This is a genomic window from Pseudarthrobacter sp. NIBRBAC000502772, assembly GCF_006517235.1.
GTDB lineage: Bacteria > Actinomycetota > Actinomycetes > Actinomycetales > Micrococcaceae > Arthrobacter.
The window spans coordinates 1,755,088-1,811,560 of record NZ_CP041188.1; the positions used below are offsets into that span (position 1 = coordinate 1,755,088).

The 56,473-nt window shown below is 64.8% G+C and carries 54 protein-coding genes and 1 tRNA gene (2 of these 55 running past the window's edge); 36 read left to right on the forward strand and 19 right to left on the reverse strand.

Annotated elements, in window-relative coordinates; all coding sequences use genetic code 11:
- Both NIBR502772_RS08265 and NIBR502772_RS08270 read left to right on the forward strand, forming a co-directional pair.
- Nucleotides 1-585, forward strand: the 3' portion of a protein-coding gene (locus NIBR502772_RS08265) for a 2'-5' RNA ligase family protein (protein WP_246848738.1). 12 nt of this gene lie to the left of the window's left edge; 585 of the gene's 597 nt are visible here — the last part of the coding sequence; the start codon falls outside the window, past its left edge; its stop codon occupies nt 583-585.
- A 37-nt stretch (nt 586-622) separates the two neighbouring features.
- Nucleotides 623-1,705 (forward strand): YihY/virulence factor BrkB family protein, encoded by a 1,083-nt coding sequence (locus NIBR502772_RS08270; protein WP_141141993.1) that lies wholly within the window; start codon nt 623-625, stop codon nt 1,703-1,705.
- On the opposite strand, the gene NIBR502772_RS08275 is transcribed toward NIBR502772_RS08270, so the two are convergent.
- The 5 genes from NIBR502772_RS08275 to sdhC all read right to left on the reverse strand — a co-directional run bounded on the left by NIBR502772_RS08275 (nt 1,662) and on the right by sdhC (nt 6,024).
- Nucleotides 1,662-2,432, reverse strand: a complete 771-nt coding sequence (locus NIBR502772_RS08275; RefSeq protein ID WP_141139830.1) for a S9 family peptidase — start codon at nt 2,430-2,432, stop codon at nt 1,662-1,664. The genes NIBR502772_RS08270 and NIBR502772_RS08275 overlap by 44 nt on opposite strands.
- Before the next feature lie 94 nt (nt 2,433-2,526).
- Nucleotides 2,527-3,309: a succinate dehydrogenase iron-sulfur subunit gene (locus NIBR502772_RS08280; RefSeq protein WP_058929685.1), complete on the reverse strand. Its 783-nt coding sequence runs from the start codon at nt 3,307-3,309 to the stop codon at nt 2,527-2,529.
- A gap of 1 nt (nt 3,310) precedes the next feature.
- On the reverse strand, nt 3,311-5,119 hold the full coding sequence (sdhA, locus tag NIBR502772_RS08285) for a succinate dehydrogenase flavoprotein subunit (RefSeq protein WP_141139831.1): 1,809 nt from the start codon (nt 5,117-5,119) through the stop codon (nt 3,311-3,313).
- Between the two features lie 104 nt (nt 5,120-5,223).
- Nucleotides 5,224-5,685 (reverse strand): succinate dehydrogenase hydrophobic membrane anchor subunit, encoded by a 462-nt coding sequence (locus NIBR502772_RS08290; RefSeq protein WP_141139832.1) that lies wholly within the window; start codon nt 5,683-5,685, stop codon nt 5,224-5,226.
- Nucleotides 5,686-5,688: 3 nt separating this feature from the next.
- Nucleotides 5,689-6,024 carry a succinate dehydrogenase, cytochrome b556 subunit gene (gene sdhC, locus NIBR502772_RS08295; protein WP_056347392.1) on the reverse strand — a complete coding sequence of 112 codons (336 nt, stop codon included), beginning with the start codon at nt 6,022-6,024 and terminating at the stop codon, nt 5,689-5,691.
- 301 nt (nt 6,025-6,325) lie between these two features.
- Between sdhC and NIBR502772_RS08300 the strand changes: the two genes are divergently transcribed.
- The 24 genes from NIBR502772_RS08300 (at nt 6,326) to NIBR502772_RS08415 (ending at nt 31,369) form a co-directional block, all read left to right on the forward strand.
- Nucleotides 6,326-7,459, forward strand: a complete 1,134-nt coding sequence (locus tag NIBR502772_RS08300) for a mannose-1-phosphate guanylyltransferase (RefSeq protein ID WP_104060961.1) — start codon at nt 6,326-6,328, stop codon at nt 7,457-7,459.
- 87 nt (nt 7,460-7,546) lie between these two features.
- On the forward strand, nt 7,547-8,746 hold the full coding sequence (locus tag NIBR502772_RS08305; protein WP_141139833.1) for an amidohydrolase: 1,200 nt from the start codon (nt 7,547-7,549) through the stop codon (nt 8,744-8,746).
- A gap of 180 nt (nt 8,747-8,926) precedes the next feature.
- A complete protein-coding gene (locus NIBR502772_RS08310; protein ID WP_141139834.1) occupies nt 8,927-9,361 on the forward strand; it encodes a MarR family winged helix-turn-helix transcriptional regulator in 435 nt (144 codons plus the stop codon).
- 45 nt (nt 9,362-9,406) lie between these two features.
- Nucleotides 9,407-9,838, forward strand: a complete 432-nt coding sequence (locus NIBR502772_RS08315; protein WP_141139835.1) for an organic hydroperoxide resistance protein — start codon at nt 9,407-9,409, stop codon at nt 9,836-9,838.
- Nucleotides 9,835-10,857: an NADP-dependent oxidoreductase gene (locus NIBR502772_RS08320; RefSeq protein ID WP_141139836.1), complete on the forward strand. Its 1,023-nt coding sequence runs from the start codon at nt 9,835-9,837 to the stop codon at nt 10,855-10,857. The genes NIBR502772_RS08315 and NIBR502772_RS08320 overlap by 4 nt, the downstream gene beginning before the upstream one ends.
- A gap of 334 nt (nt 10,858-11,191) precedes the next feature.
- Complete coding sequence (locus tag NIBR502772_RS08325) at nt 11,192-12,262, forward strand: BMP family protein (RefSeq protein ID WP_141141994.1); 1,071 nt, start codon at nt 11,192-11,194, stop codon at nt 12,260-12,262.
- A gap of 177 nt (nt 12,263-12,439) precedes the next feature.
- Nucleotides 12,440-14,098 (forward strand): ABC transporter ATP-binding protein, encoded by a 1,659-nt coding sequence (locus NIBR502772_RS08330; protein WP_246848739.1) that lies wholly within the window; start codon nt 12,440-12,442, stop codon nt 14,096-14,098.
- Nucleotides 14,091-15,458, forward strand: a complete 1,368-nt coding sequence (locus NIBR502772_RS08335; protein WP_168223508.1) for an ABC transporter permease — start codon at nt 14,091-14,093, stop codon at nt 15,456-15,458. The genes NIBR502772_RS08330 and NIBR502772_RS08335 overlap by 8 nt, the downstream gene beginning before the upstream one ends.
- A complete protein-coding gene (locus NIBR502772_RS08340) occupies nt 15,455-16,780 on the forward strand; it encodes an ABC transporter permease (RefSeq protein ID WP_141139837.1) in 1,326 nt (441 codons plus the stop codon). The genes NIBR502772_RS08335 and NIBR502772_RS08340 overlap by 4 nt, the downstream gene beginning before the upstream one ends.
- A 57-nt stretch (nt 16,781-16,837) precedes the next feature.
- On the forward strand, nt 16,838-17,209 hold the full coding sequence (locus NIBR502772_RS08345; RefSeq protein WP_246848783.1) for a cytidine deaminase: 372 nt from the start codon (nt 16,838-16,840) through the stop codon (nt 17,207-17,209).
- The gene (locus NIBR502772_RS08350) at nt 17,184-18,497 is read left to right on the forward strand and encodes a thymidine phosphorylase (protein WP_141139839.1); all 1,314 of its coding nucleotides are present in this window, start codon (nt 17,184-17,186) and stop codon (nt 18,495-18,497) included. The genes NIBR502772_RS08345 and NIBR502772_RS08350 overlap by 26 nt, the downstream gene beginning before the upstream one ends.
- Before the next feature lie 5 nt (nt 18,498-18,502).
- On the forward strand, nt 18,503-19,132 hold the full coding sequence (locus NIBR502772_RS08355) for a DedA family protein (protein ID WP_141139840.1): 630 nt from the start codon (nt 18,503-18,505) through the stop codon (nt 19,130-19,132).
- Between the two features lie 105 nt (nt 19,133-19,237).
- Complete coding sequence (locus tag NIBR502772_RS08360; protein ID WP_141139841.1) at nt 19,238-19,966, forward strand: DedA family protein; 729 nt, start codon at nt 19,238-19,240, stop codon at nt 19,964-19,966.
- A gap of 39 nt (nt 19,967-20,005) precedes the next feature.
- Nucleotides 20,006-21,154, forward strand: a complete 1,149-nt coding sequence (locus NIBR502772_RS08365; protein WP_141139842.1) for an adenosine deaminase — start codon at nt 20,006-20,008, stop codon at nt 21,152-21,154.
- Between the two features lie 118 nt (nt 21,155-21,272).
- A complete protein-coding gene (locus tag NIBR502772_RS08370; RefSeq protein WP_141141996.1) occupies nt 21,273-21,851 on the forward strand; it encodes a MazG nucleotide pyrophosphohydrolase domain-containing protein in 579 nt (192 codons plus the stop codon).
- A 132-nt stretch (nt 21,852-21,983) separates the two neighbouring features.
- The gene (gene eno, locus NIBR502772_RS08375) at nt 21,984-23,264 is read left to right on the forward strand and encodes a phosphopyruvate hydratase (RefSeq protein ID WP_056343550.1); all 1,281 of its coding nucleotides are present in this window, start codon (nt 21,984-21,986) and stop codon (nt 23,262-23,264) included.
- A 134-nt stretch (nt 23,265-23,398) separates the two neighbouring features.
- On the forward strand, nt 23,399-24,064 hold the full coding sequence (locus tag NIBR502772_RS08380) for a septum formation initiator family protein (protein WP_141139843.1): 666 nt from the start codon (nt 23,399-23,401) through the stop codon (nt 24,062-24,064).
- A gap of 28 nt (nt 24,065-24,092) precedes the next feature.
- Entirely contained in the window at nt 24,093-24,764 is a 672-nt protein-coding gene (locus tag NIBR502772_RS08385) for a DUF501 domain-containing protein (RefSeq protein ID WP_104060972.1), read from the forward strand.
- Complete coding sequence (locus tag NIBR502772_RS08390; protein ID WP_141139844.1) at nt 24,761-25,708, forward strand: Ppx/GppA phosphatase family protein; 948 nt, start codon at nt 24,761-24,763, stop codon at nt 25,706-25,708. The genes NIBR502772_RS08385 and NIBR502772_RS08390 overlap by 4 nt, the downstream gene beginning before the upstream one ends.
- A gap of 34 nt (nt 25,709-25,742) precedes the next feature.
- Nucleotides 25,743-27,113: a S8 family serine peptidase gene (locus tag NIBR502772_RS08395; RefSeq protein ID WP_141139845.1), complete on the forward strand. Its 1,371-nt coding sequence runs from the start codon at nt 25,743-25,745 to the stop codon at nt 27,111-27,113.
- Nucleotides 27,114-27,151: 38 nt separating this feature from the next.
- The gene (locus NIBR502772_RS08400; protein ID WP_141139846.1) at nt 27,152-28,651 is read left to right on the forward strand and encodes an NAD(P)/FAD-dependent oxidoreductase; all 1,500 of its coding nucleotides are present in this window, start codon (nt 27,152-27,154) and stop codon (nt 28,649-28,651) included.
- 107 nt (nt 28,652-28,758) lie between these two features.
- On the forward strand, nt 28,759-29,703 hold the full coding sequence (locus NIBR502772_RS08405) for an N-acetyltransferase (protein WP_141139847.1): 945 nt from the start codon (nt 28,759-28,761) through the stop codon (nt 29,701-29,703).
- A 20-nt stretch (nt 29,704-29,723) separates the two neighbouring features.
- Nucleotides 29,724-29,797: transfer RNA gene (locus NIBR502772_RS08410), tRNA-Leu, on the forward strand.
- 225 nt (nt 29,798-30,022) lie between these two features.
- The gene (locus NIBR502772_RS08415; protein WP_141139848.1) at nt 30,023-31,369 is read left to right on the forward strand and encodes an ABC transporter substrate-binding protein; all 1,347 of its coding nucleotides are present in this window, start codon (nt 30,023-30,025) and stop codon (nt 31,367-31,369) included.
- A gap of 217 nt (nt 31,370-31,586) precedes the next feature.
- Here NIBR502772_RS08415 and NIBR502772_RS08420 read toward each other — a convergent pair whose 3' ends face one another.
- Genes NIBR502772_RS08420 through NIBR502772_RS08435 form a run of 4 tightly spaced genes read right to left on the reverse strand, consistent with a single transcriptional unit; the run spans nt 31,587 to nt 35,649 of the window.
- On the reverse strand, nt 31,587-32,357 hold the full coding sequence (locus tag NIBR502772_RS08420) for an ABC transporter ATP-binding protein (RefSeq protein WP_141139849.1): 771 nt from the start codon (nt 32,355-32,357) through the stop codon (nt 31,587-31,589).
- Entirely contained in the window at nt 32,354-33,391 is a 1,038-nt protein-coding gene (locus tag NIBR502772_RS08425; protein WP_141139850.1) for an ABC transporter ATP-binding protein, read from the reverse strand. The genes NIBR502772_RS08420 and NIBR502772_RS08425 overlap by 4 nt, the downstream gene beginning before the upstream one ends.
- On the reverse strand, nt 33,388-34,356 hold the full coding sequence (locus NIBR502772_RS08430; protein ID WP_141139851.1) for a branched-chain amino acid ABC transporter permease: 969 nt from the start codon (nt 34,354-34,356) through the stop codon (nt 33,388-33,390). Before NIBR502772_RS08430 ends, NIBR502772_RS08425 begins: the two co-directional genes overlap by 4 nt.
- Before the next feature lie 9 nt (nt 34,357-34,365).
- Entirely contained in the window at nt 34,366-35,649 is a 1,284-nt protein-coding gene (locus tag NIBR502772_RS08435; protein WP_210412449.1) for a branched-chain amino acid ABC transporter permease, read from the reverse strand.
- A 499-nt stretch (nt 35,650-36,148) separates the two neighbouring features.
- Between NIBR502772_RS08435 and NIBR502772_RS08440 the strand changes: the two genes are divergently transcribed.
- Nucleotides 36,149-37,033 (forward strand): Bax inhibitor-1/YccA family protein, encoded by an 885-nt coding sequence (locus tag NIBR502772_RS08440; protein ID WP_058929661.1) that lies wholly within the window; start codon nt 36,149-36,151, stop codon nt 37,031-37,033.
- A 100-nt stretch (nt 37,034-37,133) separates the two neighbouring features.
- Here the strand turns inward: NIBR502772_RS08440 and galK are convergent, their stop codons facing one another.
- Nucleotides 37,134-38,297 (reverse strand): galactokinase, encoded by a 1,164-nt coding sequence (gene galK, locus NIBR502772_RS08445; RefSeq protein ID WP_141141998.1) that lies wholly within the window; start codon nt 38,295-38,297, stop codon nt 37,134-37,136.
- 68 nt (nt 38,298-38,365) lie between these two features.
- Entirely contained in the window at nt 38,366-39,523 is a 1,158-nt protein-coding gene (galT, locus tag NIBR502772_RS08450) for a galactose-1-phosphate uridylyltransferase (protein WP_141139852.1), read from the reverse strand.
- A gap of 150 nt (nt 39,524-39,673) precedes the next feature.
- On the opposite strand from galT, the gene NIBR502772_RS08455 reads away from it, so the two are divergent.
- Genes NIBR502772_RS08455 through NIBR502772_RS08470 form a run of 4 tightly spaced genes read left to right on the forward strand, consistent with a single transcriptional unit; the run spans nt 39,674 to nt 43,901 of the window.
- The gene (locus tag NIBR502772_RS08455) at nt 39,674-40,633 is read left to right on the forward strand and encodes an aldose 1-epimerase family protein (RefSeq protein WP_141139853.1); all 960 of its coding nucleotides are present in this window, start codon (nt 39,674-39,676) and stop codon (nt 40,631-40,633) included.
- 40 nt (nt 40,634-40,673) lie between these two features.
- Nucleotides 40,674-41,987, forward strand: coding sequence for an AI-2E family transporter (locus NIBR502772_RS08460; RefSeq protein WP_104060984.1), 1,314 nt, complete (start codon nt 40,674-40,676; stop codon nt 41,985-41,987).
- 49 nt (nt 41,988-42,036) lie between these two features.
- Nucleotides 42,037-43,275, forward strand: a complete 1,239-nt coding sequence (gene ilvA, locus NIBR502772_RS08465) for a threonine ammonia-lyase (RefSeq protein WP_056343503.1) — start codon at nt 42,037-42,039, stop codon at nt 43,273-43,275.
- 8 nt (nt 43,276-43,283) lie between these two features.
- Nucleotides 43,284-43,901 carry a rhomboid family intramembrane serine protease gene (locus tag NIBR502772_RS08470; protein WP_141139854.1) on the forward strand — a complete coding sequence of 206 codons (618 nt, stop codon included), beginning with the start codon at nt 43,284-43,286 and terminating at the stop codon, nt 43,899-43,901.
- A 53-nt stretch (nt 43,902-43,954) separates the two neighbouring features.
- On the opposite strand, the gene greA is transcribed toward NIBR502772_RS08470, so the two are convergent.
- Together greA and NIBR502772_RS08480 are read right to left on the reverse strand one after the other, a co-directional pair.
- Nucleotides 43,955-44,449: a transcription elongation factor GreA gene (greA, locus tag NIBR502772_RS08475; protein ID WP_056343498.1), complete on the reverse strand. Its 495-nt coding sequence runs from the start codon at nt 44,447-44,449 to the stop codon at nt 43,955-43,957.
- Between the two features lie 152 nt (nt 44,450-44,601).
- Complete coding sequence (locus tag NIBR502772_RS08480) at nt 44,602-45,060, reverse strand: DUF4307 domain-containing protein (protein ID WP_141139855.1); 459 nt, start codon at nt 45,058-45,060, stop codon at nt 44,602-44,604.
- Nucleotides 45,061-45,202: 142 nt separating this feature from the next.
- On the opposite strand from NIBR502772_RS08480, the gene mca reads away from it, so the two are divergent.
- Nucleotides 45,203-46,108, forward strand: coding sequence for a mycothiol conjugate amidase Mca (mca, locus tag NIBR502772_RS08485; RefSeq protein WP_141139856.1), 906 nt, complete (start codon nt 45,203-45,205; stop codon nt 46,106-46,108).
- A 114-nt stretch (nt 46,109-46,222) separates the two neighbouring features.
- The gene (locus tag NIBR502772_RS08490; protein WP_246848741.1) at nt 46,223-46,576 is read left to right on the forward strand and encodes a hypothetical protein; all 354 of its coding nucleotides are present in this window, start codon (nt 46,223-46,225) and stop codon (nt 46,574-46,576) included.
- A 39-nt stretch (nt 46,577-46,615) separates the two neighbouring features.
- Here the strand turns inward: NIBR502772_RS08490 and NIBR502772_RS08495 are convergent, their stop codons facing one another.
- Entirely contained in the window at nt 46,616-47,338 is a 723-nt protein-coding gene (locus tag NIBR502772_RS08495) for a hemolysin III family protein (protein WP_240484314.1), read from the reverse strand.
- A gap of 154 nt (nt 47,339-47,492) precedes the next feature.
- Here NIBR502772_RS08495 and NIBR502772_RS08500 point away from each other — a divergent pair, with 154 nt between their 5' ends.
- A complete protein-coding gene (locus NIBR502772_RS08500) occupies nt 47,493-48,254 on the forward strand; it encodes an isoprenyl transferase (RefSeq protein WP_141141999.1) in 762 nt (253 codons plus the stop codon).
- A 250-nt stretch (nt 48,255-48,504) separates the two neighbouring features.
- Complete coding sequence (locus tag NIBR502772_RS08505) at nt 48,505-49,935, forward strand: PhoH family protein (protein ID WP_104060990.1); 1,431 nt, start codon at nt 48,505-48,507, stop codon at nt 49,933-49,935.
- Nucleotides 49,936-50,309: 374 nt separating this feature from the next.
- Here NIBR502772_RS08505 and NIBR502772_RS08510 read toward each other — a convergent pair whose 3' ends face one another.
- Both NIBR502772_RS08510 and NIBR502772_RS08515 read right to left on the reverse strand, forming a co-directional pair.
- Complete coding sequence (locus NIBR502772_RS08510) at nt 50,310-50,957, reverse strand: GNAT family N-acetyltransferase (protein ID WP_141139857.1); 648 nt, start codon at nt 50,955-50,957, stop codon at nt 50,310-50,312.
- Nucleotides 50,958-51,027: 70 nt separating this feature from the next.
- Nucleotides 51,028-51,822 carry a hypothetical protein gene (locus NIBR502772_RS08515; protein ID WP_141139858.1) on the reverse strand — a complete coding sequence of 265 codons (795 nt, stop codon included), beginning with the start codon at nt 51,820-51,822 and terminating at the stop codon, nt 51,028-51,030.
- A 59-nt stretch (nt 51,823-51,881) separates the two neighbouring features.
- On the opposite strand from NIBR502772_RS08515, the gene NIBR502772_RS08520 reads away from it, so the two are divergent.
- A complete protein-coding gene (locus NIBR502772_RS08520; protein WP_141139859.1) occupies nt 51,882-52,439 on the forward strand; it encodes a prepilin peptidase in 558 nt (185 codons plus the stop codon).
- Nucleotides 52,440-52,577: 138 nt separating this feature from the next.
- Here the strand turns inward: NIBR502772_RS08520 and NIBR502772_RS08525 are convergent, their stop codons facing one another.
- The 3 genes from NIBR502772_RS08525 to NIBR502772_RS08535 form a co-directional block, all read right to left on the reverse strand.
- A complete protein-coding gene (locus NIBR502772_RS08525) occupies nt 52,578-54,281 on the reverse strand; it encodes an MDR family MFS transporter (protein ID WP_141139860.1) in 1,704 nt (567 codons plus the stop codon).
- On the reverse strand, nt 54,278-54,943 hold the full coding sequence (locus NIBR502772_RS08530; RefSeq protein ID WP_141139861.1) for a TetR/AcrR family transcriptional regulator: 666 nt from the start codon (nt 54,941-54,943) through the stop codon (nt 54,278-54,280). The genes NIBR502772_RS08525 and NIBR502772_RS08530 overlap by 4 nt, the downstream gene beginning before the upstream one ends.
- 117 nt (nt 54,944-55,060) lie before the next feature.
- On the reverse strand, nt 55,061-56,473 hold the 3' portion of the coding sequence (locus NIBR502772_RS08535; protein ID WP_141139862.1) for a class II fumarate hydratase. Its footprint extends 9 nt past the window's final position; only the last 1,413 of its 1,422 coding nucleotides appear in the window; its start codon lies off the right edge, out of view; it ends in the stop codon at nt 55,061-55,063.

Sequence of the window (56,473 nt, forward strand, 5' to 3'; positions counted from 1 at the left end):
AGCAATGTCAGTGAAGGAATGAGCGTAGGCGTCATTCTGGGCTTCCCCCCTGCCATCGCCGAGGAACTTCAACGGTGGCGCGCCTCCTTCGGGGACCCCATGGCGGGGGTGGTGCCCGCGCACATCACGCTGGTCACCACCACGCCCACCCAGGACTGGGCAGCTACCCAGGCGCACGTCCGCGACGTGGCGCGGCGGCAGGTCCCGTTTATGGTCACCATTGCCGGGACCGGAACGTTCCGGCCGGTCTCCCCGGTGGTTTACATCAACGTCGAGGACGGGTTCGACTCCTGCGTGGAGCTCCACGAAAAACTCCAGACCGGCCCGCTGCAACGCGAGTTGCCGTTCTCGTACCACCCGCATGTCACCATCGCCCACGATGTCGCGCCCGAAAGCCTGGACGAGGCCGAAACGGTGCTTGAAAGTTACCGGGCAACGTTCCCGGTGGTTAGCATGGGACTCTACGAGCACGATGCCGACGGCATTTGGCAGCTACGGGAAGAGTTGGACTTTGGGACCGAAACTGACGACGGCGGGTCCTTCGCCGCGGACGCCGACGCAAACGGCGCCACCGCTCCCCACTGAACAGGCCCGCCTGAAGCTCGCCGTCATCCAGAAACGGATGGAGTGGGGCAAAGCCAGAAGGTCCGGCGGCGGCCCGGTGGCCAGCTCGCTGGCGATGCTCCAGTGGCTGCTGGCCAGGCTTAATGCCTTCCGCCCGATGCGCGCGTGGCAGCACTACAACCTCCAGCATGGCCCGTTGATGAGCGCCGGCATCGGCTTCAACATGTTCTTCTCCATCACCGGCCTGTTGGCCACGGGTTTCTCCGTTGCCGGCCTGGTGTTGCGGGGCCAGCCTGCCCTGCTGGACACCATCATCAGCAGCGTGGCCCGGAGTGCGCCCGGACTGCTGAAGGTGGGCGGGGGAGAAGGCTTGGTTGATCCGAATGACCTCCTGAACCCGGACGGCCTCGGCTGGACCGCCGTGATCGCCGCCGTGGTTACGGTCATCACGTCCCTGGGCTGGATCGCCGGACTCCGCGACGGCCTGCGCGGTGTGGTGCGGTTGCCGCCCCTGAAGATCAACCCGATTGTCCTCAAACTGCGCGACGCTGGCACCCTGCTGCTCCTGGGAGTGGCCCTGGTGATCAGCGCCGGAGCGTCCCTGGTGTTCGGCACGGCGGCCGGCTGGGTCACCGACTTCCTGCAGCTGGATCCGGCGGTGGCAGGTCCGCTGACCACCGTGATCAAGATCGGTGTGCCGCTGACGCTCAACTGGGTCACCGCCGTCATCATGTTCCGGCTGGTCGGTGGGCTCAAGCTCTCCCGGCGGGCACTCCTGGAGGGGACCATCCTTGCCGCGGTGGGCACCACCGTCCTTCAGGTCTTCAGCACTGAACTGCTGGCCGGTGCGGGACGGAACCCCATCCTGGCGCCGTTTGCCATCATCATCGGCCTGCTGATCTGGTTCAACCTGGTCAGTCAGGTCTACCTCGTGTCCGCCGGCTGGTCCACCATCCGTGAAGAGGACCTCAGGAGCGCACCCGCAGGCCAGGACAAAGCCCTGTGGGGCTCCCGGCAGGTCCAGCCCGGCAAAGTACCCGTGGAGGGCCACAGCGACGGAAAGGGCCCCGGCGCCGGGCACCAGGGCAGCCCGGCAGTTACTTCCCGGCGTCGAGGTACTGGTCGGCCCAGGCAGAAATAATCCTGGCGGCCCGGGCTGCCTGGCCCTTGCCGGTCAGCAGGTGGTCGCTGCCTTCGAGTGAGACGAAGTTCCGCGGATGGCGCGCCGTCTGGAAGATGGTGCTGGCGTTCTCGATGCCCACAGTGTTGTCCGTGGGGGAGTGGAGGACCATCAGAGGCCTGTGCAGCTGCCGGATGCAGTCCGTGAGGTCCGCGTTCTCCAGGTCCTCCACAAAGTGCTTCCGGATCTCCACGCGTTTCCCGCCGAGGTCCACTTCGGCGCTGCCCTCGCTGAGGATCTTGTCCAGTGCGGCGTCAAAGACGTGGGCCACGTGCTTGGGTGAGAACGGGGCGGCCACTGTTGCGACGGCGTCGAGCTCCGGGATCTGGCGGGCGGCCGAAAGCACCGCCGCGCCACCGAACGAGTGGCCCACCAGCAGCGAGATAGCCCTCCCTTGGTTGCGCATGAACTCGGCGGCCACAACGGTGTCAGCCACTTTGTGGCTGAAGGAGCCCTCCGACCAATAGCCGGCGGACTCGCCCAGCCCCAGGTTATCGAAACGGAGCATCCCGATGCCGGTGTCAGCCAGGGCCTTGCACATGCGGGACGCCGCGGGGCTGTCCTTGCCCAGCGTGAAGCCGTGCGAGAAGACACCCCAGCCCCGTACCGGCCCCTCCGGGACGTCGATGATGCCGGACAGGAGCTCGCCGGTGGATCCTTCGAAGCTGACTTTTTCGGAGCGGGACATCGCGTGCTGCTTTCGTTCGTGGCGTCAGGTGTTAAACAACGACGGCGCCCATCCCACCTAAGGTGGGTGACGCCGTCGTAAGCAAGAACCTGAATTAGATCTTACGGGAGAGAATTGCCTGCTTGACCTCGGCGATCGCCTGGGTCACCTGGATGCCGCGGGGGCATGCTTCGGAGCAGTTGAAGGTGGTGCGGCAACGCCACACGCCTTCCTTGTCGTTCAGGATCTCCAGGCGCATGTCGCCGGCATCATCACGGGAATCGAAGATGAAGCGGTGGGCGTTGACGATCGCGGCCGGGCCGAAGTACTGCCCGTCGGTCCAGAACACCGGGCAGGAGGACGTGCACGCCGCGCAGAGGATGCACTTGGTGGTGTCGTCGAAGCGCTCACGGTCCTCGGCGGACTGCAGGCGTTCCTTGGTGGGCTCGTGGCCCTTGTTGATCAGGAACGGCATGACTTCGCGGAAGGACTGGAAGAACGGCTCCATGTCCACAATCAGGTCCTTCTCCACCGGCAGGCCCTTGATGGGCTCAACGGTGATGGGCTTGGTGGTGTCCAAGTCCTTCAGGAGGGTCTTGCAGGCGAGGCGGTTGCGGCCGTTGATGCGCATGGCATCGGAACCGCAGACGCCGTGGGCGCAGGAACGGCGGAACGAAACGCTGCCGTCAATTTCCCACTTGACCTTGTGCAGGGCGTCCAGCACGCGGTCGGTGCCGTACATGGTCACCTTGAAGTCGTCCCAGGTGGCGTCCTCGGACACCTCAGGGTTGTAACGGCGAACGCGCAGGGTGACGTCGAACGTGGGGATCTCTCCGCCGCCTCCGATGTGTGCGGGCAGTTCGATCTTGGAGGCTGGCTCAGCAAGTTCAGCGGTCATCTTAGTACTTCCTCACCATCGGCTCGTAGCGGGTAAAGACAACCGGTTTGGTGCCCAGACGGATGCCGGCTGTTGTTTCCGCGGACCCCGCGGTGCCGTCGGCCGGGGCGTGGTCATCCTTGTACGCCATGGAGTGCTTCATGAATTTTTCGTCGTCGCGTTCCGGGAAGTCCTCGCGGAAGTGTCCGCCGCGGGATTCCTCACGGTGCAGGGCCGCCACGGTCATGACCTTGGCCAGTTCCAGCAGGAAGCCCAGCTCAACGGCCTCGAGCAGGTCCAGGTTGAAGCGCTTGCCCTTGTCCTGGACGCTGATCTTCTTGTACCGCGCCTCGAAGGACTCGATGTCCCTCAGGACCTGGTTCAGCGTGTCAGCCGTACGGAACACCTGCATGTTGGCGTCCATGGTGTCCTGGAGTTCCTTGCGGATCACCGCCACCTTCTCGTCGCCGGTGCCGTTGCGGGCAATGTCCAGCAGCTCGATGGTGTAAGCCTCCGGGTCCTCCGGGAGGTCCACGAAGTCAGCGGTCTTGGCGTACTCCGCGGCGGCGATGCCGGCGCGCTTGCCGAACACGTTGATGTCCAGCAGTGAGTTGGTGCCCAGGCGGTTGGAGCCGTGGACCGAAACGCAGGCGACCTCACCGGCGGCGTAAAGGCCCGGGACCACGGTGTCGTTGTCCTGCAGGACTTCGGTGGTGATGTTGGTGGGGATGCCGCCCATGGCGTAGTGCGCCGTGGGGAACACCGGGACCGGTTCCGTGTACGGTTCCACGCCCAGGTAGGTGCGGGCGAACTCGGTGATGTCCGGCAGCTTGGCGTCGATGTGAGCCGGCTCCAGGTGGGTCAGGTCCAGGAGGACGTAGTCCTTGTTCGGACCGCAGCCGCGGCCTTCACGGACTTCGTTGGCCATGGAGCGGGCCACGATGTCACGCGGGGCAAGGTCCTTGATGGTGGGGGCGTAGCGCTCCATAAAGCGCTCACCCTCGGAGTTACGCAGGATGGCGCCCTCGCCGCGGGCGGCTTCGGAGAGCAGGATGCCCAGGCCGGCGAGGCCTGTCGGGTGGAACTGGAAGAACTCCATGTCCTCCAGCGGAATGCCCTTGCGGAACGCGATGCCCATGCCGTCGCCGGTCAGGGTGTGGGCGTTGGACGTGGTCTTGAATACCTTGCCGGCGCCGCCGGTAGCGAAGATCACGGACTTGGCCTGGAACACGTGCAGCTCACCGGAGGCGAGGTCATAGGACACGACGCCGGCAACACGCTTCTGCTTGTACGGCGTGCCGTCCTCGCGGACAGCGTCTTCCTCGACCGTCAGGAGGTCAAGGACGTAGTACTCGTTGTAGAACTCGACGTTGTGCTTGACGCAGTTTTGGTACAGCGTCTGCAGGATCATGTGGCCGGTGCGGTCAGCTGCGTAGCAGGCACGGCGGACGGGCGCCTTACCGTGGTCGCGGGTGTGGCCACCGAAGCGGCGCTGGTCGATCCGGCCTTCGGGCGTGCGGTTGAACGGCAGGCCCATCTTTTCCAGGTCCAGCACGGCGTCGATGGCTTCCTTCGCCATGACCTCGGCGGCGTCCTGGTCAACCAGGTAGTCGCCGCCCTTAATGGTGTCAAAGGTGTGCCATTCCCAGTTGTCTTCTTCGACATTGGCAAGGGCCGCACACATGCCACCCTGCGCCGCACCGGTGTGCGAGCGGGTGGGGTAGAGCTTGGTCAGTACTGCTGTTCGCGCGCGCTGACCGGACTCGATCGCGGCGCGCATGCCAGCGCCACCGGCACCGACGATGACGACGTCGTACTTATGGACCTGCATACTTGGGCGCTCTTTCTCTCAAAATTCGCTATAAAACAACGGGCGGGCGTTGCCTGCACCGCAAAATACAGCCTGCGGCTCACCGCGGGCAGCGGATGATCTGGCTACGCGGGGCAGAAGCCGCCGGGCAGCGGAACGCCGTCAACCACGGGGCACGGGTTGAAGGTGAAGATCACCAGGGTGCCAAGGACGATGATCACGGTGGTGGCCGCGTAGAGGACGATCTTGAGCCAGAGTCGGGTGGAGTCCTTCTCGGCGTAGTCGTTGATGATGGTGCGTACGCCGTTGGTGCCGTGCAGCATGGCCAGCCACAGCATGGCGAGGTCCCAGACCTGCCAGAACGGGTCAGCCCACTTGCCGGCGACGAAGCCGAAGTCGATGGCGTGGATGCCTTCGCCCACCAGGAGGTTCACGAAGAGGTGCCCGAAGATGAGCACCACCAGCACTACGCCGGAAAGGCGCATGAACAGCCAGGCGAACATTTCGAAGTTGCCCCGGCTTGCGCCGGTGCGGCGGTACTGGGGGGAGATTTTCCCACTGCGTGGGCTGTCGATCGTTGCAGTCATGGCTCAGTGACCTCCGAGTGCGAGGGAAAGGTGGCGGATGGAGAAGCCGACCATAACCACTACCCACAGGGCCAGGACGGTCCACAGCATCTGGCGCTGGTATTTGGCGCCCTTCTTCCAGAAGTCGACGGCGATGATCCGCAGGCCGTTAAAGGCGTGGAAGACAATCGCGGCAACCAGGCCCGTTTCACCCAGGGCCATAAGGGGGTTCTTGTAGGCACCGATAACAGCCGTGTAGGCCTCCGGGGACACACGCACCAATGAGGTGTCCAGCACATGGACCAACAAGAAGAAAAAGATCACTACACCGGTAATCCGGTGTCCTACCCAGGACCACATGCCTTCACGGCCGCGGTACAAGGTGCCAGCTGGTTTTGTCGGCACTGATAAACCTCCCTGCAACACAGCGGCGCTGGCATGAGATCCACGCGGGGGGAACGCCTGCTGCGAGAGCAACTCGTAGCTCAGGCCTAAATCTAGGCTTCGCTCACAGCTTATTCAATTTAGGAACTCCTTGGTGACCCCGCAATGCCTGCGTTTTGCCTGCAGATGAGACGAACACCACACCATGGCGCGCCCGCGGGGGTTGGCGGAGGGTTCTGAAAGGGCAGTTCACGGCTCGTCAGCTAAAGTAGCCGTGATGAGTACAGACAAAGTGACAAGCCCGGATTCACCCCTGAACCGCTTTATTGCGGTCATTCCGGCAGGCGGAGTGGGGACCCGCCTCTGGCCCCTGTCACGGGCAGCAGCTCCCAAATTCCTCCATGACCTCACCGGGTCCGGCAGCACTTTGCTGCGCGCCACCTACGACCGCCTCGAGCCGCTGGCCGGCAGGCGTGTCCTCGTGGTGACCGGCACTGCACACCGGGCCGCCGTATGCCGCCAGCTGCCCGAGGTCCAGGAGTCGGACCTGGTCCTGGAGAGTGAGCCCAAGGATTCCGGCGCCGCCATCGGCCTGGCTGCCGCCATCCTGTACCAGCGTGACCCGGACACCATCATGGGTTCCTTCGCCGCTGACCAGGTCATCAGTCCTGACCACCTGTTCCAGCAGGCCGTCCGCGAGGCCATCCACACGGCCGCCGCCGGCAAGATCGTAACCATCGGCATCAAGCCGACCCACCCGTCCACCGGCTTCGGTTACATCCGCGCCGGCGAGGCACTCAACATCGAAGGTGCCCCCAGCGCCCAGGCCGTGGTGGAGTTCGTGGAGAAGCCGGACGAGGAAGTTGCCCAGCAGTATGTGGACAGCGGTGAGTATGTCTGGAACGCAGGAATGTTCGTGGCTCCCGTTGCCCTGATGCTGAGGCACCTTGAGGCCAACCAGCCGGAGCTCTTCAAGGGCCTGCAGGAGATCGCCCAGGCTTGGGACACTCCCGAACGTGATGTCGTCACAGCCCGCGTCTGGCCCACGTTGCCCAAGATCGCCATTGACTATGCGGTGGCGGAGCCCGCCGCCGCTGCCGGCGATGTCGCCGTTGTGCCGGGCACCTTCGGATGGGACGACGTCGGGGACTTTGCTTCGGTGGGCCGGCTCAACAGTGCGCGGGAAGTCGATGACGTCACCGTTATCGGTGAAGGCGCCCGGGTTTTCACTGAAAACGCCAGCGGTGTGGTGGTTTCGGACACGAAGCGCGTGATCGCCCTGATCGGCATCAAAGATGTGGTCATCGTTGACACGGGCGATGCCCTCCTGGTGACCACCAAGCAGCACGCGCAGCGGGTCAAGGGAGCCGTTGACGCGCTCAAGGCCAGTGGCGACACCGACGTTCTGTAACCCGGTCGGGAGTGTCCAGGCGCGGCACAATCTGTAACGCGCCCGCCCTGATGACGCTATTCCTTGGACGCTCGCTAGAGTAAATGAGTGCGTAATTACACTACTGAAGCCGAGCCCACCGCATTAGTGCGGCCATGGTTGGAACCCCTCCTGCCGGAGCTGATCGACTTCCGCCGGGATCTGCACGCGCACCCCGAGCTTTCCTTCAAGGAATTCCGCACCACAGACAAGCTTGTGGAGCGGCTCGAAGCCGTCGGACTGGCTCCGCGGCGGCTTGAAGGCACCGGCCTCACCGTCGACATCGGCGAGGGTCCCATCGCCACAGCGCTCCGGGGCGACATTGACGCCCTGCCCATCATCGAGGAAACGGGGCTGCCGTTTGCCTCGAAGAACCATGGCGTCACGCATGCCTGCGGCCACGACGTCCACACCGCCGCCATGCTGGGCGTGGCGTTGGTCCTCCAGCGCATGCACCTGGAAGCCCCCCTTGCCGGCACTGTCCGGATCATCTTCCAGCCGGCGGAGGAGACCATGCCCGGCGGTGCGCTGTCCTGCATCGAGCAGGGTGTCCTGGAGGGTGTGCCCCGCATCCTGGCGCTGCACTGCGATCCAAGGATCGACGTCGGACGCATCGGTACGCGCATCGGCGCCATCACTTCCGCCTCGGACACCATCAGGATCGAGCTGAGCGGCCGCGGCGGCCATACCTCCCGTCCGCACCTGACGGAGGACCTCGTGTTCGTCCTGGCACAGATCGCAGTGAATGTTCCGGCTGTGCTGTCCCGCCGCGTTGACGTGCGCAGCGGGGTGTCCGTGGTGTGGGGCCATATCTCCGCCGGATCGGCGCCGAACGCCATTCCCGGCACGGGCTTCATGGCCGGGACCATGCGCTGCCTGGACCGCGATGCCTGGAAGGACGCCGGCGAGATCCTGGACGAAGTGGTGCATCAGGTCGCCGCGCCCTACGGTGTCGAAGTACGCCTGGAGCACACCAGGGGAGTGCCGCCGGTGGTCAACTCGGAGCACGAGACCGCACTGATCGAGGCCGCGGCTCGCGCGGAAATCGGCGAGGGCGCAGTGGTGCTTACACCGCAGTCCATGGGCGGCGAAGACTTCGCCTGGTTCCTGGCTGAACGTCCCGGCGCCATGATGCGCCTGGGCACCAAGACCCCCGGCGGCGAAGAGTACGACCTGCACCGCGGTGACTACATCCTGGACGAACGCGCCCTGGGCCTGGGTATCCAGGTCCTCACGGCAGCGGCCCTCCGGACCATCCGCGACCTCTAGCCCCCGCGCCCTAAGCTACCCAACCCCCTGGCGCGAACGGACGCTTAAGCCCTCGCCCTCCCGCGCGAACTGGCAGATAACACCCTCAACTCCCGGTTTTTAGGGTGTTATCTGCTCGTTCGCGCGTCCCTTTGGCGAGGTAAGTTGTGCACAATTGAATTGTGGACTACCGTCTTAGGTATGACTGAAGCCCCCCGCCTCGACCGCCAGGTGTGTTTTGCGCTGTACTCCGCGTCCCGCGCGGCAACAGCGGTCTACCGCCCCGTCTTGGAGGACCTCGGCCTGACGTACCCGCAGTATCTGGTGATGCTGGTCCTTTGGGAATCGGAGCCGAAGGGCGTCAAGGAGCTCGGCGAGGAACTGGGCCTTGACTCCGGCACACTGTCGCCGCTGCTCAAGCGGCTTGAGGCCATGGGGCTCGTGGAGCGCCGCCGGTCCGGGGAAGATGAGCGCCGTGTTGCAGTCCACCTGACGCCGGCTGGACGCTCGCTCAGCAGCAAGGCCGGCGGGATTCCACGGCACCTTGCGGACGCCGCCGGGTTGTCAGCCGATGAGCTGGAACAGCTTCGCACCACTCTTGAAAGGCTCACCGAAGCCCTTCACCGCGCGCACTAAGCGCCCAAGATTTCCGTTATCCACATCCAACAGGACGGACCACCTATGAAGACTCTCTACACTGCCGAGGCCCTGGCTTCCGGCGAAGGCCGCGACGGCAACGCACGCACAAACGACGGCAAGCTGGATGTCAGTCTTGCCAGCCCCGTGGAGCTGGGCGGTGATGGCCAGGGAACCAATCCGGAGCAGCTTTTTGCCGCCGGTTACGCGGCATGCTTCCACTCGGCGCTCCGCCTCGTGGGGCGCAAGGAGCGCGCAGACCTGACCGATTCAGCCGTGGCGGCCAAGATCCACTTTGGCGCACTGACCGACGGCGTGGGCTACGGCCTCGCCGCTGAACTGGAAATCGCGGTTCCGGCCCTGGATCTCGCCACGGCCGAGTCCCTGGTGGCCCAAGCGCATCAGATCTGCCCATACTCCAACGCCACCCGCGGAAACATGACGGTGGACATCAAGATCCTGGAGTTCGCAGCATGAGCGTGACAACGGCACTTCCAACATCCACCCGGGAAATCCGCCTGGCTTCACGCCCGGTAGGGCGTCCCGTTCCCGAAAACTTCCGGCTGGCAGAGTCACAACTGCCGGAGCTTCAGGATGGCCAGATCCTGGTCCGCAACCGCTACATTTCCGTGGACCCCTATATGCGCGGCCGCATGAACGACGTCAAGTCGTACTCGGCTCCTTTCGCCCTGGATGCAGCGCTCGACGGCGGCGCCATCGGTGAGGTCATCGCGTCCAGGGCCGAGGGGCGGAAGGTGGGGGACGCCGTCGTCCATCAACTGGGCTGGCGGGAATTCGCGGTCCTGGACGCAGACGCAACCTCGGTTGCCCGCACGGACCTTGCGCCGGCGTCGGCGTTCCTTGGTGCGCTGGGCATGACCGGCCTGACGGCGTACGCCGGCCTGCTCAAAGTGGCGGAGTTCAAGCCCGGCGATGCCGTGTTCGTGTCAGGTGCGGCGGGTGCCGTGGGCTCTCTTGTGGGCCAGATCGCTAAGGCGATGGGCGCTTCCAGGGTCATCGGCAGCGCGGGAACCGCGGAGAAGGTGGCCCGGCTCCTGGAACTGGGCTTCGACGCGGCGTTCAACTACAACGACGGGCCGGTGCGGGAACAGCTTGTCCAAGCCGCAGGACCAGCAGGTATTGACGTGTACTTCGACAACGTGGGCGGCGATCATCTGGAGGCTGCCCTGGCGGTCCTGAATGTGGGCGGCCGTGTGGCCATGTGCGGCGCGATAGCCCAGTACAACTCCACCGAACCCACGCCGGCGCCGCGGAACCTCGCCCTTGCCATCGGCAAGCAGCTCACCCTGCGGGGGTTCCTGGTCAGCGGACAGCGCCAGCACAGCGCTGAATTCTTCGGCAAGATGTCAGCCTGGCTGGCGGAAGGTTCAGTCCGGTATGACGAGACCGTGGTGGACGGACTGGAGAATGCTCCCCAGGCCTTCATGGATCTGCTCGACGGCGCGAACACCGGCAAGATGCTGGTGCGCCTCTAAGCTCCCCACCAGCGCAAACAGACACTTGGGGCCCCTCCCGGGCGGGCCCCAAGTGTCCGTTCGCGCTTAAAGGAGGGGCGCAGCCAAGACGACTTCTACTGGTTGGTAACAAATTCTCAACAATCTTCGGGATCCGGCGCCAATGTGGTAGCGGATGTGTTGCAGCCCACTAATGTTGCTTGTATCAGGCGCTTCGGCGCAGTGCTGCGAAGCCCTCAGTGAAAACAGAATTTCAGTGTAGAAACGGACACTCATTGAATTCGAGTCGTAGCGCCACTCTCTCCCTGGAGGAAATTTGAAGAACACACTGCGCGCTAAGTTCAAGCGCGGTTCAATGGCAGGCATGGCCTCAGTGGGTGCCACAGCACTCCTGCTGACCGGCTGCGGCGCGGCACCTGACGCTGGAGGCACCGCCACCGCAACAGCGAGCGACTACACCGGCTGCATCGTCTCGGACTCCGGCGGATTCGATGACCAGTCGTTCAACCAGTCCTCCTACGAGGGACTGAAGAAGGCCGAGACAGACCTGGGCATCAAGGTCAACCAGGTCGAGTCCAAGACCAACAACGACTTCGAGCCAAACCTCCGCGCCATGGTTGCCGCCAACTGCGATCTCACCCTGACCGTCGGCTTCCTGCTGGGTGATGCCACCAAGAAGCAGGCTACGGACAACCCGGACCGCCACTTTGCCATCATCGACTTCGGCTACGACCCGCCCATCAGTAACGTCAAGCCGATCATCTACGACACCGCCCAGGCAGCCTTCCTGGCCGGTTACCTGGCAGCAGGCACCACCAAGACAGGAAGTGTGGCCACATTCGGCGGCAGGGAGATTCCCACCGTGACCATTTTCATGGATGGGTTTGCCGACGGCGTCAAGTACCACAACGAGCAGAAGGGCAAGGACGTCAAGGTCCTTGGCTGGGACAAGACGGCCCAGGATGGCAGCTTCACGGGCGACTTTGAAAAGCAGGACAAGGGCAAGCAGCTCACCCAAAACTTCCTTGACCAGGGCGCGGACATTGTGATGCCCGTCGCCGGTCCGGTAGGCAAGGGAGCCGGAGCAGCCCTGATGGAGGCGAAAGCGGCCGGCAAGGACGTCAAGATGATCTGGGTTGACTCCGACGGATTCCTGACCGCACCCGAATACAAGGACATCATGCTTTCCTCGGTCATGAAGCTCATGGGCGAAGCCGTTGAAACCGTGGTCAAGGACGACAAGGAAGGCAAGTTCACCAACACGCCATACGTCGGCACCTTGGCGAACGACGGCGTCCAGCTGGCACCTTTCCACAGCTTCGACGGGCAGGTCCCGTCCGACCTGAAGTCCGAGCTGGACCAGCTCAAGAAGGACATCATCGACGGCAAGCTGAAGGTCGTATCTGCGGCAAGCCCCAAGGCTTAGTCATCCTCGCTAAGCGCCACCCCCGGATGGTCATCGACTGGCCGGGTGGTGGCGCTTTTCGTTGGAATTCCGCGTCGGCGAGACCGCCCACGCAGGACTGCACGCACTAGGCTGGTGCTGCAGCCACTTATCCCGTCCGGTGGGGATTCACCGGACGCTTCGAGATTGGTCAGAGTTTTGAAACTTGAACTCAGAGGGATCACCAAACGCTTCGGCTCCCTGCTCGCCAACGATCACATCGACGTGGTGGTTGAACCCGGACAGATTCACTGTCTGCTGGGCGAGAACGGGGCCGGCAAGTCCACCCTGATGAATGTGCTGTACGGGCTCTACGAGCCCTCTGAGGGCGAAATCCTCATCGACGACAAACCGGTTTACTTCCGCGGCCCCGGAGACGCCATGGCCGCCGGCATCGGCATGGTGCACCAGCACTTTATGCTCGTTCCCGTGTTTACCGTGGCCGAGAATGTGGCGCTCGGCGCCGAGTCCACCAAAGCCGGCGGTTTCCTCAACCTGGACGACACGCGGCGCAAGATCAAGGAGATCTCCGACCGCTACGGGTTCGACGTCGACCCCGACGCCCTGGTGGAGGACCTCCCGGTGGGCGTCCAGCAGCGGGTGGAAATTATCAAAGCCCTGGTCCGCGACGCCAGGGTCCTCATCCTGGATGAACCCACGGCAGTGCTGACGCCCCAGGAAACCGACGAACTGCTGGACATCATGCGCCAGCTCAAGTCCAACGGAACCTCGATAGTCTTCATCTCGCACAAGCTGCGCGAGGTGAAGGCTGTCTCGGACACGATCACCGTGATCCGGCGGGGCAAGGTTGTTGGTTCGGCGCATCCAGGCGCCTCCACCGCGGAGCTGGCCTCCATGATGGTGGGCCGCGCCGTCAGCCTCACGCTCGAGAAGGCACCCGCCACCCCCAAAGAGAAGACTTTCCAGGTCAAAGACCTCACTGTCATCGCCCCGAACGGGCAGCACACCGTGGACGGCCTCAGCTTCGACATTGCCCGCGGAGAGATCCTGGCCGTCGCAGGCGTGCAAGGCAACGGCCAGACCGAACTCACCGAGGCCATCCTCGGACTCCAGGACCGCGTGCACGGCTCCATCCTCCTGGACGATGTGGAACTTGTTGGCCGCAGTGTGAAGGAGGTCCTTAACGCCGGCGTCGGCTTCGTTCCGGAAGATAGGTCTGTTGACGGCCTCATCGGCACGTTCTCGATCGCCGAAAACCTGATTCTTGACCGGTACGATCAGCCGCCGTTTGCCAAGGGCATCAGCATGAGTCCGGCGAAGGTCCTGGAGAACGCCAAATCACGGATCGACGAGTTCGATGTCCGGACACCCTCGGGCCTGCTGGCGGCCGGCACGCTCTCGGGCGGCAACCAGCAAAAGGTGGTCATGGCACGGGAGCTGTCCCGGCCGCTGCGGCTCTTCATTGCCTCGCAGCCCACCCGGGGTGTGGACGTCGGGTCCATCGAGTTCCTTCATAAACGGATCGTGGCGGAACGCGACCAGGGCACGCCTGTCATGATCATCTCCACCGAACTGGACGAAGTCATGGAACTCGCCGACCGCATCGCCGTGCTCTACAAGGGCAAGCTGGTGGGAATCGTCCCGGCAGGGACCGGACGCGGCGTCCTGGGCCTGATGATGGCAGGCATCTCACCAGAGGACGCTGCGAGCGCAGATAAGTCGAGCCCTGACACGACCGGCTCAGGCACGACGAGCGTAAGCAAGACCGGCGCTGACACATCAGCCGCTGACAAGACTGACTCCGCCGCCGCAGAACGCCGCGGAACCTCCAGCGCCGAAGGAGGCGATCATGCCTGAAGAGCGTCACCCTAAGCATGCGGACCAGCATGCGAAAGCGGACGAGCCAACCCCGGCGGCGGACGAAACCGCCGCCGGGGTGGCCGTGGACACGGCCGGCGGCGCCATCAGCCCTTCAGCCGTACCAGCCAGCGCCCAAAGCGGAAAGCTGCCCGGCGGGCCGGACACGCTGCTCCGGAAGATTTTCACCGGCAGCGGCATGGTTTCAGTCCTGGCGGTGCTGCTGGCCCTTGTATTGGGCGGACTGTTGATCGCCGCCACGGACGAGCGCGTCAGCACCACCTCGGCGTATCTGTTCGCCCGGCCCACAGACTTCCTCTCCGCTGTCTGGCAGGCCGCCACACAGTCCTACATTGCCTTGTTCCAGGGCTCGGTCTTCAACCCCCGGGGTTCCAGCCTCGCGGTCCAGTTCGCGCCGCTGATGGAAACCCTCACCATCGCCACACCGCTTATCACGGCAGGCCTCGGCGTCGCGCTCGCGTTCCGGGCCGGCCTGTTCAACATTGGTGCCCAGGGCCAGATCATCATGGCCGGCATCCTGGCGGGCTGGGTCGGTTTCGCCCTGCACCTTCCGTTGGGCCTGCACCTGTTGCTCGTCCTTGTGGCAGGCATCGTGGGAGGCGCCCTCTGGGGTGGCCTGGTTGGTCTCCTGAAGGCCCGGACAGGTGCCCACGAAGTCATCCTGACCATCATGTTCAACTACATAGCGCTGTACTTCCTGGGATACCTGCTGAACACTCCGGCGTTCCAGCGTCCGGGGGAGTCCAACCCGATCTCGCCCATCCTGGACGCAACCGCCCTGTACCCCCAGATTTTCGGCTCCCAGTATCGCCTGCACCTGGGCTTCGTCCTGGCCATCGCGGCCACCGTCCTGGTGTGGTGGCTGCTGAACCGCTCCACCGTCGGCTTTGAATTCCGGGCCGTGGGAGCCAATCCGAAGGCTGCCCTGACCGCCGGCATCAACGTCTCGCGATCCACGATCCTGGTCATGGCCATTGCCGGCGCCCTCGCCGGAATGTCGGGAGTGGCCCAAGTGGCGGGCACGGAAAAGGTCCTGACAGACGGCGTCGCTGCAACGTACGGGTTTGACGCCATCACGGTGGCGCTGCTGGGACGTTCGACGCCGTGGGGCACTTTCGCTGCCGGCCTGCTGTTCGGCGCCTTCCGCGCCGGTGCCGTGCAGATGCAGATCCAGACCGGAACGCCCATCGACATCGTCCTGGTGGTCCAGTCGCTGATTGTCCTCTTTATCGCGGCCCCGCCGCTGGTGCGGGCAGTCTTCGGGCTGAACCCCCGCCGAAAGAAGCCGGCCAAGGCCGGCAAAACCCAGCAGGCAGCAACCACCGGAGGCGCAGCATGAGCGCAACAGCAACATCGCCCCTGCCGGGACGCGGAGCGCCCGGAACATCGCCCCAGGCCGACGAGGCCCAGCCAACATCCGGCAAACCGGTGCTCTGGAAAACCCCCGTCCTGCTCTCGGCGCTGGGACTCGTCGCTTTTGTTTTCTTCGGCCTGATGGGATCAGCGCAGACCGCAAGGTTCGGAATTTCCACCGGCGGGGATTTCTTCCAGCTGCCGACGCTGGAAATTCCTGCAATGCCGGGCGGCATCATTCTCTCGGTCCTGATGCTTGGGCTGGCGGCCTATGCCGTCTATCTGAAGACCAAGGCCCGTCCCGTGCCGGCCTGGCTGACCGTCACTTTTATTGTGCTGTTTGTGGCAGCCTTCCTCATCTGGGTGGTGGGCGGTGCCCGGACGCCCAGCATTTCGCTGGCCGGACTCATCGCCGGTTCGGTCACCCTGGCCGTGCCGCTGGTGTTCGGCTCTTTGTCCGGCGTGCTGTGCGAGCGGGTCGGGGTAGTCAACATCGCCATCGAGGGCCAACTCCTGGGCGGCGCCTTCACCGCGGCAATCGTGGCCAGTATTACGCAGAACCCCTTCGTGGGCCTGCTTGCGGCCGCTGTGGCGGGCGCGGCGGTGTCCATGGTGCTTGCGGTGTTCAGCATCAAGTACCTGGTCAACCAAATCATCGTCGGCGTGGTGCTCAACGTCCTGATTTCCGGCGTCACCGGCTTCCTGTTCAGCACTGTTATGCAGGCGGACAAAGCCAAGTTCAACTCACCGCCCGGTCTGGACATCGTCCAGATTCCCATCCTCTCCGGAATCCCGATCCTCGGCCCCATCCTGTTCAAGCAGTCGCTGGTGGGCTATCTGATGTACGTCGCCGTCATCGTTGTCTGGGTTGGGCTGTTCAAAACCAAGTGGGGCCTGCGGGTCCGCGCTGTGGGTGAACACCCGCAGGCAGCCGACACGATGGGCATCAAGGTCAACGCCACGCGCTTCTGGAACGTGACCCTGGGTGGTGCCATTGCAGGAATCGGTGGCTCGTTCTTCACGCTCGTGGCGATCGACAGCTTCACGAAGGAGATCTCCGGCGGACGAGGCTTCATCGCACTCGCCGCTCTGATCTTCGGACGCTGGAACCCGATCGGCGCGTTCTTCGCCGCCCTGCTGTTCGGCTTTGCGGACAACCTGCAGAGCATTGTGACCATCATCGGAACCCCGGTGCCGAGCCAGTTCATGGCCATGCTGCCCTACCTGGTGACGGTGCTGGCCGTGGCCGGGCTGGTGGGCCGGTCCCGGCCACCGGCAGCCAGCGGCATACCGTACGTGAAGGGCTGAGCCTTGGCCGAGAGGTTCGTAGATTGGAAAGCCCTGGAATCGGCCGCGGTCGCCGCCATGGAACGGGCCTATGCGCCGTATTCGAAGTTCCCGGTGGGGGCGGCAGCCCTCACCGAGGACGGCCGGATCATCAGCGGCTGCAACGTCGAGAATGCCAGCTACGGCCTCACCCTGTGCGCCGAGTGCGCATTGGTGGGGCAGCTCCACATGAGCGGCGGCGGCCGCCTGACCGCCTTCTATTGTGTGGATTCCACAGGCAAGGTACTCATGCCGTGCGGGCGCTGCCGACAACTGTTGTATGAGTTCCGGGCACCGGGTATGCAGCTCATGACGACGCAAGGCATCAAGGCCATGGACCAGGTGCTGCCCGATGCCTTTGGTCCGGAAATTTGGAGGAACACCGATGACACAAGCAAGCGAACCGTTTGATGCTGTCCAGATCATCAGCATCAAGCGGGACAAGGGCACCTTGAGCCCGGAGCAGATCGACTGGACCATTGACGCGTACACCCGCGGGGTCATCGCCGACGAACAGATGGCCGCGTTGAACATGGCCATCCTGCTCAACGGCATGGACCGCGCCGAAATTTCGCGCTGGACGGCGGCGATGATCGCCTCGGGCGAACGGATGGACTTCGGCGGCCTCCGGCGGCCCGACGGCGGTGTGAAGGCTACCAGCGACAAGCATTCCACCGGGGGAGTGGGGGACAAGATCACGCTGCCGCTGGCACCGCTGGTGGCAGTGTTCGGCGTGGCCGTGCCGCAGCTGTCCGGGCGCGGGCTGGGCCACACCGGCGGCACACTGGACAAGCTGGAATCGATCCCCGGCTGGCGGGCGGCCCTGAGCAACGACGAAATCATGGCGCAGCTTCAGGACGTGGGCGCCGTGATCTGCGCTGCAGGGGCGGGGCTGGCGCCGGCGGACAAGAAGCTCTATGCACTGCGGGACGTCACCGGCACGGTCGAGGCGATCCCGCTGATCGCCTCCTCGATCATGAGCAAGAAGATCGCCGAGGGCACGGGGTCCCTGGTCCTGGACGTGAAGGTGGGCAGCGGAGCCTTTATGAAGGACGAGCCCCGGGCACGCGAACTGGCCGAAACCATGGTGGCCCTCGGCAAGGACGCGGGAGTGAACACCGTGGCCCTGCTGACTAACATGAGCACCCCGCTCGGCCTCACGGCAGGCAATGCGATCGAAGTGGAGGAATCCGTGGAGGTCCTTGCAGGCGGCGGCCCGGAAGACGTCGTCGAACTCACCGTCCGGCTGGCCGAAGAGATGCTGGCCTGCGCTGGCGTACACGACGCCGATCCGCGCGCCGCGTTGAACGACGGCCGGGCCATGGACCTCTGGAACCGGATGATCGAAGCGCAGGGCGGAGATCCGCGCGCCAAGCTGCCGGTCGCCAAGGAATCCGAGGTCATCTACGCCCCGGCCGACGGCGTCCTGGTGGGGCTCGATGCCTTGGCAGTGGGCGTTGCGGCGTGGCGCCTCGGCGCGGGACGTGCCCGCAAGGAAGACGCCGTCCAGGCCGGTGCAGGGATCCGCATGCATGCAAAGCCCGGTGCCACGGTCCGTGCCGGCGAGCCGCTGATGACGCTGCTCACGGACACGCCGGAAAAGTTCGCGCGCGCCAAGGAATCCCTTGAACACGCCGTCACGGTTGCCCCGGAAGGGTCGCGCCCGGCCCAGCAGCTCATCATCGACCGAATAGCATAGGTACGATGCAGGCCATCAATGAATTCATCCTTGCCGCCGCCGGGCAGCCGTGGGTGCTCCTCCTTGTGCTGGCCTGCTGCCTGATCGACGGTTTTTTCCCGCCAATCCCCAGCGAATCCGTGGTGGTGGGCCTGTCCGCCGTTGCCGCCACCGCGGACGTCCCCAATCCCTGGCTTCTGATGGCCGTCGCGGGCCTGGGCGCTTTCTCAGGCGACAACATCGCATACCTCATTGGACGCCGGGTGGGTACCCGGCGTTGGCACTGGATGCGCGGACCGCGGATGCAAAGTGCCTTCCGCTGGGCAGGAGACGAGCTGAGGAAGCGTCCGGCGTCGCTCATCCTGGTGGCGCGGTTCATCCCGATCGGAAGAGTCGCCGTCAACCTCACCGCGGGCGTGACCCACTATTCGCACGTGCGCTTCGTCGGCCTGACGGTCCTGTCCGCCACGCTCTGGGCCTCCTACTCGGTGGGTATCGGGCTGTTCTTCGGCCAGTGGTTCGAAAACAACCATCTCCTCGGCGCGGCCATCGCCATCGTCTGCGCCGTGGGCCTTGGAATCGTGGTGGATCTGATCATTAACCGCATCCGGGGAAAGGCTCCTGTGGTGGAGCGGCTGAAGGATCCGGAAGCCTAGGGTTTGTGGCTCCCGCGCGTAGCGGGCGGGGTCCAGGGCATGGGACACTGAAGAGCGACTTACGTCACTTCCGGCTGCATCATTTCGTCTAGGAGCAAGACCCGCGTGGAGTTTATTAATGAGGCCGTGCTCCATGCAGCGGGCCAATGGTGGATCTACCCGGTCCTTCTGGTGTTCTTCTTCATCGACGGCTTTGCCATGGTGGTCCCCAGCGAGACGCTGATTGTGGCGTTGGCCGCGTTTTCCCGGCACAGCGGTGAACCGAATCTCTGGATCCTGGGCGCGACTGCCCTGGTTGGTGCCATCGCCGGTGACAACATGGCCTTTATGCTCGGCCGCAGGATCGGCCTTGACCGCTGGAAGTGGATGCGGCGCCCTAAAGTGCAGAAGGCCTTCGGCTGGGCACGGTATGAACTCGAAAAACGCGGCGCCGTCCTGATTTTCACCGCGCGCTACATTCCCTGGGGCCGGGTGGCGGTCAACTATGTGGCCGGCAGCACCGGCTTCGCGCACCGCCGGTTCTTCCTGCTGGACGCCTTCGCCTGCATCACCTGGGTGGGGTACTCAATCGGCATCGGGATCCTGGCCAGTTCGTTCCCCTGGCTCCACCACAACCCGCTGCTCAGCGCAGGCATTGCCGTGGTGTTCGCGATTGTGCTGGGCATCCTGATCGACCACCTGCTGCGCTGGTGGCACAAGCACTTGGCCCGCAATGACGCCGAAACCGTGGATGAATGGCTCGACGGCGGCCCGGAAGGTTCCCTGCCGGCGCACACCGCGGCTTCTCCGCTGCTGGCGTCTGCCCCGGCCGAGGCGGAGCAGCTGGGAAAGTAGCGGCTGGCATAAGCCGCCTGCCGACCCTAAGGTTGGATGGTGACTGAGCCTATTGTTGACGCTGCCCCTGCCATCGATTTCGACCTGAAGAGCCTGCCTAAGGTTTCGCTCCACGACCACCTGGACGGTGGTCTCCGTCCAGCCACCATCATCGAACTGGCCGAGGCCGTTGGCCACACGCTGCCCTCCACGGACCCGGTGGCCCTGGGCGAGTGGTTCCGCGAGTCCGCCGACTCCGGCTCGCTGGTCCGCTACCTGGAAACGTTCGACCACACGGTCGCCGTGATGCAGACCAAGGAAGGCCTCATCCGCGTCGCCAAGGAATTCGTGGAAGACCTCGCGGACGACGGCGTGGTGTACGGCGAAGTGCGCTGGGCGCCGGAGCAGCACCTCCAGAAGGGCCTGTCCCTGGACGAGGCTGTTGAAGCAGTCCAGGAAGGCCTCGAAGCCGGCGTCGACGCCGTGAGCGAAAGCGGTCGCGAAATCCAGGTGGGCCAGCTGATCACCGCCATGCGGCACGCGGACCGTGGCCAGGAAATCGCCGAGCTGGCTGTCCGCCACCGCAACAAGGGCGCTGTGGGCTTTGACATCGCCGGAGCAGAAGACGGCTTCCTCCCGTCCCGGTTCAAGGACGCCTTCACGTACCTCGCCCAGCACAACTTCCCCGCGACGGTGCACGCCGGCGAGGCCGCCGGACTCGAAAGCATCCAGTCCGCCCTCGTTGACGGCCGGGCACTGCGCCTGGGCCACGGCGTCCGGATCGCCGAGGACATCATGGTGGAGTTCGACGACGAAGACGACGAGGCCGCGGGCGACGACGACAGCATCGGCCTGGTCACGCTGGGCGATCTGTCCAGCTGGGTCCGTGACCGGGGCATCGCCCTGGAGATCTGCCCGTCATCGAATCTTCAGACCGGAGCGATTGCCGGATTCGGCGAGGGCATTGAGAGCCACCCGCTGGACATGCTGTACCAGCTGGGCTTCAACGTCACCATCAACACCGACAACCGGCTGATGAGCGGCGTCACCCTGACGGACGAGTTCGAGCTCCTCGTGGAAACCTTCGACTACGACCTCGACGATCTGCTGGAGCTCACGCTGAACGCTGCCGAGGCCTCCTTCCTGCCGCTTGAAGAGAAGGAAGCGTTAGTGGAGTACATCAACGACGCCTACGACAACCTTGGCTGAGCACGCTCCCATCGATCGGCTGGTCGCTGGGCCCACGGCAGCCGGGGTCCCCGGGCGAGCTTGCGAGCTGGGGGAGCTGTTGGGGATCGTGGCCCAGCTGCGGGAGCACTGCCCATGGATGGGCGCCCTCACCCATGCCTCGCTGGTGGAGTACCTCCTGGAGGAGGCCTTCGAGGTTGCCGAGACCATCGAGACCGGCGCGGATGACGTGGAGCTTCGCGGCGAACTGGGCGATGTGCTGCTTCAAGTGGTGCTGCACGCCCGGCTCGCCGAGGAGCGCGGCACGTTCATGTTCGACGACGTCGCACGCGGGCTGAGTGCCAAAATGGTCCGCCGCAATCCCCATGTCTTCCGGCCTGACGGCACGCTGCAGGACACTTTCCCTGCTTCGGTGGCCGAGATTGTCCGGAAGTGGGACGCCGTGAAGACTGCGGAACGTCCGGAGCGAACGGGGCCCTTTGAAGGGATCCCGGACGCGCTGCCGGCCCTGGCGAAGGCGCAGAAGTTCCTTGACCGGGCCGAGCGGGCCGGAACTGTGGTTGAGCTTGCGGAAACCCCGGAAGTCGAAACCGCAACGACGGAGGAGGAGCTCGGCGACCTGCTGCTCGCCGTCGTCGGCTCTGCCCGTGCCAAGGGATTCGACGCCGAACGGGCCCTCCGGGGCGCCATTCGGCGGCAGTTCGCGTCGCCATCATGACGTCCGGGTGATGGATAGGGTTCCGTAACCTGCACCACTCTCGACTAGGCTTGGTCCCTGACGAGGACGTCCCAGATTTAACGCTTTTTCCAGCTGTTCGTTCCCCCAAAATCGCCCATAAGGAGCACATCCATGGCGCTTATCGATGCCATCCACGCCCGCGAAATCCTCGATTCCCGCGGAAACCCGACCGTAGAAGTTGAAGTACTGCTCTCCGACGGCCAGATCGGCCGCGCGGCAGTACCGTCCGGTGCCTCCACCGGTGAGCACGAGGCTGTTGAGCTCCGTGACGGAGACAAGGGACGTTACCTCGGCAAGGGTGTCCAGAAAGCCGTTGACGCTGTCATCGACCAGATCGCTCCGGCACTGACCGGCTTCGACGCCACCGACCAGCGCAGCATCGACCAGGCCATGATCGACCTGGACGGCACCCCCAACAAGGCCAAGCTCGGCGCCAACGCCATCCTGGGCGTTTCGCTGGCCGTTGCCAACGCCGCTGCCGCCTCCGCAGACCTGCCGCTGTACAAGTACCTGGGCGGCCCCAACGCGCACGTCCTGCCGGTTCCGCTGATGAACATCCTCAACGGTGGCTCGCACGCCGACTCCGACGTGGACATCCAGGAATTCATGATCGTGCCGATCGGCGCCGAGACGTTCTCCGAGGGCCTCCGCTGGGGCGTCGAGGTCTACCACAACCTCAAGTCCGTCCTGCAGGCCAAGGGCCTGTCCACCGGCCTGGGTGACGAAGGTGGCTTCGCGCCTAACCTGCCGTCCAACCGTGCTGCGCTGGACCTGATCCAGGAAGCCATCACGAACGCCGGCTACACCCCGGGCAAGGACATCGCCCTGGCACTGGACGTCGCCTCCTCCGAGTTCTTCAAGGACGGCGCCTACCAGTTCGAGGGCAAGGCACTGTCCGCCACCGAGATGAGCGCCTACTACGCCGAGCTCGTGGCCGACTACCCGCTGGTTTCCATCGAGGATCCCCTGGATGAGAACGACTGGGACGGCTGGAAGACCCTCACCGACAGCATCGGTGACAAGGTCCAGCTCGTCGGCGATGACCTCTTCGTCACCAACCCGGCCATCCTGCAGCGCGGCATCGACACCAAGACCGCCAACTCCCTGCTGGTCAAGGTCAACCAGATCGGTTCACTGACCGAAACGCTGGACGCCGTCAGCCTGGCCCAGCGCGCCGGTTACACCACCATCACCTCGCACCGCTCCGGCGAGACCGAGGACACCACCATCGCCGACATCTCGGTGGCCACCAATGCCGGCCAGATCAAGACCGGTGCCCCGGCACGCTCGGAGCGCGTTGCCAAGTACAACCAGCTCCTGCGCATCGAAGAAGAACTCGACGACGCCGCACGCTACGCCGGCCGCAGCGCTTTCCCGCGTTTCAAGGGCTAGTAGCCGCGTAAACCTCTGACCGGTGGCTATGGTTGAACGACCATAGCCACCGGTTTTTGTTTAGCCGGCATTGATTGAGCCGGCATCAAGCGCAGAGTTGCGGCCAGAGGCAGGCCGCACGTTTCAGGAGTGTCATGGCCACCCGCCGTCCCAAAGTTCCCAAAGCCGCTTCGAGGCATCAGGCCACCACGGACCCAGCCGCGGAAGACGCCGGCGTCATCCGCGCCGATTTTGGCGGTACACCCAGCAGCGCAAAGGGCGGGAACACGGGCAAAACCGGCCCGGCGTCCAGCGCCGGAACATCCGCATCGGACACCAGGCTCCCGGCAAGCAAAGGGCAGGGGGGCGGCCGCAGCGGTAACGCCGCGGGCAAGACACGGAAGCCTGACACCACGCAGGATGATAGCCAGCCGGTGCCCGCCAAGGCGTTCTCCGGCCGCATGCTGGCACTCGCGGTGGTCATGATTGCCATCACCATCATGCTGGCCCCCACCGTGAAGATCTTCTTCGACAAACGCGCCGAACTCGCCGCCCTCAGCGCCGATATCGCCGCCCGCCAGGCCGAGCAGGACGCCCTGCGGCAGCAGATCTCACGGTGGCAGGATCCGAACTACGTGAAACAGCAGGCCCGCGACCGCATTAACATGGTTATGCCGGGTGAATCCGGCTACTGGGTCTTCGGCAGCGATCTGCCGGCCGGAACAAGCAGTAGCCTGACCGCCACAGCAGCACAAGACCCCGCCGATCTGCCGTGGGTGGATTCCCTGTGGGAGTCCATCAGGCGTGCGGCCACAGACTGAACAGCTAGAGGAAGGATGGCCCGCGCCAGTGGAAGAAAACACGGCGACTGCGCCGGAGAAGTCCCGCCAGCCATCAGCACACGATCTTGAAGTACTCAGCAGGCAGTTGGGACGGCCGGTGCGCGATGTGGTGGAAATCCCGGCGCGCTGCGTCTGTGGCAACCCCCTCGTCGCCGCCACCGCACCGCGGCTGAGCAACGGGACGCCGTTTCCCACCACATTTTATCTGACCCACCCCGTCATCACGTCGGCGGTTTCCCGGCTGGAAGCTGCCGGGCTGATGAACGACATGAATGAACGCCTGAGCGCCGATGAGCCCCTCGCGGCCGCCTACCGTGCGGCGCACGAGGACTATCTCGGAGCCCGCGCGGCCATCGGCGAGCGTTCCGGCATCGGCGCCGTCCCGGAAATTGACGGCATCTCCGCCGGCGGCATGCCCACCCGGGTCAAATGCCTCCACGTCCTGGTGGGCCACTCCCTCGCGGCAGGTCCCGGCGTGAACCCGCTGGGGGATGAGGCCATTGCCGGCATCAGTGAATGGTGGACAACGGACCGCTGCTATTGCGACGGCGCCTGGGACACCGCAGGGGAGGCCCCGTCAAAGGATCTCAGCCGCCACGGACCCCAGGGCCTGCCGGAGATCGTGGGCCGGCCCGCTCCGGTCCGCAAGACAGCAAGCGCTGACGGGGCAGGGGCATGACCCGCGTCGCCGCCATCGACTGCGGCACGAACTCGCTCCGCCTGCTCATCGCCGACATCGACCGCAGCAACGGGACAGCGAAGCTCACCGACGTTGTCCGCGAGATGCGGGTTGTCCGGCTGGGCCAGGGCGTGGACGCCACCGGCGAACTTGCCCCTGAGGCACTGGAGCGCACCTTCGCGGCCACACGGGAATACGCAGCCATGATCCGTGAGCATGGCGCCGACTCCATCCGTTTTGTGGCAACCTCGGCCAGCCGGGACGCGCGCAACCGCCAGGTTTTTGTGGACGGGATCCGGGAACTGCTGGGCGTTGAGCCGGAAGTTATCTCGGGCGATGAAGAAGCTGCCCTGTCGTTCGCCGGGGCCAGCAGCGTGCTGCCCATCCTTGACGGCGAGCAGGTGCTGGTGGTGGACCTCGGCGGCGGCAGCACGGAGTTCGTCCTAGGTACCGCCAGCGGTGTTACGGCCGCCAAGTCCGTGGATGTCGGCTGCGTCCGCCTGACCGAACGGCACCTGCAGGACGATCCGCCCACGGCGGAGCAGATCGCCGCCGCGGAAGCCGACATCGATGCCGCCATCGCCCGGGCGGGGCTGGACGTTCCGCTGGAACGCGCCACAGCCGTCGTCGGGGTGGCCGGCTCGATCACCACCATCACCGCCCATGCCCTGCGGCTTCCGGAGTATTCGCCGGCGGCGATCCACGGGACGGAATTGTCCATCGGCACCATCATCGAAGCCGCTACTGACCTCCTCCACCTGACCAGGCGGGAACGTGCCGAACTGGCGTACATGCACCCCGGCCGCGTCGACGTCATGGGTGCCGGCGGGCTGGTGTGGCGGCGCATCCTGGAGCGGCTGAATGAACTCACTGCGGGCCGGATCGTCACGGCCACGGCCAGTGAACACGATATTCTTGACGGAATTGCCCTGAGCATCCACTAACCAGGCCTTCAGCCAACCAAGCATGGGAACCCACATGACCAGAGCAACAGCACGGTTCCGCCGGGCCGCGTCAGCTCTCCTGGCGATGACCCTTGCCGGCGTCAGCCTGGCCGCCGGACTGACCCTGGCGCCCGCGGCCATGGCCGACGCCGAACGGGACAAGCAGTACTGGCTTGGCGAATCCGGAATTACAAAGGCCTGGGAGGTTTCCAAGGGCGCGGGTGTCAAGATCGCGGTGATCGACAGCGGCGTGGATGCCCAGCACCCTGACCTGAAGGGCGCCGTCACCGGAGGCTTCGACGTGTCCGGGGCCGGCACTCCCAACGGGCAGAAAAGCCTGGGGGTCAAGCCGGAACACGGGACCCTGGTGGCCACAATACTGGCCGGCCGCGGACACCAGCCAGCCGGCGCCACCGCCTCACCCAAACCAGGCCCGGCTGCCGGTCCGGACGGCATGATTGGCGTGGCCCCTGAATCTGAGATCCTGTCCGTGTCAACGTGGCTGGGATCGGCCAACCCCGCGGGCAAGAGTGATCAGGACCAGATCCCGGAAGCGGTCCGTTGGGCCGTGGACAACGGGGCCAAAGTCATTAACATTTCGCTGGGCAGCGCAACGCCGCAGTGGCCCCAGAGCTGGGACGCTGCCTTCCTCTATGCCGAGCAGAAGGATGTGGTGATCGTTGCCGCCGCCGGAAACCGGATAGGCGGCAACCTCCAGGTCGGCGCGCCCGCCACTATCCCCGGCGTCCTCACCGTCGCCGGCCTGGACCGCAAGGGCACAGCGAGCGTCGACTCGTCCTCCCAGGGGATCAGCATCGGTGTGGCGGCCCCGGCTGAAAACCTGCTGGGCGGGCTGCCGGGCGGCGGCTACGCAGAATGGGCGGGAACGTCCGGAGCTGCCCCGATCGTTGCCGGTGTGGCCGCGCTCATCCGTTCCAAGTGGCCGGAGATGAGCGCCAAGCAGGTCATCAACCGGATCGTCAGCACGGCCAAGGACGCCGGTCCTGCCGGAAAAGACCCGCTGTACGGCTTTGGCGTGCTGAACGCCGAGGCTGCCCTGAAGGACTCCGTCCCGGAAGCCGCCGCCAACCCGCTCGGCTCCATCGCGGACTGGATCCGCGTGCACCGCCGCGGCAACCTGGGTGCGCCGGCGCCGGTGCCCACCGACGAAGTGGCAAGTGCCGTTCCCACGCTGCCCGAACCCACTGTGCCCGCGGCGAAGGCGCCCTCACAGCGTGACAGTGCCGTTGGCGCCGCCGTCGTGATCGGTTCAGTGATCCTCTTTGTGGTGATCATCGGGGCAGCCGTCGTCCAGCTGCGGAGGGCTGCCCGTAACCCCGGAGCAGCGCGCGAGGAACCCGATACCGGCGCGTTCCAAACCGTTGATTCAGGCGGCAAATCGTAGTTAGTGAAGATTTTCACAAACTGTTGTATCCTTAAATCATGGCAACCACCCCAGAGCTCCAGGACCGTCCCAGGGTACTCGTCGTCGGCGGCGGGTACGTCGGCCTGTACGTAGCACTCAAACTGCAGAAGAAGATCGCGAATGCCGGTGGCATCGTCACCCTCGTGGATCCACTGCCCTACATGACTTACCAGCCCTTCCTGCCCGAAGTGGCCGGCGGCAACATCGAGGCCCGCCACGCAGTGGTCTCGCACCGCCAGCACCTGAAGCAGACTGAACTCATCCAGGGCAGCGTCACCTCGATCGACCACGCCAACCGCACCGCCGTCGTGGCGCCCGCGGACGGTGGAGAACACATCGAGATCCCCTACTTCGACATCGTGGTGGCCGCTGGCGCCATCACCCGCACCTTCCCCATCAAGGGCCTGGCGGACAAGGGCATCGGCCTGAAGACCATCGAAGAGGCCGTGGCCCTTCGCAACAAGGTGCTTGAGCGACTCGAAGCCGCGTCCACCATCGCGGACCCTGCTGCCCGTGCCAAGGCGCTGACCTTCGTGGTTGTCGGTGGCGGCTTCGCCGGCATCGAGTGCATCGCCGAAATGGAAGACCTGGCCCGCGCCGCGGTCAAGAACAACCCCCGCATCCGTCAGGAAGAAGTTCGCTTCGTCCTGGTTGAAGCCATGGGCCGCATCATGCCCGAGGTCACGGCACCGCAGGCCGAATGGGTTGTGGAGCACCTCCGCAGCCGCGGCATCGAGGTCCTGCTGAACACCTCCCTGGACAGCGCTGAGGGCTCCCTGAAGCTCATCAACCTCCCGGACAAGTCCTTTGCCCAGGAATTCGAAGCCGACACACTCGTCTGGACTGCCGGCGTGCAGGCCAACCCCATGATCCGCTCCTCCGACTTCCCGCTGGAACCGCGCGGCCGCGTCCGGGTCCTGCCGGACCTCCGCATCGCCGGCGATGAAGGCATCATCGACAACGCCTGGGCTGCCGGCGACATCGCCGCAGTGCCGGACCTTACGGGCAGCGGCCTGCCGGACGGCACCTGCGTCCCGAACGCCCAGCACGCACTGCGCCAGGCCAAGCGCCTCGCCAAGAACCTCTGGGCTTCGCGCTGGGACAAGCCGCTGAAGGATTACAAGCACAAGAACCTGGGTGCTGTGGCTGGCTTCGGCGAGTGGAAGGGTGTCGCGAACATCAACCTCGTGGGCCGCATTGGCCTCAAGGGCCCGCTCGCCTGGCTGGCCCACCGCGGCTACCACGGTATGGCCATGCCTACCATGGAGCGCAAGGTCCGCGTCATCATGGGTTGGATCCTCGCGTTCTTTATGGGCCGCGACACCACCCAGCTGATCGACCTCGACAACCCGCGCGGTGCCTTCGTGGCCGCTGCCACACCGGCTCCCAAGCCGGCTGCGGCTGCTCCCGCCCCGGCGGCCAGCGCGCCGGAGGCATCCGCCGGAGCGGCAAAGCCCGGCTCTGCGGAGGCCACCAGCGTGGACCCCAAGCAGTCGGTCACCGCGGACGCCAAGTAACACCGGCATCCCGACGCAGCATTTGTAACGCCCGACGGCGGCTGTCCCCTTGAGGGATGGCCGCCGTTTTGGCGTTTCCCGCCTGGTGTCCCTTCTAGACTGGCAGCATGACTGGCGAAAAGAACCTCCAGACCCTGCTGGCAACACTGAAACCGGTACTGCGGGAGGGGGAGTACGTCTACGTCCTGTGGCCGCATGGCAGGCCGCTCGAGCCCGGCATCGAAGCTGCCGTCCGTGAGGCCGAGGGCCTGACGGTCGTCCTGCCGCGGGAAAGGGCAGACAGCCTGGGGCTGCACTACGACTTTGTGGCGGCCTGGATCACCCTGGAAGTGCACTCTGCGCTGGAGGCTGTTGGCCTGACCGCCGCCGTGGGGAAGGCCCTGACCGACGCCAGGATCAGCTGCAACGTGCTGGCCGGCTTCCACCATGACCACCTGCTGGTGCCGGTGGCGGACGCGCCACGCGCCGTCGAAGTACTCGCTGAGCTGTCAGCGGCCAGCCGGCACGTGCCGCGGCCCGAGCTGCTGCTCCGGAACGAGACGGCTGCGGACAGGGACAAGATCCTCGCATTGACGGGCGAGGCGTTCGCGGTCTCCCCGGTCACGGGCCTGCCGGTGGACGGGGAGCCCGGGGAGGTGGACGTGCTCCGCCGCCTCTTCGAGTGCGAGGACTACCTGCCCGAGTTCAGCGTGGTGGCGGTGCTCGACGACGAGATAGTCGGCCATGTGATCAGCACACGGGGCTGGGTGGGCGACTACGGGTTGCTTGGGCTCGGGCCCATCGGTGTGACACCAAGGCTGCAGCGCCATGGGATCGGCACTGCCCTCATGAACGACACGATTGCCCGGGCCAACGCGGCGGGGGAAGGCGGGATTGCACTGCTGGGCAGCACCGAATACTACCCGCGCTTCGGCTTTGTCCCGGCTGCGTCCTTCGGCGTCCTCCCTCCCGACGCCGCCTGGGGGGACCACTTCCAGCTGCTCCCGCTGGCGGTCTGGCCCGGCGGGGTCCACGGGACGTTCCGGTACGCCGGACCGCTTGCGGGCGAATGACGGGATACCATAGACCGGGCGCCCCAGTAGCCCAATTGGCAGAGGCAGCGGACTTAAAATCCGCGTGTTGTGGGTTCGAGTCCCACCTGGGGTACAAATTCTCCCTAGGGAGTTCCTCCTGACGTGCCCTTCCGCGCCTCCCGCGTGACTTCAACGGACCTCTCCCGTTCATTGATTTCGCATATGCAACGACTGTTATAAGGATGTGACCTCAGTCACTTATATCCGCCGAAGATATGCATTAGCTTGAAGTTAAATCAGGAACACCTGATCATCCGCGTCAAAGGCCGTTCGCACCTTTCGATCCAGGAGATTGTCAATGATTTCACTTTCCCCGGCGGCACCCCGTCTTGCTAAGCTCACAGCGCTTAGCGTCGGCGTCGCCTTTCTGGTTACAGCCTGTGGTGGTACCTCCACCCCGAGCTCGACAGAAACCACCACGTCAGCATCTGGGATCTCCTGCCCCGCTCCCGGCGCGGCTCCCGGAAGCACATCAACGGCAGGCGCTGGAGGCGCTGTTCCGCCTGCAACCACCGTCACGGAAACGCCGCTCAAGCTGGGTTCCCTGCTCCCCACCACCGGCTCCCTGGCCTTCCTCGGGCCGCCCGAAATCGCGGGTGTGAATCTTGGCATCAAGGAAGTTAATGATGCCGGGGGTGTCCTGGGCAAGCCTGTGGAAGTGATCCACCGTGACTCCGGCGACACTAAGACAGATATCGCCACGCAGTCCACCAGCGCGCTCCTCGGCCAGGGCGTCAGCGCCATCATCGGTGCCGCGTCTTCCGGTGTCTCCAAGACGGTCATCAACCAGATCACCGGTGCCGGTGTCATCCAGTTCTCGCCCGCCAACACCTCCCCGGATTTCACTACCTGGGATGACAAGGGCCTCTACTGGCGTACTGCGCCGTCAGATGTGCTGCAGGGTAAGGTCCTTGGCAACTACATGGCCACCTGTGGTGCACAGACTGTGGGCATGATCGTGCTCAACGACGCCTACGGAACCGGCCTTGCCAGCAACGTCAAGTCCGCCTTCGAAGCGGCTGGCGGCAAGGTGGTTGCGGAGGAGCTCTTCAACGAGGGCGACTCCCAGTTCAGCAGCCAGGTGGACAAGGTCATTGCGGCCAAGCCCGACGCGATTGCCCTGATCACCTTTGACCAGGCCAAGAGCATCGTGCCGCTGATGACGGGCAAGGGTGTCAAGCCCACCCAGATGTTCCTCGTGGACGGCAACACTTCCGACTACAGCAAGGACTTCCAGGCCGGCACCTTGAAGGGCGCCCAGGGAACCATCCCGGGCACCTTCGCCAAGGATGCGTTCAAGAAGAAGCTGCTCGCCATTGATCCGGCCCTGAAGGACTACAGCTACGCCGGTGAGTCCTACGACGCTGTGAACCTGATCGCCCTTGCCACTGAAGCCGCCAAGAGCACCAGCGGCGTTGAGATTGCCAAGCAGCTCAAGGCAGTCTCGGAGTCGGGTGAGAAGTGCACCGACTTCGCCTCCTGCGTCACGCTGCTCCGCAACGGCAAGGACATCGACTACGACGGCCAGTCAGGTCCGGTGACGTTCTCCGACGCCGGCGACCCGACGGAAGCCTACATCGGCATCTACGAGTACCAGGACGACAACAAGTACGCGCCGTCCAAGGAAGAATTCGGCAAGCTGTAAAGCCGCCTCCTGCACAAGAACCCCCGCCCGGATTGCATCGGGCGGGGGTTCTTTCTTGTGCGCGCGAGGGGAGGGGGCCGCCGGGGAGGTACGAGCGCAGGCGCCGAGCAAGTGGCTGCCGTAGGCGCCCGGACGGCACGGGGAACCAAGCTGGGCACGCAGAAGGGCCGCCACCGGACGGTGACGGCCCTTCTGGGGGCTACTGGACGGAGGCGGCTTAGACCTCGTCCGCCAAAGTGCCGAGGTACAGCTGGATCACCTTGGGGTCCTTCATCAGTTCCCGCCCGGTTCCGGTGTAAGCGTCCCTTCCTTGGTCAAGCACATAGGCGCGGTCGCAGATCTGGAGGCAACGGCGGGCATTCTGTTCCACCATGATCACCGAGACGCCTGCCCGGTTGATCTCGTGCACCCGCAGGAAGGTTTCGTCCTGCTTGACAGGGGAGAGGCCTGCGGAGGGCTCATCAAGGAGCAGGACGGCGGGCTCCATCATCAGCGCGCGTCCCATGGCCACCATCTGACGTTCGCCGCCGGAGAGCGACCCAGCCCGCTGGGCCCGGCGCTTGCCGAGCTCGGGAAACAGGCTGGTCACAAAATCAAACCGCTCGGCGAAGTCCTTGGGGCGCTGGAACATGCCCATCTGCATGTTCTCTTCGATAGTCAGCGTGGCGAACACATTGTTGTTCTGCGGGACGAATCCCACGCCCTTGGTCACCAACTTGTTGGCTTTGAGCCCGGTGATGTCCTGGCCACGCACCACGACTGTGCCCGAATGGACTTTCACCAGACCGAACATGGCCTTGAGAAGCGTTGATTTGCCGGCACCGTTGGGGCCAATGATGCCGATCAGTTCACCTTTGCGGGCTTCGATGCTGCAGCCGTTCAGGATGTTCACGCCGGGAAGGTAGCCGGCAACGAGGTTTGTTACCTTGACGACCGAATCGTCGGTTGCCGCGCTACCGGCAGCGGGAGCCGCACTCGTGGCGCTCATTCTGTGTCCTTTTCTTTGCGACGTGGTTCTTCCGCACGATTCTCCTCAAGCTCCTGCTCAAGCACATCGATGGAGATGATGCCCGCGTTCTCAGTACCGACAATCGACTCCTCATCGGCTTCCAGCTCGGCTGCAAGTTCCTTGATGCCCTCGGCGTCGCCAAGGTCCACGTCGTGGTGGGCCCCCAGATAGGCATCGATGACTGCCGGATTCTTCATGACTTCGCCAGGAGGGCCCTCGGCAACGATCTTTCCTTCCGCCATCACTACCACCCAATCGGCGATATGGCGCACCATGTTCATGTCGTGCTCCACGAAAAGCACGGTCATGCCTTCCGCCTTGAGGTTCTTGATGTGGTCCAGGAGGGACTGGGTCAGCGCCGGGTTGACGCCTGCCATGGGCTCGTCCAGCATGACCAGCTTGGGCCTGACCATCAGCGAACGTGCCATTTCCAGGAGTTTCCGCTGGCCTCCGGAAAGCGAGGCAGCGTAGTCGTCCTTCTTGGCGTCCAGCTTGAACTTCTCAAGCAGGACGTTGGCCTGGGCAGTGATCTCCTTTTCCCGGCCGCCCCAGAGGCCCTTGAACAGGGCCTTGGAGAGGCGCTCACCGGGCTGTTGCGAGCCGCCGAGCCGCATGTTCTCCATGACGGTGAGCTTTCCCATGACCTTGGTCAGCTGGAAGGTCCTCACCATCCCCATCCGTGCCACTTTGTAAGGTGAGACGCCGGCAAGGCTGTTGCCTTCGAACTGCCATTTGCCCGAGTTCGGCATATCGAATCCGGTCAGCAGATTGAAAAGGGTGGTCTTACCTGCTCCGTTCGGGCCGATCAGCGCTGTGATCTTGTGCCGCGGGATCTCCAGGTATTCGACGTCGACGGCGTTGATGCCGCCGAAGCTGCGGGTGACGTTTTCCGCCACCACGATCGGATCACGCTTCTTGCAGCCGGGGGCGGTGTCCCCGGCCGCGATCGGACGCGTGTCCGTCATGTAGTCAATTTCCTCCGACGGACGGGGTTCTTCGCTATGCGTGCTCATGCGAACGCCAGCTCCTTCTTGTTACCGAAGACGCCCTGGGGCCTGAAGATCATCAGCAGCATCAGTGCGACACCCACAAGGATGTAACGCAGCTGGCCGGCCTGGACTGTGTTCAGCCAGGTGACGGCGCCGGATTCGATCAGGCCGTACAGGATGCCCTGTGTGAGGGACAGCACCACCCAGAAGATCATCGCGCCGATGACGGGTCCCAGCACCGTGCCGAGGCCGCCGAGCAGCAGGCAGGTGTACAGGAAGAACGTCAGTTCGGTGCCGTAGTTGGCCGGCTGGACTGCGCCGCGGGGGAGCGTAAAGATCATGCCCGCCAGGGCGCCGAGCACGCCACCGATGATGAGGGCCTGCATTTTGTAGGCATATACGTTCTTGCCGAGGGACCGTACCGCGTTTTCGTCCTCGCGGATGCCCTTGAGTACGCGGCCCCATGGGCTCCTCATCAGCAGCCACACCAGTGTGCAGCAGATGACGACGAGGCCCCAGCCGACGATGCGGATGAAGAAGTCCCGGTTGTTCATGCCCATGTACGAGCCCGCGGGGAACGGGTTCATGGCGTAGAACCCGCCTTCGAAGGCGGCTAGGCCGTTGGCCGAACCGGTCACGGCGGTCAGCTGGTTGGTCGTGACAATGTAGCGGACGATTTCCGCGGCCGCGATCGTGACGATTGCCAGGTAGTCCGCGCGCAACCGCAGCGTCGGGATGCCCAGGAGCATCGCGAAGATGACCGAACAGATTACGGCGATGACCAGTCCCACAAAGAAGGGGACGCCAAACGTGAGCGTCGAGATGGCGAAGCCGTAGGCGCCCACCGCCATAAAGCCGGCCTGGCCAAAGTTCAGCAGGCCGGAGTAGCCGAAGTGGACTGCCAGTCCGAGGGCCGCAAGGGCATAGGCCGCGGTGGTCGGGCTGAAGAGTTCGCTGGCAGCGCTGGAGAAAATGAATCCGAAATCCATGGCTGTCTCCTAACCCACGCGCTCGCGACGACCCAGGATGCCCTGGGGCCGGAACAAGAGGACAACAATCATGATGAACAGTGCTCCCACATACTTGAGGTCGGCGGCGAGGCCGAAAACGGTTGTCAGCTCTACGAAGATGCCGACGATGATGGACCCGATGAGGGCGCCGAAGACGGTGCCGAGGCCGCCCAGGGTCACGCCGGCGAAGATGAGCAGCAGGATCTGCGAACCCATGTCGAAGGTCACGCCTGGCCGGTAGTAGGCCCACAGGATTCCGCCGAGGGAGGCGAGCATGCCGCCGGTGACCCAGACGATCCGGATGACCGAGTCGACGTCGATGCCGGAGGCGGCCGCCAACGCCGGGTTGTCAGCCACCGCGCGGGTGGCCTTGCCCAGCCGGGTTTTCAAGAGGACGATTCCGATCAGGGCGATCACCACTGCACTGATGATGAGCGACCACAGGTTGTTGGGAGAGATCGATACCGGACCCAGTTGGATTTCGGCGCTCTGGGCAAAAGGCAGTTGCTGCGTGGCGCCGCCAAAGTAGAACTGGATGACGTACCGGACGGCAAGGGCGAGGCCGATGCTGACGATCATCATGGGCACGAGGCCCGTTCCGCGGCGGCGAAGCGGCTTCCACAGTCCGGCGTCCTGGACGTAGCCGAAGAGGCCGCCGCCGAGGAGCGAGAGGATCAACGCAAGCCAGAAGGGAAGGCCGATAGCGTTAAAGGCGAAGACCAGCACAGCGCCGAGGGTGACCATTTCCCCGTGGGCGAAGTTAGTCAGCCCCGTGGTTCCGAAGATCAGGGAGAGTCCTACGGAAGCCAGCGCCAGCAGGAGGCCAAAGCTCAACCCCGCTACGAGCCGGTTGAGGAGGTTCTGCCCGAAGTCCTGCTGCTGGACCACGATCCCCTTACCGAAGGCAAAAATCACGGAGAGGTTCGAGGTCTGGCTGAACGTTACGCTGCGGGGGTTTTCCTGGCCGTCCGCGAGCTTGATGCCCTCTGGCAGGGTCGATTCGTCCAGTTCGATCTCATAGGTGCCTTGGACCGGGACCCCAATGCTCCAGGACCCGTTGGCCGCGGATGTGGCGGTCCCTTCGAAGTCCCCGCTCCTAGCGGTTATGGTCACGTCGGCGATGGGGGTTCGCGCGTCATCCCGTAGGAAGCCGCTGATGTTGTTCTGGAAGGTCGTAATCGACGGGGATGGTGTCGGAGACGGCGAAGTGGCTTGTGATGCCGGGGCGACGACGAGCAGTATCGCCACGACAGAGGCAAAGACGGCCCCTATCACTTTCAGCAATCCGCCCGGCCGTCTGTGCGGCGAGCCTTTGGGTGTACTTCTCAAAATGAAAATCCTCCACTTGGGTGGGGTGGCCAGGGATGCGCCATTGCAACCACTGCAAACGTCACGGGACGGATGGTGGGGCTTTCTGCAGGTTGGGGGCCTGATTGTGATATCCGTCACCGTGTGTGGTTTATGTTACAGCTCGTCAGAGGCAAATTTTAGGCTGGGGGGAGGCCGTAGGGTAGCGATCGCATAACAACTGCGTTACAGCCATGGCGCATTGGCAAAGTGTTCGCAAAGAAACTTCTGTTGATCAGCAGTATTCCTCCGGGGGGCGGCCTGGCCTACGCGCGGCCCGGCGGCGCGTGCGACCGTCCACTCGGATGCATCACGGTTGCGTTTCGGCGCCATGGACGGGGAACTTATTGGGGCGTGAGCGCGTAGATATTGGTAGCGTGGTTCGTAAGTCACGACTCAACCCTTTACTTGGAGGACACCAGCAATGGCACTTGGCGGAAACCCGATCTTCAACGGAAAGAATTTCCGTGGAGCAACGCAGGCACCGCGTGTCCCGCAGGCACCCTACGGACAGGCACAGTACGGCCAGCGGGCTCCCGGCCAGGTCATGGATCCCCAGAATGGTTGGGGCCAGCAACAGAACATGACCGATGAGCAGCTGCGCCAGATGTACAACCAGCCGGCCGCGGGTCCCGCGGACACCGGCCGGATGACGTACGACGACGTCATCGTCAAGACTGCTGCCTGCCTCGGAGTCCTGCTGGCCGGTGCCGCGGTGACCCTGTTTGTCAGTATGGGGCTGGCCAGCATCCTGATGATCGTCGGTGCGCTGGGCGGCTTCGTCCTGGCACTGGTCAACACGTTCAAGAAGCAGCCTTCGCCGGCCCTGATCCTGGCCTATGCCGGGCTCGAAGGCCTGTTCCTCGGCGGCCTCACCCGCGTGCTTGACCTGATGTACCCGGGAGTCGGCCTGCAGGCCGTCATCGGCACGCTGTCCGTGTTCACCGTGACGCTGCTCCTGTTCAAGAGCGGCAAGGTGCGCGCCTCTCCCAAGGCCATGAAGTTCTTTATGATCGCCCTGGTGGGTTACGGCCTGTTCTCCGTGGTCAACCTGGTCATGATGATGACGGGTATGACGACGGAACCCTTCGGCCTGCGCAGCGGCATCATTGGTGTTGTCATCGGCATCCTGGCCATCGGCCTGGCCGCGTTCTCCCTGGTCATGGACTTCACCAGCATCGAAGCCGGCGTGCAGAGCGGTGCACCGCAGCGCTTCTCCTGGACCGCTGCCTTCGGCCTGACGGTCACCCTGGTCTGGCTGTACGTGGAGATCATCCGCGTCCTGGCCATCCTCCGCGGCGAGGACTGACAACAAAACCCGGCGTCCGCCGTCGTAATTCGCACTCACAAGAAGAGGGCCCCACCGATGCAATTCGCATCCGGCGGGCCCTCTTTTTGCGGTATCAGCGCTACGAAATGCGCATGGCTCCCGCTGCAGGGGTCACGGTGAAGATGTCAGGGGCCGTGTAGCCGGCTTCTTCGAAGGCACGCACGACGGCGGCGCGCACCTGCTGCTCCGACGTCACCGGGGTGAGCGCGATGGCGGCCCCGCCGAAGCCACCGCCGGTCATCCGGGCGCCGATTGCGCCGTTGGCGCGCGAGGTGGCCACGGCCAGATCCAGTTCCGCGCAGGAGATTTCAAAGTCGTCCCGCATGGAAGCGTGGCTGGCGTCCAGCAGCGCGCCGATGGAACCGGGGCCCGCACTGGCCAGCAGCTCCACGGTCTGCAGCACGCGGTCGTTTTCGGTCACGATATGGCGCACGCGCCGGTAGGTGACCTCGTCCAGGAGGCCGGCGGCTTCTTCCAGGTCCTCCATCCGGACGTCACGCAGTGCCTTGACGCCCAGGACCTCGGCGCCCAGTTCGCAGGACGCGCGGCGGGAGGCGTACCCGCCGTCCGCATGGGAGTGGGAGACGTTGGTATCGATCACCAGCATCACCAGCCCTGCAGGTTCTGTTTCGAAGGGAACCAGCTGAGCGCTCTGGTCGCGGCAGTCCAGGAAGACCGCATGCCCCTTGGATCCGCGCAGCGACGCTGACTGGTCCATGATGCCCGTGGGGGCGCCGACAAAGTCGTTCTCGGCGCGCTGGGTGGCGAGGACCATCTCTTCGGGTTCAAGCCCCGCTCCCGTCAGGTCATTCAGGGCTGAGATGACCGCGCATTCGATGGCGTGCGATGAGGACAGGCCGGCGCCCAGGGGAACGTTTGAATCGAGCAGCAGGTCCACCCCCGGAACGCTGATGCCCTGCTGCTGCAACGCCCACATCACACCGAGCGGATACTTCGTCCAGCCCTTGGCGGAAGCCGCGTCCAAGGAGCCGAGGTCGGCGGTGACCATGCCGTGGTCACCATAAGTGGAGAGGAGCCTGACCGTGGAGTCCGGGCGGACTGCGACAGCCACCCGGGCGGTCTTGTCGATCGCGAACGGGAGCACAAAACCTTCGTTGTAGTCGGTGTGCTCGCCGATGAGGTTAACGCGCCCCGGTGCCTGCCAGACGCCGTCGGGCAGCCTGCCGAACTCCTGCCCAAAGCGGGCGGCCAGGTCCGCGGTGCCGGGCTGCGCTCTGTCCAGGTCCTCAGTGCCCGGTTCCGCCGGGTTGGTCAGTGCGGTCCGGGCAGTAAACGGGTCAGGGGAGGCGCTCACGCGTGTACTCCTTCAGGCAGGGCCCCCAGAGCAGCAGGGGCGGGGCTGGACTCGGGCACCACCACGGCACGGAGCCGTTCCGCCGCGCTTTCCGGGGTGGTGTCATTGATAAAGGCGCCCATGGCGGCTTCGGAGCCGGCCAGGAACTTGAGCTTGTCCGCTGCCCGGCGGGGCGACGTCAGCTGGAGGTGCAGGTAGCTGGCGGGGCGCAGGAGGTCGTCAAGAGGGGCCTGGTGCCAGGCGGAAATGTAGGGCGTCGGCGTCGGATACAGGGCATCGAGCCGTTTGAGCAGGTCAAGGTAGACATGGGCCAGTTCATCCTTTTCCTCACCGCTCAAGGCGGCCAGGTCGGGTACCTGCCGGTGCGGCACCAGGTGGATTTCCAGCGGCCAGCGGGCAGCGAACGGCACGTAGGCGCTGAAATTCTCGCCCTCCATCACCATTCGGCTCCCGTCCTCGCGTTCCGCCCGCAGCAGCGAGCCCGTGAGCGTCTGCCGTCCGTCGGACCCATCATAGAACTTGCGTGCGGCCGCTCCGATGACGCCTGCCCGGGGCGTGACGTAGGGGTACGCATAGATCTGGCCGTGCGGGTGGTGGAGGGTGACGCCGATGTCGGCCCCGCGGTTTTCGAACGGGAACACCTGCTTGATCCCCGGCAGTTTGCTGAGGACTTCGGTGCGGTGCGCCCACGCTTCGACCACAGTCCGGGCGCGGGCCTCACCCAGGCCACTGAACGATCCCGTGTGCTCGGGCGTGAACGCCACTACTTCACAGCGTCCGTACGCGGGTCCGGTGGTGCCCCAGGCCGGAGTGGACGGCACTGGCCCCACGGCCGGGCCCAGCGACGGGAAGCGGTTTTCAAACACCACAACGTCATAGTCGGGTGCTGGGATCTCGGAGGGGTTGTTCGGTGTGGTGGGGCAGATGGGGCACTGGTCGGCAGGCGGGAGGTGGGTGCGGGACTGCCGGTGCGCCGCGACAGCCACCCACTCGTCGGTGAGGGCATCGAAGCGTACTTCGCCAGGCTCGCCGCGCTCGGGTAAAGGCCGGTGATCGGTAGTGGTGGCCGCCGTGCGTGGCTTGGCAGTGGCGCCGTCGTCGAAATAAATCAGCTCCCGGCCATCGGCGAGGGTGGTGGTGGTGATACCTGTCATGGCGGGGTCCTTTGCGTGCTGGTGCCGGAGATGCCGGGCGTCCGTTGCCTCGATCATCCCATATTTCGCTCAAAAAAGAATAGTTTCACACAAAAGAGAACATCTCGCGGTGATGGCAGGCAGTCCTTGCCCCCTGTTACGGTGGTGCTCATGACTTCGAGCGCAACCCCGGACGCGAGCATTCCCGCCGGATTCCAGACCTACGCCACCGGCCGGCAGTACGAACTCCGCAGGGGTGACGCGTTCGCAGTTGTGACTGAGCTGGCGGCCGGCCTGCGGCTCTACAGCCGGGCCGGTGTCCAGCTCACCGAGACCTATGGGGACGCCGAGATTTCCCCCGGTGCCGCCGGGATCACCCTCGCCCCTTGGGCAAACAGGGTGGAGGACGGGCTCTGGTACCTGGACGGCAAGAAGCAGCAACTGGACATTACGGAGGTTTCCCGGAACAACGCCAGTCATGGACTGCTCCGCAACTCCGCCTACAGCCTGGTTGATGAATCGCAATATTCGGTGACCCTCGAGGCGACGGTGTTCCCGCAGCATGGCTACCCCTTCCTGGTGCGCCACCGGGTCCAGTACCTTCTCGCTGAGGATCTTGGCCTGGAAGTCCGCCAGTCGCTGATCAACGATTCCAACGCGCCAGCGCCGTTCGTCCTCGGCGCCCACCCATACCTGCGGCTGGGCGACGCGGACGTGGACCAGCTCACCCTGACCGTCGCCGCCGGCACCCGCCTGGTGGCGGACCAGCGCCTCATCCCGCGGAGCTCGGAGCCCGTCAGCGGGGACAGTGACTTCCGTAGCGGCCAAAGAGTGGGGGACCTTGAGATCGATGTAGCCCTCACTGACCTGACGTTCGACGGCGGTGCGGCCCGCCATGTGCTCAGCGCACCTGACGGCCGCAGTGTCACCTTGTGGCAGGACGAATCCTGCGGCTACGTCCACATCTTTGTGACAACTGAGCTGCCCGGCAGGCCCAGGGCGGTGGCCATCGAACCCATGACCGGTCCGGCCAACGCCTTCAACTCGGGTGACGGGCTGCGGTGGCTTTCGGCCGGGGAAACGTTCACGATGGCCTGGGGGATCGATGCTGTCCTGGGCGGGGCCGGGTAGCCGTTTCGCATAAGGGGCGGTGCTGAGGAAGTATTAGGCTATGACGCCAGCCGAGGACGCCACCCCATCCGATTCAAAGCCCACAGGCACGGCGCCGGACACGGTCCGGCCGGTGGAACCCGTCCGTCCGGCCCGGGTGCAGGCGGACCGGGAGCTTGAGCAGGACATTCCCTACGGTATCCGGATCGCAGCGTCGTGGGCCTGGCGGCTCGGTCTCATCCTTCTGGTGGCCAGCGCCCTGATTTGGCTGCTCAGCCGGATCAGCTTCCTGATTATTCCCGTTATGGTGGCCGCGCTGCTGGCCGGGCTGTTGAGCCCGGTAGTGCGCTGGCTGCGGAGCAGGCGCCTGCCAAATGGCGCCGCGGTGGCCATCACGGTGCTGGGGTTCATCGGTGTGATTGCTGGCGCCCTTGCCCTGGTGGGACGCCAGCTGGCTTCAGGTTTCGGCGAATTGTGGTCCCAGGCGCTGACCGGCGTGAAGCAGGTCCAGGACTGGCTGGCCGAAGGACCCCTGCACCTCACCGCCGACCAGATCGACCAGTACCTCAAGGAAGCATCCGCCGCACTCCAGAACAACAGCAGCAGCATCCTCAGCGGTGCGTTGTCCTTCGGAAGTACCGCTGGCCACTTCGCCGCGGGAATGGTGCTGGCTCTGTTCATCCTGATCTTCTTCTTGCTCGAAGGCGACAGGATCTGGGCCTTCCTGGTCCGACTCCTCCCGAAGAAAGCGCGGGCGGCAACGTTCGGTGCCGGACGCAAGGGCTGGACTTCGATGGTCAGCTACGCACGGATCCAGATGTTTGTTGCGTTTGTTGACGCGGTAGGCATCGGCGCCGGCGCGGCCATCATCGGGGTGCCGCTGGCACTGCCCCTGAGCGTGCTGGTGTTCATCGGTTCCTTTATCCCGGTAGTCGGTGCCCTGGTGACAGGGGCCATCGCCGTACTCCTGGCCCTGGTGGCCAACGGGCCGGTCAACGCCCTGATCATGCTGGCTATCGTCCTGCTGGTCCAGCAGCTGGAGAGCCACATCCTGCAACCCCTCGTGATGGGCAAGGCCGTGGCCCTGCACCCGGTGGCGGTCATCCTCTCTGTGGCCGCGGGTTCGTACCTTGCGGGCATCCCCGGCGCGCTGTTCTCAGTCCCCATCCTCGCCGTAGCAAACTCCGCAATTCGCTACATCGCCGCCAGAACGTGGGAACATGAACAGGTGCTGGCAACCCCCGGAGGGCCGGTGACGCCAGGCCCGGACCATGATGACTCCATCAGGGACGTCCGGTTGCCGGGCTTCAAGCCCAAGCGCGGCAAGGACGCCGCAGCCAGCACAGAAGCCGCCAATCCGGACGCCCAGGCCTGAAACATGAGCCAGGGCGCCGGAGCCGTATCCACCCAAGGAGAATAAGTCCGTGAACACCCTTGAAACCCTTCCCGTCACGCTGGACGATGTCCTGGAGGCGCAGAAGCTGCTCGAGGGGATTATTATGCGGACCCCGGTGGAATCGTCACGGGCCCTGGGCGGGATGGTTGGCGGCGACGTCTTCTTCAAGTGCGAAAACCTGCAGCGGGCCGGATCGTTCAAGGTCCGCGGTGCCTATGTCCGCATGGCCAAGCTCTCGGCTGAGGAAAAAAAACGCGGCGTTGTGGCCGCGTCAGCCGGAAACCACGCACAGGGCGTGGCCGTGGCCGCCAAAAGCCTGGGCATCAAGGCCCGCATCTACATGCCGCTGGGCGTAGCCCTCCCGAAACTGGCGGCCACGCGCAGCCACGGTGCGGAGGTGATCCTCCACGGCCACAACGTGGATGAGGCCCTCGCCGAGGCGCAGCGCTACGCCGACGAGTCCGGCATGGTCTTTGTGCACCCTTTCGACAATGTTGATGTGGTGTCCGGCCAGGGAACCATCGGCCTGGAGATTCTCGAGCAGATCCCCAATGTGGACACCATCCTGATGGGTGTGGGCGGCGGCGGGCTGCTGGCCGGAGTGGCTGTAGCCGTCAAGGCCCGGGCCAGGGAACTTGGCCGGGAAATCCGCATCATCGGTGTCCAGGCCGAAAACGCCGCGGCCTATCCGCCGTCCCTTGCCGCCGACGCCCTGGTTCCGCTGAAGAAGGTATCCACCATGGCTGACGGCATCGCCGTGGGCCGGCCCGGACAGCTGCCCTTCAGCATCATCCGCGAGCTGGTGGACGATGTTGTCACCGTCAGCGAGGATTCCCTGGCGCGGGCCCTGATCTTCCTGCTTGAACGGGCCAAGATGGTGGTGGAACCCGCCGGGGCGGTCGGAGTTGCAGCCTTGATGGACGGCAAAATCGAAAACCCTGGGACCACGGCCGTGATCCTGTCCGGCGGCAACATCGATCCGATGCTGATGCTTAAAGTCATCCAGCGGGGCCTGTCCGCCGCCGGGCGCTACATGACAGTCCGGATGATGCTGGATGACCGGCCGGGCTCGCTGGCCACCATCGCCCGCATCATCGCCGAAAACGATGCGAACGTCACGGGCCTGGATCACACGCGTGTTGGCGGCTCCATCAGCATGGGCGACGTTTCCATCACCGTGAACCTCGAAACCAAGGGCCACGAACATTGTGAGCAGGTCCTCGGCGCCCTCCGTGCCGAGGGTTTCCAGCCCATTGTGGTGCATTAGGAGTAGCCATGCTTGACGCGATGGGGGACGGAAAGCCGCGGGACCGGGAAACCACAGCCTCGCGGGCGAAGGGCGGACTGTTGGTGGCCGGCGGCTTTGTGGCCGTGCTCTTTATGATCGAACTGTTCAACATGCTGACCCTGCATGCCCTGAACCGGACTTTCGGGCTCCGGCCCCGGTCCGCGGACGGGCTTCTGGACATCCTGACGTTCCCGCTGCTGCACGCCAATCTGAACCACCTGCTGTCCAATGCCCTGCCCCTGATCGTCTTCGGCTTCCTGGTGTTCCTCTCCGGCGTGAGGGTGTTCCTGACGGCCCTCGGGTTCAGCTGGCTGGGCTCCGGACTGACAGTGTGGCTGATTGGCGACGGCGGCATCACCGTTGGCGCCTCCGGCCTGGTTTTTGGATTGTTCGCCTTCCTCCTGGTGCGGGGTTTCTTCAACCACAGCTGGCGCCAGATCCTGCTCGCCGTGGTGCTGTTTATGGTCTACGGCGGCATCCTGCTGGGGGTGCTGCCCATCATGGGCAGCTACATCTCCTGGCAGGCGCACCTCGGCGGCGCGGCAGGCGGAGTTGTCGCTGCCCTGTTGCTGCGCCCCAAGCACGCAAGAACGCCGGCCCCCTGACGGGGGCCGGCGTTGGCCAGGCTTGGTTGGCCTGAAACGATCAGTGTGAAGCGTCAGCCTGCGTAAGGCTTGGCGGAGAGGATCTCCACCGTGATGTCCTTGCCGTTCGGAGCCGTGTAGCTGAGCTTCGCGCCCTCTTTGTGGCCGACGATTGCGGCGCCGAGAGGTGACTTCTCACTGAACACGTCCAGGTCTGAATCGCCGGCGATTTCGCGGGACCCCAGCAGGAATGTCTCTTCGTCGCCTGCGATCCGGGCAACAACGAGCATGCCGGGCTCCACAATGCCGTCGTCAGCGGGGGACTCGCCCACGTGGGCATCGCGCAGAAGGGCCGTCAGCTGGCGGATCCGGGCTTCGATCTTGCCCTGCTCTTCTTTGGCTGCATGGTAGCCGCCGTTTTCCTTTAGGTCGCCCTCTTGCCGGGCAGCTTCAATCTTCTGGACGATCTCCGCACGGCCAGGGCCGGAAAGGTGGTCCAGCTCTGCCTTCAGGCGGTCAAAAGCTTCCTGGGTGAGCCAGGCTGCAGGCGCGCTGTTGGTGGTAGACACGGACTTCTCCTAATGGTCGTACATGCAAAAGACCCCGCAACGGTGGCCACTTATGGAACTCAGCAACCAGCTCAGCGGGGTAAAGGTATTGACCCATTGTAGTCAAAACTCTGGACATACCCAACCCGGGATGGGGCATAGATCACACGGCGCTACGTCCCGGCACCCGGAATCCAGCAGTCGTCCACCACGCCGGAAACTGACAGGGACTCCGTCCGGAGTGTCACGCGCTGCGAAACTGTCCTGCCGCCGTCGGCCGTTCCGTCAGCTTTCCCGGGCGGGATGTCCACTACTTTCCAGCCCACCACGGCGAACTTGGAGTCGAGGGCCTTGACGGCGCACTTGACGGCCGTCCCTGGTTCCCTGGTGACCTGGAAATCGACCTCGGTCGCCGTGGCATCGATGGTGCTGAAGCCGATGTCCTTGAACGTCACGTCAGAGCCGGCTGAGGACGTGGAGACCCAGGCCATAAACCCCACTCCGGCCGCCAGCGCCGCTACGGCAATGCCACGTTTGACCGCACGCGGGAGGGACTGCTTTTTACTGCCATAACGATTGGCTAGGCTAGTGTCTGCAGGCGGGGACGCGGCGGGCTGATCCTGGGTAGTCACCAGTCCAGTTTAGTTCGGTTCCAGGCCGTGGCCGTCCGGGCCGGATCAGCACCCCCGGCACAGCTGCCCCGTCCGTCCAGTCATGCAGTCCTCAGTCCAATGGCCGTCACAGCAGCCGCAGAAGAATAAGGAGCCGTCCTCGATGACAGCGTCCACCAATACCCCGGCAACGCTGAGGCTGCTAGCCGTGCACGCGCACCCGGACGACGAGTCAAGCAAGGGTGCCGCGACCATGGCCATGTACGCCGCCGCCGGAGTGGAAGTTATGGTGGCCACCTGCACCGACGGATCCCGCGGAGACATCCAGAACCCTGCCGTGGAAGGCGAGCCGCATCCCAAGCGGGACATGGCCGGGGCGCGCCGGCTGGAAATGGACCAGGCGGCCAAGGTACTGGGCATCCAGCAGCGCTGGTTGGGATTCACGGACTCCGGGCTGCCCGAGGGCGATCCGCTGCCGCCGCTGCCGGCCGGATCCTTCGCCGTCCAGCCGCTGGAACGCGCCGCGGCGCCGCTGGTGCGGCTGGTCCGGGACTTCAAGCCGCAGGTGATCGTCAGCTATGACGAAAACGGGGGATACCCGCACCCGGACCACATCATGGCGCACCGGGTGGCAGTGGAGGCATTTGCGGCTGCGGGTGACCCCAGCCGGTATCCCGACGCCGGAGCGGCCTGGGAACCCAGCAAGCTCTATTACGACAGGGCCTTCAGCCCGGACCGGTTCCGCGCACTGCATTTTGCCTTGGAGGAAGCAGGCCTGCAGTCCCCGTACGCCCAGCGGCTGGCCGCGTGGCTGGAAACGGACGCGGAAGGCCACACCCCGCCGCAGGGTGCCCATGCCACCACCACGCAGATCGACTGCGGGGACTTTTTTGAGGCCCGCGACGACGCCCTCCGTGCGCACCGCACCCAGGTTGATCCGCTGGGGTTCTTCTTTGCCGTGTCGGCCGAGATGCAGCGCCGCGTGTGGCCGTGGGAAGACTACTCCCTGATCGAGTCCAGGGTCCCCGCGGAATTGCCCGAAAAGGACCTTTTCGCCGGGCTAAGATAGAGCGGCAGCGTATTCTATGCCGTGTAGAAAAGCTGTGGGCTGGTCCGAGTCCCGCGGACCCGCCTCCGGAATCCCCGGCCGGCTGCCCATCAGTTTCCACAGAAGGTTTGAACCGTGCACCACTTGCTCCTCGCCCTGACCACCACTCCCTCACCGCTGCCGACGCCCGGCCTGCGTGAGGGCATCTCCGAGGACCAGATCACCCCGGGTCTGTGGGGCTTCATCATGACGGCTTTCTTTGTGCTGGCCACCACGCTGCTGATTGTGGACATGGTCCGCCGCATCCGCCGCGTCCGCTACCGGGCGCAGGTGGAAGAGGAACGCCAGGCAGCGGCCGAGGCAGCGGACATTGAAGCTGCGGACGGCCACGACGGCCTCGGTGTTGCCGGCGACACGGATGCGACCGGCGACAAGGCAGGCCTCGAAGACAACGGTCACGGCCAGGCCGCCGACCGGCCCCGCGACTGAAGCGGGCCGGACCTACGTGTTCCTGCCGGCCTCAACAGTTCAGCTGAGGACTGCGATGGCGATCGCCGTGAAATGTGCTGCGAAGGCCAGGACCGTCAGGGCATGGAAGAGTTCGTGGAAGCCAAAGTGTTCGTAGCTGAAGTTGGGTTTCTTCAGCGCGTAGAACACGGCGCCGGTGATGTACAGAACGCCGCCCACACAGATGAGGACGGCGGCGGGGACGCTGGCCGCGAAGAACTCAGGCAGGTAGAACAGCGAGCCGCAGCCCAGTGCGATGTAGATGGGCACGTATAGCCAGCGCGGCGCGTCCGTCCACAACAGCCGGAACAGCACGCCGAGAATGGCCCCGGACCAGATGACCCAGAGCAGCAGGACCGCCTTGGGCTGTTCCAGCAGCGACCAGGCCAGGGGAGTATAGCTGCCGGCGATGACCAGCATGATGTTGGTGTGGTCCAGGCGCTTGAGGACAATCTTCACGCCCGGAGACCAGTTGCCGCGGTGGTAGATGGCACTGATGCCAAAAAGCAGGACACCGGTGGCAGCGTAGATGGCCGAGGTGATCTTGCGGTCCGTAGTGGGGGCGAGGACCACGAGGACGAGTCCCGCCGCCAGGGCCAGCGGAGCCGTGACGGTATGGATCCAGCCGCGCCACTTGGGCTTGATCATCAGGAGCTCGGCCAGCCGGACGGCGGCGTCGTTCAAAGGGCTGTGGCCGTGGTCCGCCGAGGGCGCGCGGGGGCCGTCAGGAGTCTGGCTGTTCATGGCTTCAGAATATCCTCTCTTTGAATAAGTTACTCATGGGTAACAATCATGGCAGGTCATCCGGGAACGTCCCGTCACGCCGGTCCCGGTCCCGGACGGTAGCCTAGGATGTGCAATGCCGTCGAACAGCAACGGAAGTCAGGTGAGTCTCCTCGTGGAATTGCGCGGGTTCCTTTATGGCTTCTACGAGAGGCGGCTGCTCCGCGAGTTGGCCGGCGGCCGTATTCCCAATCACATCGGCGTGATGGTGGATGGCAACCGCCGCTGGGCCAAACAGTTCAACGCACCCACCAGCCAGGGCCACCAGGCCGGCGCGGACAAGATCCATGAATTCCTCGGATGGTGCCAGGAGCTTGGGGTCAAGGTGGTTACGCTCTACATGCTGTCCACGGACAACATGAGCCGGTCCAGCGAGGAGCTGGACCTTCTGATGGGGATCATTGCCAACACCCTGGACCGCCTGGACGATGACGCCAACATCTCGGTCAACGCCATGGGCGCCCCCGAGCTCTTGCCCGACTACCTGGCGGAACGGCTCAACAAGCTCACTGCCCGCACTCCGGTACGCGAAAAGATCCATGTCAACGTTGCGGTGGGCTACGGCGGGCGCCGCGAAATCGTTGACGCCGTGCGGGAGCTGCTTCACGACGCCGTCGCCAAGGGCTCTGACATTTCGGCGCTCGCTGACACCCTGTCCGTGGACGATATTTCCCGTTTCCTCTACACGCGCGGCCAGCCGGATCCGGACCTGGTGATCAGAACCTCCGGGGAGCAGCGGCTGTCCGGGTTCCTGATGTGGCAGAGCGCGTACAGCGAGTTCTACTTCTGCGAAGCCTTGTGGCCCGCCTTCCGAAAAGTGGACTTCCTCCGCGCCCTTCGGGACTACGCCGGCAGGCAGCGGCGCTTCGGGACCTGAGCCTCATCACGGGTCCGCCCCCGTTCATACGGAATTCACAAGCCGGCAACAGGAATCGCCGACGGATGGCACCGGAAATTACTGGGCAGGGAATTACGTTATATGCATCAGCAGGCAAAAACGCCGGCTGATCGGGGAGGCCAGTACATGGAGCGAATTTCGCACCGGTTGTATGGGAGGCCGGACCCGGCCTCCAGGCCGAGCCGCCTCACCAATAACAATTCCGGGCGTGCCCGGGGCTGGAGTCGATGTGGCTAATTCTGAACAACTGCCCGAAGCCGTTTTTGACCAGGGACAGAAAGCTACCTCTCGCGCCACGCGAGCCACCTCACAAGCCGGTGCAGCAGACGAAACATCTGCGGCCGGTTTTGCTGTCTCCGGAAGGGACGCCACCATTAGCACGTTCGTCATTGACACCTCCGTCCTGCTCTCGGATCCACGGGCGCTGCTGCGCTTCGCCGAGCACGAAGTCATTGTTCCGATCGTTGTCATCACGGAACTTGAGGGGAAACGGCACGACCCCGAACTGGGCTACTTTGCCCGCAAGGCGCTCCGGCTGCTCGATGATCTCCGGGTAAAACACGGTGGCTTGAGTAAACCCATCCCCATCGGAAACGAGGGCGGCACCCTCCTGGTGGAGCTGAACCACATTTCCGCTGACGTGCTCCCCTTGGGTTTCCGCAGCGGCGACAACGACAGCCGCATCCTGGCCGTGGCCAAGAACCTGGCCAATGAAGGCCGGAACGTCACCGTGGTGTCGAAGGATCTCCCCATGCGGGTCAAGGCCTCCGCCATGGGACTTACTGCCGACGAATACCGCAACGAGCTCGTGAAGGATTCGGGCTGGACCGGTGTCGCGGAGGTGGAAGCCAGCGAGGAGGAAATTTCCACCCTGTACGGCCACGAGCCGGTCTTCATTCCCGCGGCCGCGGAAATGCCGGTCAACACCGGGCTGGTGATCCTCTCCAACCGGGGCTCAGCCCTGGGCCGGGTGGGCGCTGACAAGCAGGTGCGGCTGGTCAAGGGGGACCGGGACGTATTCGGGCTCCACGGTCGATCGGCGGAACAGCGGCTCGCCATCGACATGCTGATGGACCCCGCCGTCGGAATCGTTTCGGTTGGCGGACGGGCCGGCACCGGCAAATCCGCGCTGGCCCTGTGTGCCGGCCTGGAAGCGGTGCTGGAACGCCGCGAGCACCGCAAGGTGATCGTGTTCCGCCCGCTCTACGCCGTGGGTGGCCAGGAACTGGGCTACCTGCCCGGCTCCGAGTCGGAAAAGATGAACCCCTGGGCCCAGGCGGTCTTTGACACACTCGGCGCCCTGGTCAGCCAGGAAGTCGTGGAGGAAGTCATGGACCGCGGCATGCTCGAGGTCATGCCGCTGACCCACATCCGCGGCCGTTCCCTGCACGACGCCTTCGTGATCGTCGACGAGGCCCAGTCACTTGAGAAGAACGTCCTCCTCACCGTGATGAGCCGCATCGGCCAGAACTCCAAGATCGTCCTCACCCACGACGTCGCCCAGCGTGACAACCTCCGCGTAGGCCGGCACGACGGAATCGCCGCCGTCGTCGAAACCCTGAAAGGACACCCCCTCTTCGGCCACATCACCCTCACCCGCTCGGAGCGCTCCCCGATCGCAGCCCTGGTAACAGAGCTCCTCGAAGGCGCCGAGATCTAAGGTCCTGTCCCGGTACCGTCCGAACGCCGGGTCACCCTTCCTCTGCGTGCTGCTCGTTCCTCGCTCTGACGCACGCTGCCGGAAGGCTGACCCGGCGTTCTCGTGCGTCCCGGACAGTCCCGCAGGAAGCGGCACGAGAGGTGACCGACGCACACGGCAGGCCCCGGGCCTTCTCGTAGGAGCGCATCGCGGCGCATCGGGCCGTGGAGGTCGCCCAGCGACCGAAACGGCCCCTATGCGCTGTGTCTAAGCGACGGAGAAGGTCCGGGGGCTGACGGACCCAGCTACGGGCCACTCTGTGAAGCGGCGCGGCGGGAGGTGTCTAAGCGACGGCGAAGTGCTCGGGGCGGACGAACCCAGCCGCCGCCCGGCAGTCAGCCGACGATGAGGAACTTAGCTGCCGCTTCGTGGCCTTCTACTTTGAGGGTCCAGTCGGGGCGTTTGAAGGTTGCGGGGGTGAGGCGCACTTTTTGGACTTCGACGGCCTTGCCGCCCCAGGATTGCCTGTTGGTGCCGTTGAGTTCATAGCCGAGGGAGCGGGACACGCCCAGGGAGGCGGCGTTCCAGGCGGCGGCTTCGGATTCGGCCACTTCGGCGCCGAGCCAGTCGAATGCGTAAAGCGCGACGGCGGCCCGCATCTCCGTGCCGAGCCCTTGGCCGTGGAGGGACTGCTTGAGCCAGGAGCCGGTGCTGACGGTCTTGAGGGTGGCAAAGTCCTTGGCACCGATGTCCTGGCAGCCGATGAATTCGTCCTGGTACCAGATGCCCAGGAGCAGGGTCCAGTCCTCGGGTGTGGCCTGGCCGCGGCAGCGCCAGTACCACTGCGCCATGTTGTGCCCTAATGCTTCCGGCGGCAGTTCCGTCCACGGAGTGCTGAAGGGGCTCCGGCCGGGTTCGTGGACTCCGCTGGCGGCCGCTGCAACTGCGGCGGGAATATCGGCGTCGGCGATGGGACGCAGTACCAGTCGGGGTGTGGTCAGCTCGAGGCCGAAGAGGGGCCAGATGGAAGTCAGCGCGGTCATCAGGGAAGCCTAGCCCAGGGCGGCCAAGGGCGTCTGTCAAACGCCGGTGATGCCTGGACCAGGACTGTGATCAGGCGCGGATGTCCCAGCTGATGTGGCGGCGGACGTCCGTAAGGTTCATGGACTCGGCCACGAACAGGTCGTCCAGCATGTATTCGTCCACCGCGAGGATCCGGATCCAGTGCCCGTAATCCGGGGTTGCCGCTTCCATTGACTGGCTGGCCACGCAGACGCCGGTTTCCAGGTCGATCCGCACCCGGTTGCTGCCGGGCAGGCAGAGCGGAGCGGCGGGATCCGCTGGATGGTAGGACGCCGTAGGCGTCACGGTTGCCTCCAGCGCCGGCCGGCCATCGTGATCCACTCGGCGCACGGTATCGATCTCCACGGCGTTGGTGCCCGGGAACTCAATGGGGACCGGTGCGTTCCCGGCGAGTTCCACGGGATCGAGGGCAGCCGAGAAACGGCCGTTCCCGAAGCCCGGTTCGCCGTATGCTGCCTCCGGCCGGCGCCTGACCAGGCCGCCGTCGTCGTAAACGGGCGCTACGAGGTGGGGCGGCAGCAGCCAGGACTTCCGGGTGGCGCTGACGTACAACCCGTCCTTGGAATCGTTGATGCCGGTGGTGCTGTGGAGGACAAGCCGGTCGGCGGTTTCCAGGCGCAGCGCCCCGGGCCGGCGCAGCCAGGCGCGGACCAGGGGAGCGGACGGGTCGGGGACGTCGGAAAACGGTTCATCCCAGTATTCAAAGCGCAGTGACTGCCATTTCCAGGGGGAAGACCGGCAAAGGTTCCGGAACATGGTGCTCAGGTCTGCAGCCGCGGCGTTGCCCTCCGGATCCGGCCGGCGCCTGGTGTCCCATGTCGACATATCCACAGTTTACGCGTGGGCTCTGCGGTGCGGCGCGCGAATCCAGTAGCATCCGAGGGGTGATCCGACGACTCGATGGCCTGTGGGACGCCACCCCGCTGGCGTTCTGGCTGGTGCTGGCCGCATGTGTCTACTTTTTGGTTATGGCGGCCCGGCTGACGGTGATTGACGTTCGCCACCATCTGCTGCCCAACCGGATTGTCTTCCCGTCCTACGGTGTGGCGGGGGTTCTGTTGCTCGCGGCGGCCTTGGTGCACGTGATCGCCGGTCCTGCCGCGCTCGCGGGGTCACCCGACGCTGCTGCCGAGCTAATGGGGATCCCGGCGCTTCGCATCCTGGCCGGGGGCGCGGTGCTGTGGGCCTTCTATTTTGTCCTGCGGATGGTTTACCCGCCCGGCATGGGCTTTGGCGACGTGAAGCTGGCCGGCGTACTGGGGATGTACCTTGGCTATCTCGGCTGGGGGCACGTTTTTGCCGGGACCTTCGCGGCTTTCCTGCTGGGGGGCCTCTGGTCCATGGCCCTGCTGGCGGCCCGCCGCGGCACCTTGAAGTCTTCCATCCCGTTCGGCCCGTTTATGCTCGCCGGCGCCGCTGCCGCCATGCTCCTGCCCGCTTAGCGCGAGAGGACACTTGCGGCCCAGGTCCGCAGGCGCGACGAAAACAACAGGGGCGCCGCAACCCCCCAAGATCGCGGCGCCCCTGCAGGCTTTTTACTGCGGCTTCCGCCGCTATGGCTTATAGCCTTGCGACGCCGTTCAGCGGCGCTGGGAGACCAGCTCGCCGTCGTCGTCCTTCAGGCTGTCCGCGGCGTCCGGGACGGCAACGGGCTCCTTCTCCGATCCGTCCTCCAACAGGGCCAGGTGCTCTGCTTCCAGGCGTTCTGCTTCCTCGCCGCCGATGGCCTCGCCCCGGGCCACCATGCCGGCGGTGCCCGAGAGCGGGATCTGCTTCAGGGTGATGGCCAGGATCAGCGCGAGGGCGATGAACGGTACCAGATACCAGAAGACCGGGGCGAGGGAGTCCGCGTAGGCGTTCACGATTGCGTCGCGCAGCTGGTCCGGCAGCTGGCTCAATGCCTGCGGGTCCAGGGTGCTGGTGGACTGTGAGGCCTGTTCCGCGGACGCTCCGGCGCCGGTGAACTCGCTGGTCAGTGACTCCGAGAGACGGTTGGTGAAGATCGCGCCGAACACTGCAACGCCCAGGGACGCGCCGACTTCGCGGAAGTAGTTGTTGGTGCTGGTTGCCGTGCCGATCTGATCGGCGGGAACAGAATTCTGCACCACCAGGACGATGACCTGCATGATCGAACCCAGTCCTGCGCCGAACACGAACAACTGGACGCAGATGACCCAGATGGGCGTTTCGGCGGTCAGGGTGGTCAGCCACAGCATCGCCGCTATCGTCAGGGCGGCGCCGAGGATGGGGAACATCTTGTACTTGCCGGTCTTGGAGATCCGGATGCCCGAATAGATAGCCATGCCCATCAGGCCAACCATCATGGGCAGCATGAGAAGCCCGGACTCAGCCGCAGAGGTCCCGGAGGACATCTGCAGGAACGTGGGGACGAAGGCGATGGCGGCGAACATGCCCAGGCCCAGGGTAAAGCCGATGGCCGTGGCGTTGACGAAGATCCGGTTCTTGAAGAGGCTGAGCGGGATGATGGGATCCTCCGCGCGGCGTTCCACCATCACGAAAGCCGCGGCGGAGAGGAGCATTCCGGCGCCGAAGGCCCATGTCAGGGGTGAATCCCAGCCTTCGTCCTTCTTGCCGCCGAAGTCGGTGAAGAAGATCAGGCAGGTGGTAGCTGCGGACAGCAGGATCACGCCCAGGATATCGATCCGCTTTTCGGCCTTCTTGTTAGGCAGTGTCAGCGTGAACCAGGCGGTGACGAAGGCGGCGATGCCGATGGGGATGTTGATGTAGAAAGCCCATTCCCACGTCATGTGGTCCACGAAGAATCCGCCGAGCAGCGGGCCGGCCACGGCGGAGAGGCCGAAGATGGCGCCCAGGGGACCCATGTACTTGCCGCGGTCCTTCGCCGGGACGATGTCCGCGATGATCGCCTGCGAGAGGATCATCAGGCCGCCGCCGCCCAGGCCCTGGATGGCGCGGAAGATGACAAAGCCCCAGAAATCGGTGGCCAGGGCGCAGCCCACTGAGGCGAGGGTAAACAGGGCGATGGCTACAAGGAACAGGTTCCGGCGGCCCAGGACGTCACCGAACTTGCCGTAGATGGGCATCACGATGGTGGTGGCCAGCAGGTAGGCCGTGGTAATCCACGCCTGGTGTTCGACGCCGCCGAGCTTGCCAACGATCGTGGGCATGGCGGTGGAGACGATGGTCTGGTCGAGGCTGGAGAGCAGCATGCCGGCGATGAGCGCCGAAAAGATGATCCAGATGCGTTTCTGGGTCAGCAGCAGCGGGCCGGCTGCGGCCTTGGGGCTGGCAGCGGTGGTCATGAGTGTCCTTCTGCGGGTACGGGTTCGTCGAAGTGCTGGGAGAAGAGTTGGCGGGCCGCTGCGATGTTTTCGAGCAGCAGCTCCTGGTAGGGGCGCCTGTTGCCCTCGGAGAAATAGGCCATGCTGCTCTTTCTCGCGATGTTGCCGAGCAGGACAACGGCCATCTGGACCACGGGATGGTCCGGCTCAACGCCCTCGCGGGCGGCGAGGACGCGGGCGAACTCGGCCTCGCGTTCCCCGGTGGCGCCGATGATGCGGAGCATCAGCTGCGGTTCCTTTTTGATGACGCCGATCAGCTGGCGGGTTTCCTCTTCGGAGGCTGCCATGTTTTCGGACAGTTTGAGCGAGAGGCCGATCAGGTCCTGGAACAGGGTGTGGGAGATCTCGCCGGACGGGGACGACGCGCCGCCGGCGATGAAGCCTTCGATGACGTCCTGCGGGATTTCATCGTCCACGTGGCCGAGGATGGCGTCTTCCTTGGTGGGGAAGTAGTTGAAGAACGTGCGGCGGGAGATGTCGGCCAGCTCGCAGACTTCCTCAACGGTGTATCCGTTCAGGCCCCGCTCTGCCGTCAGTTTCCGGGCGACACCGGTAATCGCGGCCCGCGTTGCGGCGCGCTTGCGCTCGCGGAGGCTGCCTTCGATTTCTGCACTATCATTCACAAAGTAAAGTTTTGCACTCATTTTATGATAGTGCAAACTTGGGCTTCTGCCCGCTTAAAGAACGACGGCGGCCGCCCGCCTTCGTGATGAAGGTGGGCGGCCGCCGTCGTACTTTATTTACGCCTTGTGCGGCGGGCGCGTCATGGACATTACGTCCAGCGCGGTGTCCAACTGCTCTTCGGTGACTTCGCCGCGCTCCAGGAAGCCCATGGCGACGACGGTCTCACGGATGGTGAGGCCCTCGGCCACGGCCTTCTTGGCGATCTTCGCGGCGTTCTCGTAGCCGATGTACTTGTTCAGCGGCGTCACGATCGAGGGGGAGGCCTCGGCCAGGAAGCGGGCGCGCTCCACGTTGGCGGTGATGCCGTCGATCATCTTGTCCGTCATGACGCGGCTGGTGTTGGCCAGCAGGCGGATGGACTCGAGCAGGTTGGCGGCCATCACGGGGATGCCGACGTTGAGCTCGAAGGCGCCGTTGGTGCCGGACCAGGCGATGGCGGTGTCGTTGCCGATGACCTGGGCGCAGACCATGATGGACGCCTCGCAGATGACCGGGTTAACCTTGCCCGGCATGATCGAGGAGCCCGGCTGCAGGTCCGGGATGGCGATTTCGCCGAGGCCGGTGTTGGGGCCGGAGCCCATCCAGCGGAGGTCATTGTTGATCTTCATGAAGGAGATCGCGATGTTGCGCAGCTGGCTTGAGCCTTCGATGAGGCCGTCGCGGTTGGCCTGGGCCTCGAAGTGGTCGCGGGCCTCGGTCAGCGGCAGGCCGGTGTCCGTGGCGAGCAGTTCGATGACGCGTTCCGGGAAGCCGGCAGGGGTGTTGATGCCGGTGCCCACCGCGGTGCCGCCGAGCGGAACTTCGGCAACACGGGGGAGGGCGGCGTTGATGCGCTCGATGCCGTAGCGGACCTGGGCTGCGTAGCCGCCGAACTCCTGGCCGAGCGTCACCGGGGTGGCGTCCATGAGGTGGGTGCGGCCGGACTTGACGACGTCCTTGAACTCCACGGCCTTGCGCTCCAGCGACTCGGCCAGGTAGCCGAGCGCCGGGATGAGGTCGTTGATCAGGGCCGAGGTGGCGGCGACGTGGACCGAGGTGGGGAAGACGTCGTTGGAGGACTGTGAGGCGTTGACGTGGTCGTTCGGGTGGACAACTTTGTCACTCCCGGCGGCTTTGAGGGCACGCGTGGCCAGCTCGGCGAGGACCTCGTTCATGTTCATGTTCGAGGACGTGCCGGAACCGGTCTGGAAGACGTCGATGGGGAAGTCGCCGTCGTACTTGCCGGCAGCTACCTCATCGGCAGCCGCAGCGATCGCCTTGGCCAGCTCGCCGTCGAGCACCCCAAGTTCTGCGTTGGCCTGCGCGGCAGCCTTCTTGACCCGGGCCAGCGCCTCGATATGCGCGCGTTCCAGGGTCTTGCCGGAGATGGGGAAGTTTTCAACTGCACGCTGCGTCTGTGCACGGTACAGGGCGTTCACGGGGACGCGGACTTCGCCCATCGTGTCGTGTTCAATGCGGAATTCTTCAGT

Excerpts from the sequence above, each read along its gene's own strand:
- NIBR502772_RS08270 (WP_141141993.1), top strand. The coding sequence starts at position 623 with ATGGAGTGGGGCAAAGCCAGAAGGTCCGGCGGCGGCCCGGTGGCCAGC.
- NIBR502772_RS08275 (WP_141139830.1), bottom strand. The coding sequence starts at position 2,432 with ATGTCCCGCTCCGAAAAAGTCAGCTTCGAAGGATCCACCGGCGAGCTC.
- NIBR502772_RS08280 (WP_058929685.1), bottom strand. The coding sequence starts at position 3,309 with ATGACCGCTGAACTTGCTGAGCCAGCCTCCAAGATCGAACTGCCCGCA.
- sdhA (WP_141139831.1), bottom strand. The coding sequence starts at position 5,119 with ATGCAGGTCCATAAGTACGACGTCGTCATCGTCGGTGCCGGTGGCGCT.
- NIBR502772_RS08290 (WP_141139832.1), bottom strand. The coding sequence starts at position 5,685 with ATGACTGCAACGATCGACAGCCCACGCAGTGGGAAAATCTCCCCCCAG.
- sdhC (WP_056347392.1), bottom strand. The coding sequence starts at position 6,024 with ATGTGGTCCTGGGTAGGACACCGGATTACCGGTGTAGTGATCTTTTTC.
- NIBR502772_RS08300 (WP_104060961.1), top strand. The coding sequence starts at position 6,326 with ATGAGTACAGACAAAGTGACAAGCCCGGATTCACCCCTGAACCGCTTT.
- NIBR502772_RS08310 (WP_141139834.1), top strand. The coding sequence starts at position 8,927 with ATGACTGAAGCCCCCCGCCTCGACCGCCAGGTGTGTTTTGCGCTGTAC.
- NIBR502772_RS08315 (WP_141139835.1), top strand. The coding sequence starts at position 9,407 with ATGAAGACTCTCTACACTGCCGAGGCCCTGGCTTCCGGCGAAGGCCGC.
- NIBR502772_RS08320 (WP_141139836.1), top strand. The coding sequence starts at position 9,835 with ATGAGCGTGACAACGGCACTTCCAACATCCACCCGGGAAATCCGCCTG.
- NIBR502772_RS08325 (WP_141141994.1), top strand. The coding sequence starts at position 11,192 with ATGGCAGGCATGGCCTCAGTGGGTGCCACAGCACTCCTGCTGACCGGC.
- NIBR502772_RS08335 (WP_168223508.1), top strand. The coding sequence starts at position 14,091 with ATGCCTGAAGAGCGTCACCCTAAGCATGCGGACCAGCATGCGAAAGCG.
- NIBR502772_RS08340 (WP_141139837.1), top strand. The coding sequence starts at position 15,455 with ATGAGCGCAACAGCAACATCGCCCCTGCCGGGACGCGGAGCGCCCGGA.
- NIBR502772_RS08345 (WP_246848783.1), top strand. The coding sequence starts at position 16,838 with ATGGAACGGGCCTATGCGCCGTATTCGAAGTTCCCGGTGGGGGCGGCA.
- NIBR502772_RS08350 (WP_141139839.1), top strand. The coding sequence starts at position 17,184 with ATGACACAAGCAAGCGAACCGTTTGATGCTGTCCAGATCATCAGCATC.
- NIBR502772_RS08355 (WP_141139840.1), top strand. The coding sequence starts at position 18,503 with ATGCAGGCCATCAATGAATTCATCCTTGCCGCCGCCGGGCAGCCGTGG.
- NIBR502772_RS08370 (WP_141141996.1), top strand. The coding sequence starts at position 21,273 with ATGGGCGCCCTCACCCATGCCTCGCTGGTGGAGTACCTCCTGGAGGAG.
- eno (WP_056343550.1), top strand. The coding sequence starts at position 21,984 with ATGGCGCTTATCGATGCCATCCACGCCCGCGAAATCCTCGATTCCCGC.
- NIBR502772_RS08380 (WP_141139843.1), top strand. The coding sequence starts at position 23,399 with ATGGCCACCCGCCGTCCCAAAGTTCCCAAAGCCGCTTCGAGGCATCAG.
- NIBR502772_RS08390 (WP_141139844.1), top strand. The coding sequence starts at position 24,761 with ATGACCCGCGTCGCCGCCATCGACTGCGGCACGAACTCGCTCCGCCTG.
- NIBR502772_RS08395 (WP_141139845.1), top strand. The coding sequence starts at position 25,743 with ATGACCAGAGCAACAGCACGGTTCCGCCGGGCCGCGTCAGCTCTCCTG.
- NIBR502772_RS08400 (WP_141139846.1), top strand. The coding sequence starts at position 27,152 with ATGGCAACCACCCCAGAGCTCCAGGACCGTCCCAGGGTACTCGTCGTC.
- NIBR502772_RS08405 (WP_141139847.1), top strand. The coding sequence starts at position 28,759 with ATGACTGGCGAAAAGAACCTCCAGACCCTGCTGGCAACACTGAAACCG.
- NIBR502772_RS08415 (WP_141139848.1), top strand. The coding sequence starts at position 30,023 with ATGATTTCACTTTCCCCGGCGGCACCCCGTCTTGCTAAGCTCACAGCG.
- NIBR502772_RS08420 (WP_141139849.1), bottom strand. The coding sequence starts at position 32,357 with ATGAGCGCCACGAGTGCGGCTCCCGCTGCCGGTAGCGCGGCAACCGAC.
- NIBR502772_RS08425 (WP_141139850.1), bottom strand. The coding sequence starts at position 33,391 with ATGAGCACGCATAGCGAAGAACCCCGTCCGTCGGAGGAAATTGACTAC.
- NIBR502772_RS08430 (WP_141139851.1), bottom strand. The coding sequence starts at position 34,356 with ATGGATTTCGGATTCATTTTCTCCAGCGCTGCCAGCGAACTCTTCAGC.
- NIBR502772_RS08440 (WP_058929661.1), top strand. The coding sequence starts at position 36,149 with ATGGCACTTGGCGGAAACCCGATCTTCAACGGAAAGAATTTCCGTGGA.
- galT (WP_141139852.1), bottom strand. The coding sequence starts at position 39,523 with ATGACAGGTATCACCACCACCACCCTCGCCGATGGCCGGGAGCTGATT.
- NIBR502772_RS08455 (WP_141139853.1), top strand. The coding sequence starts at position 39,674 with ATGACTTCGAGCGCAACCCCGGACGCGAGCATTCCCGCCGGATTCCAG.
- NIBR502772_RS08460 (WP_104060984.1), top strand. The coding sequence starts at position 40,674 with ATGACGCCAGCCGAGGACGCCACCCCATCCGATTCAAAGCCCACAGGC.
- NIBR502772_RS08470 (WP_141139854.1), top strand. The coding sequence starts at position 43,284 with ATGCTTGACGCGATGGGGGACGGAAAGCCGCGGGACCGGGAAACCACA.
- mca (WP_141139856.1), top strand. The coding sequence starts at position 45,203 with ATGACAGCGTCCACCAATACCCCGGCAACGCTGAGGCTGCTAGCCGTG.
- NIBR502772_RS08495 (WP_240484314.1), bottom strand. The coding sequence starts at position 47,338 with ATGAACAGCCAGACTCCTGACGGCCCCCGCGCGCCCTCGGCGGACCAC.
- NIBR502772_RS08510 (WP_141139857.1), bottom strand. The coding sequence starts at position 50,957 with ATGACCGCGCTGACTTCCATCTGGCCCCTCTTCGGCCTCGAGCTGACC.
- NIBR502772_RS08515 (WP_141139858.1), bottom strand. The coding sequence starts at position 51,822 with ATGTCGACATGGGACACCAGGCGCCGGCCGGATCCGGAGGGCAACGCC.
- NIBR502772_RS08525 (WP_141139860.1), bottom strand. The coding sequence starts at position 54,281 with ATGACCACCGCTGCCAGCCCCAAGGCCGCAGCCGGCCCGCTGCTGCTG.